General features: G+C 55.3%; 39 protein-coding genes. 22 read left to right on the top strand and 17 right to left on the bottom strand.

Annotated features, from left to right (window positions below):
• A partial coding sequence (locus WBV42_RS19370) for a helix-turn-helix transcriptional regulator (protein ID WP_423987489.1) occupies positions 1-733 on the top strand: 733 nt, incomplete at its 5' end.
• Here WBV42_RS19370 and WBV42_RS19365 read toward each other — a convergent pair.
• Positions 730-1,410, bottom strand: a complete 681-nt coding sequence (locus tag WBV42_RS19365; RefSeq protein ID WP_423987488.1) for a helix-turn-helix domain-containing protein — start codon at positions 1,408-1,410, stop codon at positions 730-732. The genes WBV42_RS19370 and WBV42_RS19365 overlap by 4 nt on opposite strands.
• A gap of 764 nt (positions 1,411-2,174) precedes the next feature.
• On the opposite strand from WBV42_RS19365, the gene WBV42_RS19360 reads away from it, so the two are divergent.
• The gene (locus tag WBV42_RS19360; RefSeq protein WP_423987487.1) at positions 2,175-2,768 is read left to right on the top strand and encodes a DUF7344 domain-containing protein; all 594 of its coding nucleotides are present in this window, start codon (positions 2,175-2,177) and stop codon (positions 2,766-2,768) included.
• A gap of 40 nt (positions 2,769-2,808) precedes the next feature.
• Here the strand turns inward: WBV42_RS19360 and WBV42_RS19355 are convergent, their stop codons facing one another.
• Complete coding sequence (locus WBV42_RS19355) at positions 2,809-3,042, bottom strand: UPF0058 family protein (RefSeq protein ID WP_423987486.1); 234 nt, start codon at positions 3,040-3,042, stop codon at positions 2,809-2,811.
• A gap of 221 nt (positions 3,043-3,263) precedes the next feature.
• Between WBV42_RS19355 and WBV42_RS19350 the strand changes: the two genes are divergently transcribed.
• Positions 3,264-3,563 carry a PadR family transcriptional regulator gene (locus tag WBV42_RS19350; RefSeq protein WP_066139052.1) on the top strand — a complete coding sequence of 100 codons (300 nt, stop codon included), beginning with the start codon at positions 3,264-3,266 and terminating at the stop codon, positions 3,561-3,563.
• 358 nt (positions 3,564-3,921) lie between these two features.
• Here WBV42_RS19350 and WBV42_RS19345 read toward each other — a convergent pair whose 3' ends face one another.
• Positions 3,922-4,500, bottom strand: a complete 579-nt coding sequence (locus WBV42_RS19345; RefSeq protein WP_423987485.1) for a DUF7344 domain-containing protein — start codon at positions 4,498-4,500, stop codon at positions 3,922-3,924.
• A 125-nt stretch (positions 4,501-4,625) separates the two neighbouring features.
• Here WBV42_RS19345 and WBV42_RS19340 point away from each other — a divergent pair, with 125 nt between their 5' ends.
• The 3 genes from WBV42_RS19340 to WBV42_RS19330 all read left to right on the top strand — a co-directional run bounded on the left by WBV42_RS19340 (position 4,626) and on the right by WBV42_RS19330 (position 7,645).
• Positions 4,626-5,036 carry a hypothetical protein gene (locus WBV42_RS19340; protein WP_423987484.1) on the top strand — a complete coding sequence of 137 codons (411 nt, stop codon included), beginning with the start codon at positions 4,626-4,628 and terminating at the stop codon, positions 5,034-5,036.
• 156 nt (positions 5,037-5,192) lie between these two features.
• Positions 5,193-6,149: a transcription initiation factor IIB gene (locus tag WBV42_RS19335; RefSeq protein WP_066139049.1), complete on the top strand. Its 957-nt coding sequence runs from the start codon at positions 5,193-5,195 to the stop codon at positions 6,147-6,149.
• A gap of 1,139 nt (positions 6,150-7,288) precedes the next feature.
• Positions 7,289-7,645: a PadR family transcriptional regulator gene (locus WBV42_RS19330; protein ID WP_253229097.1), complete on the top strand. Its 357-nt coding sequence runs from the start codon at positions 7,289-7,291 to the stop codon at positions 7,643-7,645.
• Between the two features lie 48 nt (positions 7,646-7,693).
• Here WBV42_RS19330 and WBV42_RS19325 read toward each other — a convergent pair whose 3' ends face one another.
• Positions 7,694-8,164: a hypothetical protein gene (locus WBV42_RS19325; RefSeq protein WP_423987483.1), complete on the bottom strand. Its 471-nt coding sequence runs from the start codon at positions 8,162-8,164 to the stop codon at positions 7,694-7,696.
• Positions 8,161-8,952 (bottom strand): ParA family protein, encoded by a 792-nt coding sequence (locus WBV42_RS19320; protein ID WP_423987482.1) that lies wholly within the window; start codon positions 8,950-8,952, stop codon positions 8,161-8,163. The genes WBV42_RS19325 and WBV42_RS19320 overlap by 4 nt, the downstream gene beginning before the upstream one ends.
• 601 nt (positions 8,953-9,553) lie before the next feature.
• On the opposite strand from WBV42_RS19320, the gene WBV42_RS19315 reads away from it, so the two are divergent.
• The 5 genes from WBV42_RS19315 (at position 9,554) to WBV42_RS19295 (ending at position 14,915) form a co-directional block, all read left to right on the top strand.
• Entirely contained in the window at positions 9,554-10,075 is a 522-nt protein-coding gene (locus WBV42_RS19315; protein WP_423987481.1) for a plastocyanin/azurin family copper-binding protein, read from the top strand.
• Positions 10,076-10,227: 152 nt separating this feature from the next.
• Positions 10,228-10,464 (top strand): UPF0058 family protein, encoded by a 237-nt coding sequence (locus WBV42_RS19310; RefSeq protein ID WP_423987480.1) that lies wholly within the window; start codon positions 10,228-10,230, stop codon positions 10,462-10,464.
• Between the two features lie 878 nt (positions 10,465-11,342).
• Positions 11,343-13,364 (top strand): bacterio-opsin activator domain-containing protein, encoded by a 2,022-nt coding sequence (locus WBV42_RS19305; protein WP_423987479.1) that lies wholly within the window; start codon positions 11,343-11,345, stop codon positions 13,362-13,364.
• A 147-nt stretch (positions 13,365-13,511) separates the two neighbouring features.
• The gene (locus WBV42_RS19300; protein ID WP_423987478.1) at positions 13,512-14,225 is read left to right on the top strand and encodes a helix-turn-helix domain-containing protein; all 714 of its coding nucleotides are present in this window, start codon (positions 13,512-13,514) and stop codon (positions 14,223-14,225) included.
• A 462-nt stretch (positions 14,226-14,687) separates the two neighbouring features.
• Entirely contained in the window at positions 14,688-14,915 is a 228-nt protein-coding gene (locus WBV42_RS19295) for a DUF7576 family protein (protein WP_423987477.1), read from the top strand.
• Between the two features lie 43 nt (positions 14,916-14,958).
• Here WBV42_RS19295 and WBV42_RS19290 read toward each other — a convergent pair whose 3' ends face one another.
• Positions 14,959-16,155, bottom strand: a complete 1,197-nt coding sequence (locus WBV42_RS19290) for an orc1/cdc6 family replication initiation protein (protein WP_423987476.1) — start codon at positions 16,153-16,155, stop codon at positions 14,959-14,961.
• Positions 16,156-18,149: 1,994 nt separating this feature from the next.
• Between WBV42_RS19290 and WBV42_RS19285 the strand changes: the two genes are divergently transcribed.
• Positions 18,150-19,733, top strand: coding sequence for an ArnT family glycosyltransferase (locus WBV42_RS19285; RefSeq protein WP_423987475.1), 1,584 nt, complete (start codon positions 18,150-18,152; stop codon positions 19,731-19,733).
• A gap of 157 nt (positions 19,734-19,890) precedes the next feature.
• Here WBV42_RS19285 and WBV42_RS19280 read toward each other — a convergent pair whose 3' ends face one another.
• Positions 19,891-21,123: an Nramp family divalent metal transporter gene (locus tag WBV42_RS19280; RefSeq protein ID WP_423987474.1), complete on the bottom strand. Its 1,233-nt coding sequence runs from the start codon at positions 21,121-21,123 to the stop codon at positions 19,891-19,893.
• 188 nt (positions 21,124-21,311) lie between these two features.
• Positions 21,312-21,743 (bottom strand): universal stress protein, encoded by a 432-nt coding sequence (locus WBV42_RS19275; protein ID WP_423987473.1) that lies wholly within the window; start codon positions 21,741-21,743, stop codon positions 21,312-21,314.
• Between the two features lie 183 nt (positions 21,744-21,926).
• Between WBV42_RS19275 and glmM the strand changes: the two genes are divergently transcribed.
• A complete protein-coding gene (glmM, locus tag WBV42_RS19270) occupies positions 21,927-23,240 on the top strand; it encodes a phosphoglucosamine mutase (protein WP_423987472.1) in 1,314 nt (437 codons plus the stop codon).
• A 985-nt stretch (positions 23,241-24,225) separates the two neighbouring features.
• Here the strand turns inward: glmM and glmS are convergent.
• From glmS to WBV42_RS19255, 3 genes are all read right to left on the bottom strand, one after another.
• The gene (gene glmS, locus WBV42_RS19265) at positions 24,226-26,040 is read right to left on the bottom strand and encodes a glutamine--fructose-6-phosphate transaminase (isomerizing) (protein ID WP_423987471.1); all 1,815 of its coding nucleotides are present in this window, start codon (positions 26,038-26,040) and stop codon (positions 24,226-24,228) included.
• A gap of 362 nt (positions 26,041-26,402) precedes the next feature.
• A complete protein-coding gene (locus tag WBV42_RS19260) occupies positions 26,403-27,497 on the bottom strand; it encodes a DUF7343 domain-containing protein (RefSeq protein ID WP_423987470.1) in 1,095 nt (364 codons plus the stop codon).
• A 622-nt stretch (positions 27,498-28,119) separates the two neighbouring features.
• Entirely contained in the window at positions 28,120-28,698 is a 579-nt protein-coding gene (locus WBV42_RS19255) for a DUF7344 domain-containing protein (RefSeq protein ID WP_423987469.1), read from the bottom strand.
• A 492-nt stretch (positions 28,699-29,190) separates the two neighbouring features.
• On the opposite strand from WBV42_RS19255, the gene WBV42_RS19250 reads away from it, so the two are divergent.
• The 5 genes from WBV42_RS19250 (at position 29,191) to WBV42_RS19230 (ending at position 35,652) form a co-directional block, all read left to right on the top strand.
• Positions 29,191-30,561, top strand: a complete 1,371-nt coding sequence (locus WBV42_RS19250) for a nucleotide sugar dehydrogenase (RefSeq protein ID WP_423987468.1) — start codon at positions 29,191-29,193, stop codon at positions 30,559-30,561.
• Complete coding sequence (locus tag WBV42_RS19245) at positions 30,562-31,518, top strand: glycosyltransferase family 2 protein (RefSeq protein WP_423987467.1); 957 nt, start codon at positions 30,562-30,564, stop codon at positions 31,516-31,518.
• Complete coding sequence (locus tag WBV42_RS19240) at positions 31,515-32,576, top strand: DUF354 domain-containing protein (RefSeq protein WP_423987466.1); 1,062 nt, start codon at positions 31,515-31,517, stop codon at positions 32,574-32,576. Before WBV42_RS19245 ends, WBV42_RS19240 begins: the two co-directional genes overlap by 4 nt.
• 56 nt (positions 32,577-32,632) lie before the next feature.
• Positions 32,633-34,648 (top strand): hypothetical protein, encoded by a 2,016-nt coding sequence (locus tag WBV42_RS19235; RefSeq protein ID WP_423987465.1) that lies wholly within the window; start codon positions 32,633-32,635, stop codon positions 34,646-34,648.
• Positions 34,649-34,734: 86 nt separating this feature from the next.
• Positions 34,735-35,652, top strand: a complete 918-nt coding sequence (locus tag WBV42_RS19230) for an NAD-dependent epimerase/dehydratase family protein (protein ID WP_423987464.1) — start codon at positions 34,735-34,737, stop codon at positions 35,650-35,652.
• Between the two features lie 126 nt (positions 35,653-35,778).
• Here the strand turns inward: WBV42_RS19230 and WBV42_RS19225 are convergent, their stop codons facing one another.
• From WBV42_RS19225 to WBV42_RS19215, 3 genes are all read right to left on the bottom strand, one after another.
• A complete protein-coding gene (locus WBV42_RS19225; RefSeq protein WP_423987463.1) occupies positions 35,779-36,996 on the bottom strand; it encodes a DUF1616 domain-containing protein in 1,218 nt (405 codons plus the stop codon).
• A gap of 45 nt (positions 36,997-37,041) precedes the next feature.
• Complete coding sequence (locus WBV42_RS19220) at positions 37,042-38,790, bottom strand: asparagine synthase-related protein (RefSeq protein ID WP_423987462.1); 1,749 nt, start codon at positions 38,788-38,790, stop codon at positions 37,042-37,044.
• Positions 38,791-38,987: 197 nt separating this feature from the next.
• On the bottom strand, positions 38,988-40,508 hold the full coding sequence (locus WBV42_RS19215; protein ID WP_423987461.1) for a lipopolysaccharide biosynthesis protein: 1,521 nt from the start codon (positions 40,506-40,508) through the stop codon (positions 38,988-38,990).
• A 321-nt stretch (positions 40,509-40,829) separates the two neighbouring features.
• Here WBV42_RS19215 and WBV42_RS19210 point away from each other — a divergent pair, with 321 nt between their 5' ends.
• Positions 40,830-41,561 carry an FkbM family methyltransferase gene (locus WBV42_RS19210; protein WP_423987460.1) on the top strand — a complete coding sequence of 244 codons (732 nt, stop codon included), beginning with the start codon at positions 40,830-40,832 and terminating at the stop codon, positions 41,559-41,561.
• 34 nt (positions 41,562-41,595) lie between these two features.
• Here the strand turns inward: WBV42_RS19210 and WBV42_RS19205 are convergent, their stop codons facing one another.
• Positions 41,596-42,990: a hypothetical protein gene (locus WBV42_RS19205; protein WP_423987459.1), complete on the bottom strand. Its 1,395-nt coding sequence runs from the start codon at positions 42,988-42,990 to the stop codon at positions 41,596-41,598.
• A gap of 333 nt (positions 42,991-43,323) precedes the next feature.
• On the opposite strand from WBV42_RS19205, the gene WBV42_RS19200 reads away from it, so the two are divergent.
• On the top strand, positions 43,324-44,649 hold the full coding sequence (locus WBV42_RS19200; protein ID WP_423987458.1) for a polysaccharide deacetylase family protein: 1,326 nt from the start codon (positions 43,324-43,326) through the stop codon (positions 44,647-44,649).
• Between the two features lie 581 nt (positions 44,650-45,230).
• Here the strand turns inward: WBV42_RS19200 and WBV42_RS19195 are convergent.
• Entirely contained in the window at positions 45,231-47,516 is a 2,286-nt protein-coding gene (locus WBV42_RS19195) for a flippase (RefSeq protein ID WP_423987457.1), read from the bottom strand.
• Positions 47,517-47,676: 160 nt separating this feature from the next.
• Complete coding sequence (locus WBV42_RS19190; protein WP_423987456.1) at positions 47,677-49,182, bottom strand: right-handed parallel beta-helix repeat-containing protein; 1,506 nt, start codon at positions 49,180-49,182, stop codon at positions 47,677-47,679.
• Between the two features lie 509 nt (positions 49,183-49,691).
• On the opposite strand from WBV42_RS19190, the gene WBV42_RS19185 reads away from it, so the two are divergent.
• Both WBV42_RS19185 and WBV42_RS19180 read left to right on the top strand, forming a co-directional pair.
• Positions 49,692-50,630, top strand: coding sequence for a glycosyltransferase (locus WBV42_RS19185; RefSeq protein ID WP_423987490.1), 939 nt, complete (start codon positions 49,692-49,694; stop codon positions 50,628-50,630).
• A 166-nt stretch (positions 50,631-50,796) separates the two neighbouring features.
• The gene (locus WBV42_RS19180) at positions 50,797-51,534 is read left to right on the top strand and encodes a DUF4129 domain-containing protein (protein ID WP_423987455.1); all 738 of its coding nucleotides are present in this window, start codon (positions 50,797-50,799) and stop codon (positions 51,532-51,534) included.
• Positions 51,535-51,552 lie beyond the last annotated feature (18 nt).

Genomic DNA, 51,552 nt, shown 5'->3' with positions numbered 1-51,552 from the left:
GAAGGAGTGGACGGACGGAGAAACGCAACCAGTAGTATCAGTACAAACTCTGACAGTTCTCCTCGAATATGTCGATTTTGATACTGCATTTCGCTATCTCCACATACTTACACACCGAATACAAGCTGCAGGAGCGGTCGGATATTTCCAGATGGATCCCGATATCCACGATCCAGAAACCACGAATACTCTAAAAACGCTGTTTGACGTCGTCGTCGAGGTTTCCGATAGCGGTGCCGATTGGACGACCACACCGACCTACACTCCGAGCACGGAAACGACTGAAACGACCGAAGCCGAGGACGACACCGAGCAACCGGAACAACCATCGACTGGCCCACTGTCGTCCATTCGAACGATCCTTTCCGGCCTATTTGACCGAAAGAATCCGGAACTGGAAGAGGAAGAACCCGCCACCGAAACCAGCGTCGAGGAACCGACCGAAAGCGAAGAGGAGAGTGCGGAGACGGTCCAACCACCGATCGGGAGTTTAGCGGACGAGGAGATGCTGACCGACGAAGAACGGATCCGTTCCCTTCTCATTCAGTACGGCGGTCGAATGAAGCAGGCGGATATCACGACCGAAACGTCGTGGTCCAAGTCGACCGTTAGCAGGAAGCTTTCGAAGATGGAGGAAAACGACGAGATAACACGAGTCCAAATCGGACGGGGGAATCTCGTCTTCCTCAATGGTTCCGAACCGGAAGCATCGAAATCCCCGTTCGAAGCTTAATCCTCATCAACGACGAACGTACTGGCGATGAGTTGCCTGGTTGCTCGTCGTAGCTGTTGTGAAATCGCCGACGTCGAGACATCGAGTTCTGCCGCGAGTTCGCCTTGTGAGATTCCCCGAGGAACGTTGTAATAGCCCGATCGATAGGCAGTGAGAACGGTGTCTCGCTGACGTTCGGTCAACCGTGTACTGTCGGTATCCGTATTCGAATCCGAATCGTACAGTTGACGGACGTGGAACGTAGTGCCGATTTCCAGACACGCTTTTCGAAGATCGATGAGGGACTCGCGCGACAGGAGTTGGATTCGAACGACCCACCCTCCGTTTCCGCTCTGGATATCGAGCGTCCGAATTCCCAGGTTGTTGGCCGTCGGAAGGAGCGGGATCGTATCCGGTGATGGTCGAATTCGGTACGTTCGTCGGTCAGCAGACGTCGAAAAGAGGGTTGCTTCGCTTACGGTCGTGTCAATCTCGAGGGAGCGTTCGAACGACGAAAAATCGTTCCCAAAGACGGACACGAAGTGAAACGAACCGTCGGATACCGGTGTTCCCTCGATCTGAACCGACAGTTCGGAGATCGATTCGAGTGTCGGAACGAGAACGAGACGTTCATGAGAAATGAAAATCTCGGCGAGGAGGGTTTGCGGAGCGGAAGTAGACGAAGAATCATCCTGCATACTGGCCTCCGACGAATCGTTTAGCTCATTGGGTATCTTGTCGGAATTGGATGCGCCATGTGCCATTGTCGAGGAATCAAATCCGGTTGTGGTATTACGTTACCTGGGTTTAAACTTTAGGGAACAAAATGAACGCGAAAGGAAGATATTCGAAATCGTATCGAAAGGCATCCTTTCGTTATTGAATTATTTCTTGAATTATTTCTAAGAAGGTATGAAACTGAACACGAGGGAGATAGGAGTCATGAGCGCTAACGACCCTCGCGGCCGGATATTGTCACACCCCGCCTCCGTGCTGGGCGTATCTTTCTACGTCTTATCGCCTGATTACTATAGAGAGGTTAACCGAAACCGTTCGCCGAGAGTGATTTGACGGGAAAATGGGTGTAAAAAAAGAGTCGAGGGATACCGTTCACAATTGTTTCAACAGACATTTCGGACGACGATAGAGACCAATTCAAAGATAATACGACCGATAATTCAAAAATATATTCCGACAATAATCCCCATACAGGTGGGTGGAAAACACAGAACCCGGCGGTAAATGCCTTCATAGAGCCTCAAGCACCGTTTTTAATCCTATAATAGCTATAATAACTATCGAAATATATGTTGGTTCCCCCTACAAATAATAGAAACAACAGATATGGATATCTTACATATTATAGGGTCGTTAACTGAACTAACAATCTATCACAACCGTTCGCAACAAATCGGGAGAACATTATTGGTTTATTACCCATTCTAGCGATAATTCATCCGTCATGAGCGCTACTGAAGTTCAGGCGGACAACGGAAGCACGTGTATCGCATCAGATGTGAGTCCTAAACCGGAGCTTTCGAAGGATAAAATCTTCCATCTCCTCCAGACCCCTCGACGGCGTCACGTGCTCCGTTATCTCAAAGACAATGACGGAGTCGTCGAGATGCGTGACCTTGCGGAGCAGGTCGCGGCGTGGGAGAACGAGACGACGGTCCAGGCGCTCACCTCGGACGAGCGTCAGCGTGTGTACATCCCCCTTTACCAGTCCCACCTTCCCAAACTCGACGAAGAAGGCGTCATCGAATACAATCAAAGTAGGGGAACGATCGAGCGAACGGAGCTGGCGGATCAACTCGACCGGTACCTTACCGTCGAAACGCAAACGGAAGACGACGAAGAATCGATCCAACAACCGTCGTGGGAGTCGTACTATCTGGGTGTCTCGGTGCTCAGTACCATTCTCCTTGTGGGGACGGTTCTCGGCGCCCCAATACTCGCAGCATTACCTGGCGTAGCGATCGGTGGGAGTATCGTTGCGATGTTCTCACTCGTAACGCTCGCACAAGCGATGTCAGAACGGGCGCGCGGACGATAACGGAGACCTATTCGACGATACTTCGGAGGTACAGAAGCTATCAGTTAGCGTGTGACGTCAGTTGCTCTTCTTTCGTGATCATATTGTCAGTAATGCCACCGATGAGCGCAAAGATGGCTTCTTGGTGGTCAGTTTTTGAATGATGTATCGATGTCGGGTTGACACCGATCCGTTCGTACTCAGAAAAATCAAGGGTTCGATCGTTTCGTTCCTCGTACTGGGCCCGTACCTCCGCGAGCAGTCCGTGAATGTGAATCAACTCTTGCTTCTTCATATCATAGCCACATGATGACTCAGCACATATATTATCTTGGGCCATTTTTGGACAGATTTTTCGGGAATAACCGTTTAGAAACCGGACAACAGTGATGAATGTTTGTCAAGATTGAGGAACTGTCAAATTCAAAAACACAGGGAGACGCCCATTTTCACCGCGCAAGACGAGCATTATCATGCACTTAACTAATACCCCATAGACATAACATCGAGTCGAACATGTACGACCTGACTGGCTTCCAGCGAGACCTGTTGTACGTCATCAACGGGTTGACCGAACCACACGGCCTCGCCATCAAAGAAGAACTCGAAGACTACTACGAGAAGGACATTCACCACGGGCGTCTGTACCCCAACCTCGACACCCTCGTGGACAAAGGACTAGTCGAGAAAGGACAAGTCGACCGCCGAACGAACTACTACACCCTTACTCGACGTGGTCAGCGGGAGATCGAAGCACGACGGGAGTGGGAAGCACAGTACGTTGGCGAGAAAGAAGCAGCAGAACTCGCAGACTGACGGCACCGCCTTTTTCCGTCCGTTGTAGTCCGTTTGTACTTAAAGTACGGAACTACTAACGCATACCTTTTGGAGGGTTCTTTTCATATCCCCACCTGATGGCCATCGGACTGCAACGGGAGCGGAGATAATGCCGAGAAATCACGACGTATCGAACCGAGTCGACGCTATCGAACGATGTGCATACTGCAAAGATTACGTCCCAGTAACGCACATCGAAATGGAATTACAAGAGCAAGAAGCGTATCTCCGAGCGAGCGTAGACATCTGTGAGAACTGCTTAGACGAATTACGCTGAGAGGGGATGAAAACGATGACAGTTCGCGTTGCTCCCGGCTATCGTCACGCTGCATGGAAATCACACGGAGAAGGAGTGGCTAACAGACACGAGCCAAAATACAGCTAGCACACATGCGACCACTGCGATGCTGGGGACGAGAGTAAAAAGGGGAAAGTGAAACGTCGCGCCGAGTAGTAAGAACGATCCGAGCGAGGAGACACAGAGGTAATACGTATCCCATCGGTGTTCGTCACCGTCGGTCTCGATGTCCGATGACTCCTCGACGGGCAAATACCGTTCTAACTCGGCTGCTAGCGGGGCCTTTCTGACTATACCGCGATCTTTGTTGTACTCGATGACGCCTTCTTCGTCGAGTTTGGGAAGGTGGGATGGGTAGAGAGGAATGTAGGTACGTTGACACTCGTCCGAGGTGAGCGCTTGGACCGTCGTCTCGTTCTCCCACGCCGCGACCTGCTCCGCAAGGTCACGCATCTCGACCGGACCTTCCGTCTCGCGGAGATATCGAATCGCGGCACGACGCCGTCGACTCTGAAGGATGTGGAACACGTCGTCCGTCGAGATTTCCCCCTCGATTACCGATTCCCCATCTGAAGCCCGGTCATCGATACTAATCGAAGGTCGCTCCGTCGTGCTCATGACTAGGATAACCATCATCTGGCGAGATAATAAACCGACGATGCCCTCCCATACCGTTTCAAACTGTTTCAAACGGTGAAAAGGATCGGAACTGCACGGAACGGCATTCCGAGTTTATATGGGGGATGTACGTAGCACTGAATGAAATGAGCCAGGCAAACCACATACCCGCCTGGGCAGCATCTCCCGAGGAGTTCGAACGAACTCTCGAAGTCCTCGTTTCCACAGCACGTGAAAACGGCGTCCAACTCGACCGCTCGTGGACGTTCCGTCATGACAAGCTCGAATATGACGATGTGATGGTGGAAATAACGAGCCTCGCCCCGCGCCCTGAACTAGCCGATCCAACTCCAAACCAACCGAGCGTCTCCAAGAATACGACCACCGCCGACTTCGAGGTAGCTCTCAACGAGTTGCTCATGAAGGGACAGGAAGCAGGAATGGCGTTCGACTGTTCGTGGACGTTCCGCGACTCGAACCCCGACAGCAACGATACGATGGTCGAGATCTCTCGATTAGCAAAACCTAGCTGTTAACCCTATTCTCGTTTTATACACTATAGATAATATACGCATTGTCCAGAATACGTCGCTGTCTTCGTGTTTCCGGGACAGAGATGTCAGAAGGAACCGAAAGTCATCTATGAGGTGCCATCCGGGGATTTAAATGTTCGCATTGAGTATAGAACATTGATGAAACGGTCCACTCGCCAACGGGAGCGCCGCGCGGAGCAAACCGAAACCGAGGAGGAGGGGGTCAAAGGATGTCCCGAGTGCGGGTCGAAAAACCTCGTCAATAGTGCGGACCAGTCCGAACTCGTCTGTGATGACTGTGGATTGGTCGTCGAAGAAGACCACGTCGACCGCGGGCCAGAGTGGCGCGCGTTCAATCACAGCGAGCGACAGAGCAAGTCGCGCGTCGGTGCACCGACCACGCAGACGATGCACGACAAAGGGCTGACGACGACCATCGACTGGAAGAACCAGGACGCGTATGGTCGGTCGCTGTCGTCCGAAAAGCGCAGTCAGATGCACCGACTGCGAAAGTGGCAAGAACGCATTCGAACGAAAGACGCGGGCGAGCGCAACTTGCAGTTCGCGCTGTCCGAAATCGACCGAATGGCATCCGCGCTGGGTGTTCCACGGTCGGTACGCGAGGTCGCGTCGGTTATCTACCGGCGTGCATTGGCCGAAGACCTGATTCGCGGACGCTCCATCGAAGGCGTCGCAACGAGCACGCTGTATGCCGCATGTCGGCAGGAGGGTATCCCACGAAGCCTCGAAGAGGTTGCAGAGGTGTCGCGGGTGGATCAGAAAGAAATCGGCCGAACATATCGGTACATCTCGCAGGAACTCGGTCTCGAGATGAAGCCGGTCGACCCAAAGCAATACGTCCCCCGTTTCTGTTCCGATCTCGGTGTCAGTGAAGAAGTACAGTCGAAAGCGAACGAAATAATCGATACGACCGCAGAGCAGGGGCTCCTCTCGGGGAAATCCCCGACAGGCTACGCTGCTGCCGCGATTTACGCTGCCTCGCTTCTCTGTAACGAGAAGAAGACGCAGCGCGAAGTCGCCGACGTCGCGCAAGTGACGGAAGTGACGATCCGAAATCGATACCAAGAACAGATCGAAGCGCTCGGTATCCACTAAGCGTTTAAGCGCTTCAGACATCCAGCCCAATTTTTACTGCCCGTGGAAGTCTCCGACTAGTTGCGAGACAGGTCGGCTACATCGGGCACCCTGATTCCCGATGAGTATGAGATGTCAGAAGTCGTGTGAACGTCTGGCATTTAACATCTCCCTTGGGCGTGGCTGCTGGGGGAGAACACATATTGTTGGATTTTCTATGCGAATCGGGACGGAACTTCTCCGTCACGTTTCGTCGGAATGGATCGTAAAACGCGGAGGGTACACTATCGAAGTTACGTCAAGTGGAAGGAAACGTTCGCCCGGAAGGAGAACTTTCGTAGGAGGATGGTGACACGGAGCGGGGTGCCAACCCACTACCATCGCCTCCGGCAACGCCGAGCGAGTCGTTTACCGTAACGCACACAAGACGCCCACATGAGGGCGTACTAAACACGACGTCGATAGAGCACATTATTATCCACCAATTAAACGACAATAGAAGCATCAATACCAGTGATGGGGAGATGGTGAAGGAGTGTCAGGACCAATTATCAAAATAGATATTGATCAGTATCATTAAATATTTTGGAGTCTTTGTTGGGAATATGATTGATATTATTGAACTCGTCGAGGAGAACCTCGAGTCGATGTTAAATTCCGGGGAGATAGAATGTCCGTCGGAGGACTGTGATAACCGGCACTTTCGGGTCGACATTTGGCAGGACGACGAACAGGGGATCGTCGGAGACGCCTGTTGCCGCGACTGTAATCTACAGATACGACTTGATTTGCCCGACAAGTCGATCAATGAGGCCGGATCCACGCTCGAAGAGTTGGGATCGGAATTACAACAGCCGACGCCATCTACAAGCGATCGAAAGCAGGTAGAGATCGTCGAATGACGACAGAGGATAGTAACAGGTGTCCAAACATTCGTCGATACGACGTCCGATAGATATTTGTCCGCTGCACAAAAATTACGGGTGTAAGAATCGGAGAAAGAGCAGTATTTGAGTATTGTGCCAAATATCTATAGACATTACTCAATAATCTTCGATCAATCGGATACTGTTAAATAATATTTGTAATAGGGGGGCATAAATATTGTCTGAAGTAGGAAGGTTTATAACCTCTGTCAAAGAATATCACACCATACTACCATGTCAGAGGCAGAAACGGTTAGTAACGTGGCGACCGCACGCGACCTCACCGCGTTTCAGCAAAACGTCCTGATAGTCCTCGCAGAAGAATCCCGATACGGTCTCGCTATCAAGCGCGAGCTCGAGGACTTCTACGATGAGGAAGTGAACCACGGCCGTCTGTACCCCAACCTCGATACGCTTATCGAACGTGGGCTGGTCGAGAAGAGCGAACTCGACAAACGGACGAACGAGTATGCGATTACGGACGAGGGTATCGAGGTTCTCCTCGACTCGTTCGAATGGCGCTTCAAGAAGTTCATCACGAACGACGAGCGCGCGGAAAAGGTCAAATCGCTCCTCGAAGCGGCCCAATAACCCCCGACGGTCCCCGATCTTTTTAGAGTAGTGCCGACGCGTAAGCGTTCACTCGAACTGTATGAGACGTTCTCTAATCTCTTCTCCATCCACTCCGTCGAGTGCTTCGAGTCCGGCCTGTACGACCAGCGGATAGAAATGGCGGTTCTTCTCTAGTTCGTCGCCGACGGCTCGTTCGTACGCGAGATTGAGCTCCTTGTAGCGGAAGTCGAGCGTGGAACGTTGGTTCTCGGGGAGATACATGTAGGTGCCGACGCGAGTCGCTTTCACGCTCTCGGAGTCGCTCACAGCGGAAGAACCAGTGGTATCGTCCACGTTCCGCGTTCGGGGGGATTCGACTGATTCGTCGCTTTCGGACGCTTTGTCCGGTTTTGATGGTTCAGATGGTTTTGATGGTTCGGATTGTTCTGATGGCTTTGATTGTTCGGACTGTGTGGACGGTTCTTCGGAGTCACCCTGTTGCTCGCGCTGTGCACGGCGACGACGCCGAAGACGGTCGGCACGGCTCTCGTCACTCATGCGGTTACCTCCACCAATCCGAGTTGACGTTCGAGGTCCTCGGCGATAGAGAGGAAAACGGCGGCCATGTCACACTCCTCCTCGAACTCGAAGATCGAACAACCAGCCGAGAACGCACGTTGGAGGGTTACCCGTTTTCGAACCTCCCAAACGGGAATATCGGTAAACACCTCATCGAACCACTTGAGCATCGAATCCGCCTCGTTGGTCGCCTCGACGCGATTAGCGACAACGCCGAGATCGCGAACCTGTGTATCGTACTCCGCTTCCAGTACTTCCATCTGGTCGAACAGGATTTCCAGCGCGCGTTTACTCGTTGATTCGGCGAGCGCGGGGATGAGCACGTTTTCAGCGGCGAGCAAGGCGTTGTCAGTGAGGTTTCCGAGATACGGTGGGCAATCGATGATAATGACATCGTAGTCGGTATCGAGCGCGTCAAGCACCTGTACGAGCCGCTCTCGGCCGCGCATTGCCATCGTCAGTTCGGGTTCGACGCTGGTCATATCGATATTGCTCGGAAGCACATCCATCTCCTCGCGGGCGACGATGAGCGAATCGACATCCCCGCGCACCTCGTGATCGGTCAACGCGTCGAACAGGGTCGGTGGTTGTGCCTCGTACTCCGATTCCAACCCCAGTCCTTCGGTCGCGTTCCCCTGTGGGTCAAGGTCCACAAACAGTACATCATTCCCCCGATGACTCAACGCCCCAGCGACGTTGATAGCCACCGTCGTCTTTCCCACCCCACCTTTCTGATTCGAGACGGCTATTTTGGCTGTATCGGACATACAAAATCGAAAAACCGTCCAAACCACATAAAACTGCGTCAGACATTCACAAAGGAAGCTCGGAAGACGGGTTACGGGTTCCAAAAGCCGAATATTCCGAATTAGAGGGAGGGGAGAGTACGAACAACGCCCGTGAGCAAAACTAGCAAAGAGAGAAAAACCATCAAAACCGGTTTTGATGATTCGTCTAGCAAAACAGGTTTGGCACGATTGGTACTAACGGAGGGGCGGGCGAGGAACTCCGGAGTAGCTGTACGACGGCTTTAGACGGGACGCTGTCCCCGTTCGACAGCGATCATGAGCGTTCCGGCGGCGAGTACGACCACACCGATTGCGAGCAGCACAATTGGCCCGTCGAATCCAGGTATGTAGCTTTCGAAGAGTAGAGCAGCACCAATTACCAGTAAAGCCACCCCAGTCCAAAACCGTCGTGTTCGACCGAACATCCTGAACTAGTTCGAGAGGCATGTGCATAAAGAGAGTGGCAAAAGAGTGGCAAAGTAACGGGAGAACGAGTTCGATCGTCAGCCAACAGAACCGACGAGTAGTGTCGAATGAGGGTATCGGAAACAACATATTTCGATCGACAAATGATAGTAACATGAAACGGCGGCAGTTCGTCGCAACGGTCGGTGCCACGGGGTTTGCTGGCTGTTCCGCGTTCAGTGTGGACGACGAGGTGAAAACACCGACATCCGGTCCGAAGGGGGGTAACGCGACAGTAGAGATGAAAACCAACGGGGATGGTAATTACTTCGACCCAGTCGGGTTGTATCTCGAGCCGGGAGACAGCGTGACGTTCATCACGAAAAGCGGTAACCACTCCGCAACGGCCTACCACAAAGGAAACATCTACGCCGAAACCAATCGGATTCCGAAGGACGCAGCTGCGTGGGGAAGCAAAGTCCTGCAAAAGGGAGAATCGTACGAGCACACGTTCGAGGCAGTGGGAACACACGACTACTACTGTATCCCGCATAAGACGCTCGGGATGATCGGACGAATCATCGTCGAAAAACCGGGTGGACCCGCCGAAGGAAGCATGCCATCGGATGGGAAAGTACCAACGAACGATACGATTCTCCGTAAAGGGTCAGTTTCTCACAGTGATTTCACGAAGTGAACCGCACATCGTGAGCGAGAGTTTGTGTACCCGACTAAAGTGTGAGAAATGAATAAGAGCGGTAGAACGCCCCCAGCGGGTTTTGAGCGTCATCGTATGAGAGGTTGTCTCAAGGAAATACTCTAGGGGTTCGGTCGTTAGTTTTCGTCGGGATGAAAAAACAAGAGCTCATTCATCTGCATGGACTGCTTTCGGAAGTACGAACACGATTCGAGATCAAATCCGACTCTGCATTTGACTTCCCGGAATACGACGGACAAAATACACGACCTACTTCTATTCATCACTCGAAAAACGACCACCGAGAAGCAGTGCTCACGCTAGCCGACGATCTTACGACGGAACTGATGAGCGAGACGGCCGAGACGGTCGCCCCTCACGCCGACTAATCCTACACAGCAGTATCGGAAGATCACGATAACGATCAGCGGTAGCGCTCGATAGCGACGCTCTCCAGAGAGGGAACAGTTAAAGATCCACCAATTAGGGAGGAGACCAAGTCGAAGCAAAGACAGAACGACGAAATCGGAGAAATGAAGCCGATCGTCGAGATTACTGTCAATTAATTCACGTTACTGGCGTGAATATTTCAGGAATAGAAACCAGATTCTATAGAACTGTAAATAACCTTTCGCTAATTTTGTATAGCGTTATACAATATATCTTCTCGGGAATCGGCCGCAGTCATGCGATTTTCGGGAGACAGATAGCAATTCCGATTATATTGGTAATGAGAAGTGGAATACCACCGGTGGCTGTGTGGAATGGTCAACCGATAGAAAGGGAGAGGTTTCACAGTCAAAGAGCGGGTCAAGCGGGGATCAGTTCAGCACTATCGGGAAAACGGCAAGGATGACGAAGACGATCACGAGGACGCGCGGTCGCGAGTCCGAGAATCGGCATCACTACCAGCACCGATCGATGGCACTTCTATCGGGCAGGCGTTCCGGTTCGAACGGGTGGGGAGGACATGGCTTCCGTTATCGTCGCATCCGAACATGATTTGTTATCACACAACTACAGGCAGCAATTGAAACAGACAGTAATATGATAATTGTTTGAGCAATCAATATGCAGAGCAGGAAAGCCAGCGGTATATGCGAGCATTAGAGGATTCGAAACGACGTGAAACCATCTGAAAGAGATATCTGGGTTTAAGATATTACAACCGTATATTTTATCCGTAGGAGAACGTACAACTGAACGAAATCGGAAGAGTAAGGTGTTGTCAGCGGTCGTACAAGGTATCCCTTCACGGAAGAAAACAATGATTGAAGCAGTTCGCGTCCTCTTCGTTTCCCCGCCCGACGACGAGGGAGTGACAACGGTGCTTCGAGAGCGATCGGGTGTCACCGTCGAAACGACGGCAAGCGTCGAAGATATCCACGAGATACTCGAAATAGCCGACTGTGTCGTTTGTACGACAGCGATCGGCGGAATGGGAGTCGTTTCGTTCTTGCGGGACGTTCGACAGTCACACCCATCTGTCAGACGTTTTCTATTTTGCGATGCGGATGACCGAGCCGTCGAGAACGTCCTCGATGACGACCTCGCGGAATGGATACCAGCAGCGGGTGGTGGCCGTGCATTGGCGAGTAGAATGAACCGTACTGCGAAACGGATTCACCACGATAGACGACTTTCAGCAGTACAAGACGCACAGAAACGTCTGATAGACGCCGAAGAGGAGGACGCGATCGCCGAAACGACGGCCAACGTTGCGGAATCGGAACTCGGCTACTCGTCCGCAATCGTGGCACGATACGACAGCGAAGAGGGTGCACTTCGACCGGTCGCATGGGAGGGCGTTTCCGAACCGGACGACCAACTGTTCGATATCGACGCCGGACTCGGGTGGAAAGCATTTCTCGAAGGGGAAACGTGCAGCGAGAGTCGAAATGACTACGGGCGACGTTTCGCCCTTCCGCTCGGAAAACACGGTGTACTGATCGTCACCGAGGATTCGCAGAACGAGTACGACGAGAGCAAATCGAACCTCACAGAGGTACTCGTTTCGAACGCCGAGACGGCACTTACCCGTCTCGATCGTGAGTGGGAACTTTCGACGCAAGAAGCAGCCCTGTCGGATACTGAAGCGATACTTAACTGCACACAACGCCGAGAATCGGTCGTTCGAGACGTACTGACAACGCTCATCGACATGGATACGCGAAGTGGCATCGAGCACGCTGTCTGCAAGCGGTTAACGAACGCGGACCCCTATCGGTTTGCATGGATCGGGGAGTACGACTCGACGACCGACAAACTCTCGGCGCGGACGTGGGTCGGTAACGAACAGGAGTTTCTCGACGAGCTCTCGGAGGCAGGGGCCGAGACAGCACAGACGACCGCATGGACGGCGGCTCGGGAAAGGGAACCAGCAATCGACGATGATCTCCTCGGTGACCCGCCGTACGAAACGTGGCGACAAGAAGCACTCAAAAGAGAATATCGAGCGGCAATCAGCGTTCCCCTCGTCTACGGTGGGAGTATCTATGGCGTTCTCACCGTGTATGCTGGCGGACCGGATATGTTCGATTCGGAAGAAAAAGCCCTGCTCGAAGACATCGGAAAAACGATCGCCTACGCCATCAACGCCGTCGAAAGCAAGAAAGCACTGGTGAGTGACAGCGCAGTAGAGCTGGAGTTCCGGGTGTGTGACCCGCAATTTACGCTCATCAAGTTCATCCAGATGGCCGACTGTCGGTTCGAATTCGAGAGCGTTATCCACGAAACGGACGATACGCTTCGACTGTTCTTCACTACGGAAGGAGCGATGCCGGAATCCGTCGTCTCGTTTTCCGACCAGTCGCTCATCGTCAACGAGATCCGACACGTCTCCGGGGATGACAAAAAGGATTTGTTCGAATGCACAGTGACGGGGACGAACGTAATCTCGTTGCTGCTCGACCACGGAGCGATTCCAAAATCCGCGACAGCGGAAGGAAGGGAAGCGAGACTGACCGTCGAATTGCCACAAACGGCGGACGTTCGTCTGTTTGTCGAAACGTTCCAAAATCGCTACAGCGACACGGAACTCATCGCCCGTCGAAAGCGAGACCGGCCGGTACAGACCGAACAGGACTTTCGAGCACAGTTGCGCCAGCGCCTCACCGATCGGCAATCGGAAGCGTTGGAAACGGCGTACTGGAGCGGCTTTTTCGAGTGGCCACGGGAAAGCACTGGGCAAGAGATCGCCGAATCGCTTGGAGTCTCACAGCCGACGTTCAATCGCCATCTTCGGGCATCAGAGCGCAACTTGCTAACAATACTGTTCGAAGACGAGTGAAACAGGGATACGATTTATATATATTGAAGCCCGGGGGAGAACGGGCTACGAATATAGCTATAACATCCATCAGTCGGCCGTTAATTATATACTACAGAGATGAGTGGAGAATCCAACAATGCCACTAACCAGCCACATTCTGGCAGTTTGACAAAATTGGCACCGACGGTATCGAATAACGACGAGACGGGTATCGAACGACAACTGTACGATATCGTCGCCGAAGTGTCCCTCTCCGGTCCTGATCTTCTCCTCTCTCCTACTATCAAAGCCGTTACCGATGTCACCATCGAAACCGAACACTTGACCGGGACAACGCCGAAACATCTCTTTATCTCCGTCCGTGGCGAGGAGTTCGACACGTTCGAGCGTGAACTGCAACAAGACCACACGGTTGCCGAGCCGGTGCTCGTCGAGACGTACGAAGGACGCCGAGTCTATCGGCTGGAACCGATTTCCACCGTCGAGCTCATCGCGCCACGCTGTCCGGAACTCGACGCGCGTATCCTCGACGTGGAAAGTGGGGACGGCGGTTGGATCGTCAGGATGCAGATACCAACCCGCCAAGCACTCGTCTCGTTCCGGGAGTACTGCCTGGAAAACGACGTGACGTTCCGTGTCAACCAACTTGGTAACGCGACGGACCACGAGGAATCCGATGTCGTGGGGCTGACTGAAAAGCAAAAACAACTGCTCCGGATGGCGTTCGAGTGCGGGTACTACGAGATCCCACGTCGAATCTCGCAGAACGAACTCGCACACGAGCTCGATATATCGACATCCGCGATATCACAGCGACTTCGCAGGGACACGGAACAACTAATCGGTAGTACGTTAGCCGTCGAGAATAAGGATTGCTGACGACAGTGAAGGAACAACACAGAATCCAGCGAGGAGGAACTTAAAGTCTACACGGTTGAAGCCGCACGTTTTGGGAGGGACAGTACATAGGATCGTTTGAGCATGTCAGGGGATGTCAAGCGTCCGGTGACCACATGAACCCGCTCGGTCACTTCGGGATAGTACTGTTCGTCTTTGGATTCATCATTTTCGGATTAGTTACGCACGACAAAATACGGGCGGCGAAAATAGTAACTGTAACAGCACTGGCCATGGGTATCGCACCCGATATCGACCTCCATATCGCACAGTTATCACACCGAGGACTCACGCATACGCTTTGGGCGGCTCTCCTCGCAGGGGGAGTACTCGCCCTTATCGTGTTTTATATATTTTGGAATAATCGATATCAGGCTCTATGACGAGTAATGGATAGAAAAATATATAATATGACGGAAGTGTGTGTTAATCGAGAACAGAGCGATGAGTAGAAACGATAGAAGAGGGGGTCTCGTATCGAGGGAGACAGGGATATCGAGAGAGACCGAAACGAAGACAGAGACGGATATCTGTTCGTACTGCGGTTCGATAGTTGAGACGAACGAATGGCATCCAGTTCTCGCCAATGATGATGGAAGCGGGTTCCGAATCCATGCCTTCTGTGATAAACGATGTCGAGCGCTGTGGGGGAGAATAAACGTACCTCGGTAACATTCGTCCCCCAGCAACTGCTTTCGTCCGTCGAGATCGGTTACTACTCGGTGACGAGCACTTTTTTGACGACTTGCGGATCTTCCAGCAATCGATGTTCGGTATAACTCCCTTCAGCACTACCACCACTCTGACGGGCTTGTTCGATAACATCGAGGAACGCTTGCTCGCGGAGCAAGTCTCGCACGCGTCGGGTTGAAAGCGGATCGCTATCCACCTGGCGACAGACCTGTTCGTACACTTCGTATACCCGGCTGGTTCGGAACGCATCCACGTCAGGATTGTCCAGCGAGAGGATTGCAAGGGCCTGGAGCGCGTATTTCGAGTGTGGTGTCGCACCACGGATCAGTTCACGAAATCGGTCGTTTTCCGCGCGTTCGCGGGCCTTCTTCACGTATTCTTCCCGGACCCGTTCGGCATTCTCCGCTTGCGCGAGTTCGCCTGCGTATCGAAGGATATCGATCGCTTTGCGAGCGTCCCCGTGTTCCTGTGCGGCCTGAGCGGCGGCGAGCGGAATCGTTCCCGGCTCCAAAACGCCCTGTTTGAACGCGTCACTACGAGCCTCCATAATGGCTCGAAGCTGGTTGGCATCGTATGGTGGGAAGACGAATTCACGCTCACAGAGGCTCGATTTCACCCGCTCGTCCATCCGATCTTTGTACTTGATCTTGTTGCTGATGCCGATGACGCCGAGTTTACAGTGCTGTAGTTTCCCTGCTTCACCCGCACGCGAAAGCTGCATCAGAATATCGTCGTTTTCCAACTTGTCGATCTCGTCGAGAATGATGACGACGACGTCGTACAGAGCGTCGAGAATCCGCCACAGGCGCTTGTAGTATGTCGAAGTGGAAATTCCTTTGTCCGGAATCGAGATATCCGTCTCCTCGGTGTTCGTTGTGCTCGCAATCGTCTGGACGGCTTGTGTTTCGGTGCTGTCCTGTGCACAGTCCACGTAAGCAACACCGACGGTGACACCCTCCTCGTCAGCCTCTTCGACGAGACGCCGGGAGACGTGTTTGGCACAGAGTGATTTACCAGTTCCAGTTTTTCCGTACAGTAAGACGTTGCTCGGTGATTGGTTGAACAAAGCAGGATTCAGAGCGTTCGCTAGAGCAGAAATTTCATCGTCTCGGCCCACGATCCTCCCGTGAGTCGGGAGATGGTTGATTTCGAGGAGTTCCTTTTTGGCGAAGATGAGGTCCTCCCGGGAGAAGAGTTCGTCCGAGTCGGCATCGCTCATGGACACCACGTTTCCAGTGAAATCCCTTTACTGTTCCGGGCCGAAGAGAGGTAGGAGCCGGTCACAAGAATGTAGATCTCCGTCACAGAGCAAGGTCCGTTGAGGCGGAAACAGAGGTATGAGAGATACATGAGAAATCGGGTTGTTCGGTTGAGTTCTGCTGGTCTCGGTTGAGCCGCAATCGTGCTCTGCACTAGACTTTGGTCGGTCGCTATCGGTGGTCAGTTGTTTTGGTGTCCGTCGTTTTGGATGAGATTGAGTGAGACACACACCACGTTTCCAGTGAAATAGGCTGAAAAGGTGGGGGAGGGAAGAGAACATCAGGTAAAAATTGCCTCAAATAATATAAGTGGCGTGTCATCTAAGAGACGGTAATAGAAAAAAATATATACCTAAGGTGTATTAAAGTTCATTAAGCTAGTCGTTAACCAAGATAAATTCGTGACATATGTCACGAATAGTTAGAATTGAAATGGGGTTGAGCTGTTTTCTCGAGTTCATAGGGGGTTTCACTGGAAACGTGGTGTCTTGAGAACGCGACCGAAGCTGCTGATGGCGAGAAGAAGACCGAAAATGAAAAGAAAACGTGTTGTATTTCAGCCGCTTTACGTGGGTGTTCTCACACCTGATTTCCAGTGAAATCGATCTGTTTCCCACACCACGTTTCCAGTGAATTCCCTCGTTCTCTCGATTCTCCCGTCATTCTCGCTTCTTTTTACCGTCCCCTTCGTTCTCTTGTAACCTTGACTGTCACTCCGTGATTTTGTTCCCGTTTGCTCGGATCGGAAATCCAAGAACTGCTTTTTTTCTTTCCGTTGGACACCTCGCTTCCGGTGAAATTTGTGCTTATACGGCTTGTAGATCGCGTCTGTCTGCTGACTGCACTTCCTCCTTTTCATGATTCATTTGTGACTATTGCTTTCATTTGTGACTATTGCTGTTTGTCAACTCCCTCTCATCCGCTTCCTTTTCGACTTCTCGGTGTTTCCTCTCCGTCTGGATCAAAAATTTATAATCATCTATTTTCACTGGAAACACGGTGTCTCTTTTCTCCCTATATATTATACTTAAACCATATTTATATCTCCTCTATTCTATATTCTCACCACATGATATATGGGGGTGAGTAGCGTTTCTTGTCGTTTTGTGGTATGGATATCCCATCAAACCCCCATTTCATTTGCACCCTCCACCCACCTTTTTCCTATTTCACTGGAAACGTGGTGTGTGTGTGAATGCGCTATATGATACCATGCACCATATATGATAAATCGACATTTGTATTATTTTGTCTGCTATCCGATTGTATCTGTCCTATTTTCCGAACACGGTCGGTTGACTATCGAATGGATACGATCGACATCACCCGAGACACGATCGCTTCCTTACCTCGAATGGGCCGTGCGAGCAGTTTCCATGCTATCAACGATTCCACAAAATTAAGTATACTGTGCTGTATTTTCCATATATGATCTCCATATTATCGTTCTGCGACTTTCACCTTCCAGTAGGATCGTACTATATCGTTCATTCACCGTTCAAACAGTGCTTGAACGGCTTAGTCACGCGATAATAAAAAGTCTCCACGTACACGCTATGAAAAAGATGCCCTCCCTGATGCCGTATCGCCGTCCCCCCGTGCTCTCCTCCCACGTGTTTGATACTGCGATGTCCGAACCGCGTTTCGAACGTAGACGGAATACGAGCAGGAATTGTAAGCATCGCGGCCAGAAAGAAAGTATAGTCGGCCGCTCTTGCATACAAGCAACAACTCTCACGCCCACTTGGTTCACAAATCGGTGCCCATCCCACTCACAAAGCGAATGGTGCGTGTCGGAGGGTGTCGGCGAACCCCGGTCGGGGAAACTATCAAACGACTATCGAAGTTGGAGTGAAATCTGATGTCACATGAAATCAATGAACGACAAAAATGGGATGTCGTATCGAAGTTAGTTGAGCTTGCCAGCGACGAACGTGCATGGCTCGCGACAGCGATGGGGACGGGAGTACTGGTGTATCTCACGTACCTCATGACGCATCCGTACCCGGCGTACGGTGCGGGCCTCTATATGAAAATCGCACGTGAGATAAGTGCACACGGTTACGGCCTTCCGGCTCAAATCCCGCTTTATACGCAGGAAGGTGTTCCGTTCGCCTATCCACCGTTGATGTACTACGTTTCGGCAATTTTGATGGATACGACTGGCGTCGACCCCATCACGCTGAGTCGTTTCCTTCCCGGCCTCGTCACGATCCTGTATCTCGTGCCGTTCTACTATCTCTCGCGTGAGATACTCGACTCGACGCCGCGAGCAGGGTTCGCCACGCTTCTCCTCGCAGTGTCACCGCCCGTCCTTCAGTGGCACCTCTCCGCGGGCGGTATCGTTCGTGCCCCCGCATTCCTCTTCGTTGTGACTGGCGCGTACACGGGCATCAAACTGTTCAAAACGGAAGAAAGAAAGTGGCTCTTAGCCTCCGCTGTCCTCTTCGGGCTGATCATACTCACCCATCCGGTTTACACCGTCTTTTTCGGGACGACGTATCTCGTGATGTACGCGTGTTTCAATCGAACGCTCCGGGGACTGGTGTACGGTGGAATCGTCGTCATGGGAGGGGTGATAATCTCCTCCCCATGGTGGCTTCAAATCATCGCCATTCACGGTCCCAGTATCTTTACCGCCGCCTCCGGGACACACACTGGTTTGGGTGGTGGAACGCACCGTCTGATCAAGCAGTTCATCTACCCGCTGGACATGAGCATGCCGACCATCTTCTTCATCGGCTCGTTCGCCGGTGCGGCATATCTCGTCGCAAAGCGCCGGTTTTTCCTCCCGTTGTGGATGCTTTCGGGCGCGTACATGCTCGGAAAGCTCCGGTATCAGTTCCCGGCCGGTGTGATGATGGCGTCGGTACTCGTGTTCGAAGTCATCGTTCCGCTGGTCCGTCGCTGGTCGAAGCGGACGCGATACTCCCGGTCCGCACCGCTCGCCGTCATCATGGTTCTCGCAATCCTGGTTTCGAGCGTCGGTGTCGCGTTCGCGGCGGGTGATTTACACTCCCATCTCGGCAGTTCGACACAGCCGTCGTTCGTGGACGACGACGACATGGCTGCGATGCAGTGGGCTCAGGATAACACGAGTCCGAGCGCTAACTTCGTCGTCCTCGGCGACAGCGCGGAGTGGTTCCCGCTCATGACCGACCGGACGATTCTCATCGGACCGTGGGGGGTCGAGTGGAAAGGCCACTCCAAGTATCGGCATCAGCTCGGCTTGTACAAGCGGATATCTCGCTGTCCGGGCAAAACCTGCTTGACCCAGAAGTTGGTTTCCAACAAGGTCAACCCGGATTACGTGTACGTCCCGAAAGGACATTACACCGTCCGTGGCATCGACGAATATCAGAAACCGTGGATGCGTGAACACCTCGTCGATTCGGATCGATACAAACTCGTCTACGAGAACGAGGGTGCGATGATATACCGCATCGAAGAGCCGATGGAACCGACACACGTTCCGGACGATGGACCGCAACCGGTTCCGTCCCTCTCCGAACCTCTCTCTTCATCGTCGTCCGTCTGATCGTATGAATCAGGACTCCGTTGAGATTCGGTGGCTTCTGACCGAAAGCTCCGTATCGGCGCCATAATTCTCGTCGCCTTTCTCGTCGGTGCGTTCGTCGACGAGGCCATCGGTGCATTGATTTCGAACTACTCTACCGGTTTTTCGGATGAACACGTCACCCGAACAGCGTCGAGTAGAGCAACCAGATGTTGAGGACGATGATGAGCGCGATGACGATCCCGAGCATGCTCGTCGTTCGCGACGAGTTGCGGAACGAACCCATGATTCCCTCCTCCCGGGTGAACCAGACGAGTGGGATGAGGACGAACGGGAGTTCGAAACTCAGCGCGACCTGCGAGGTGACGAGCACCGACGTCGGGTCGAACCCGGCGATCACGACGGCCAAACTTGGAATGAGCGTGACTGACCGTCGAATCCAGACGTTGATGTTGAGGTCGAGGAAGCCGTCCATCACCGTCTGTCCGGCCATCGTCGCCACGAGCGACGAGGAGAGTCCGGCGGCGATGAGGGCGATACCGAACGCCAAACTGGCTTGTCCACCGAACACTCCATCGAGCGTGACGTACGCTTCGTTGAGGGTCTCGATGCCGGTGCCCTGAAGCGCGGCCGCCGCAACGATGAGCATCGCCGCATTGACGAACATGGCCCCGAACAGCGCGATGACGGTATCGACGCTTTCGAGGACGAAGTGACGCCGGTGAACCTCTTCCGTATCTCCTTCGTCCTCGATGAGACGGCTCCGACGATCCTGGACGATGTACGGGTGGAGGTAGACGCTGTGAGGCATCACGGTGGCACCGAGTATCCCGATAGCGACGTATAGTGCGCTCGCATTTGGGATACTCGGTGCAAGCCCGCTCGTGATCTCTCCTGTAGTTGGTTGCGCGAGCGCCATCTCGAAGATGAACGCGATCGAGATGACGCCGACCAGGGACATGATGAGTAGTTCGACCCATCGAAATCCGCGTTTGTGCGCGGTTCTGACCCCGAGAAGCGCGAACGAACTGATTCCCGCTAGTATCGCGCCCGCCCAAAGTGGAAGTGAGAAGATGAGGCTGAAACCGATGGCTGCGCCGATGATTTCCGCCATATCCGTCGCGATCATCGCGAGTTCTGCAGCAGTCCAGAGTACGAGGACGACAGGCCGGGGCAATCGCTCCCGACAAAGCTGTGCGACACCCTTCCCTGTTGCGATACCGAGTTTCGCCGCGACTATCTGAATTCCCATCGCCATGAAACTGGCGAGGACGATGACCCAGAGGAGCGCTGATCCGAACTTCGCACCGCCCGAAATGTTCGTGGCCCAGTTACCGGGGTCCATGTACGCGACACTGATGATGAATCCCGGTCCGAGGTATGAGAGAACTTCCCGAAAGGAGTATTTCATCACATCATCTCCCCGTTGTCAGCAGAGAATCCCGATCGCTCGTTCGTTACTCGCGACATGGTATTCCAACTCCCCGTTTTTGATCCATCTAATTCTTTGTTTAGCGTGCTCAAATATAACTCTGATGTCTTCCCCGGTATGTTGCGGGATTCTCCCGACAGCATCAAAATTTTGTTTACTTCGGTCGCTCAGCCGTCGGCGCTACCGATTCGAACCGTGAGGACGGGGACCTCCGAGCGACGGATAACGTTTTCGGTGACGCTGCCGAGCATCCCTCGCACGACCCCGCTTCGACCGTGAGTTGCGATGACGATGAGACGAATCCCGTTCTCGATGGCATACTCGACGATCGTTTCGTGGGGAACCCCTTTGAGGACGTGGCCTTCGATGGCGAGACCTTGCTCCCGTCCCTCCTGGACGATTTCCTCGATGAGCGATTCCCCCGGTGGGTTGTGAACGTCGGTGAGAACGTTGTCGAGTCCAAGCGGACTGTTCGCTGTATTGAGTACGTACACCACGTGGAGCGTCGCGTCGAACTGTGCCGCCAACTCGAAAGCGTGCTCCAACGCGATGGCTGACCTGTCGTTTCCGTCGGTCGCCACGAGTATTTCCGTGTACATCCCCACTCACTCGTTTAGGGTTACTATTCGTTCCTTTGCGTGATATACTCTCACATTCTATGTAGTCGGACGGTTGTGAACTTTTCTCTCATTTGGTAAAAACCGACGACTCATGCCTGCTTTCCGGTGAACAGTCCCGTCCGAAGGGAACCCTTTTGGCCGTCCCGGATGTCGTACGAATTAATGTTCGGAACCAGCGGAATTCGCGGCCCTGTCGGCGAAGTAGTCACTGGAGACCTCGCGTTGTCGGTCGGTCGAGCGCTCGCCTCGACCGGCGTCGAGCGCGTCGTTATCGGACGTGACCCCCGCGACAGCGGACGATTCCTCGCGGATGCACTTTCGGCCGGTCTCCGCGAATGTGGTACCGATGTCGTGATGCTCGGTCTGGCCTCGACGCCTACTGTCGCTCGAAGCGTTGAGTGGCAGGACGCCGATGCGGGCGTCTCCATCACCGCATCGCACAATCCAGCGACGGACAACGGAATCAAACTCTGGAACCCGTCCGGTCAAGCGTTCGATGCGGACCAACGCGCGGAAATCGAATCCATCATCGAGGACGAGGCGTTCGACCTCGCAAGCTGGGACGAAACTGGCGAAGAAACACACTGGAATGGGGCACACGACAAACACGTCGAAACCCTCGTCGAGGCCGTCTCGCCCGCTGATCTCTCCGTCGTCATCGATGTCGGGAACGGTGCTGGTGCGGCCACCGCCGACGCCCTCTACGAACTCGGCTGTGACGTGGAGACGTTGAACGCTCAACCCGACGGTCGTTTCCCCGCACGTCCGAGCGAACCGACGGCGGAGAACTGCCAGTCGCTCTGTGATCACGTTACGGCAATCGGCGCGGACCTCGGCATCGCACACGACGGCGATGCCGACCGCATGATGGCCGTGGACGAAAACGGCGACTTCATCTCGGGCGACGTGCTGCTCACCCTGTTCGCACGCCAACACGCCAGTGAGGGCGAAACGATCGCCACGCCGGTCGATACCAGCCTCATCGTCGAAGACGTCCTCGCTGAACAGGGCGCGGACGTGGTTCGAACGCAGGTCGGTGACGTGTACGTCGCCGAGCGCGCCACCGAACCCGGTGTCGTCTTCGGCGGCGAGCAGTCCGGCGCGTGGATTTGGGCCGACCAGACGCTCTGCCCCGACGGTCCCCTCGCGGCCTGCCGCCTCGCCGAACTCGTCGCCGAAAACGGGTCGCTGTCGGAACTCGCGGCCGACGTCGGCGAGTACCCCATCCGCCGGAAGAACGTCCACGTCGAGGACAAGGTCGGTCTGATGGAATCCCTCTCGGCCGCCGTCACCGAGCGCTATGACGACGCTACGACCATCGACGGTGTGCGCGTATCACTGGACGAGGGCTGGTTCCTCATCCGCGCCAGCGGCACCGAACCGCTGGTTCGCATCGCCGCCGAAGCCCGCGATCCCGACGCCGCCGACGAGGTGTTCGAGACGGCCGACGCCTTCGTGGCCGAGTACGCGGAATAACGGTTTCGACGGGTGGATGTAACGGTCTGCTCGATACATTGCACTTCCGCAGTTCCTAGTTGTGGGCCGATAGAGGAACCTTACCGGAACTCCGGAAGTACGGTGTATCTGTCCGAGTTAACTCCGGAACTTCGGTGTACATCGAGTATCGAAGAGTGACGAATGAGTTTGGCGAAAAGCAGAGGACATGTGGTGTGGGTGAAGCTCTTGCGCCCGAGAACTGAGAAGTGTGATTGCGACGAGACAGACGAAATGTACTTACCCTCATGGGAATTGATCACGCGAACACAGCCGACATCCAATATTAGTCGAATAAGGAGTGTACGTTTCGTGTGTCCCCCAGCCGAATTCCTACTTAATTCCGCACTTCGTCTGTCTCGGACACACGAAATGACCTCTCTCACTCCTACCAAATCCACCTGCCAATCCTCCCGCGAAGACAGACGAAATGTACTCTCCCCTTCGACGACCACCATCGGACGCCCATAGCCGTCGCTCTCAACTTCGATGCGCAGAAGGATGTGGATGAAAGTGGATGACAGCTGTCCCTGCCGACGTCTGCCACGGCGACGACGGGACGTTTGTTACTATTCAGCGATACTAGTAATAAGTTTTGGCTCGGCCGATATTGCCACTTTCAGGCATTTACACATATCTGACTGATTGTTCTTTTTCACCGTCGAATTCGTCCGTTTATGTGGCGACTAGCCACGCGTTTACTCACCTGATAATAATATTCTTCCCGTGTGACCTCCGGACGATGTCTACGACCGACTGGAGCGTTCGGTATCTTTGGCTCGCAATTCTCAGCGTGTGCGGGGTGGTTGGTGCATGGATCGTCGATAGTACGTTCGTCCTCTCGGTTGCGTACGTAACTATCGTGGCGTTCGCACTGCTTGCTCTGTTTCACGCGTATCGACTCCGGACTCGTGCCCGTTCGTATCCGCAAAAAATAGACCGCGTTCCATGACACTACCTTCGTCGATTACTCGACGGTAACGCTTTTCGCCAGATTTCGCGGTTTGTCTATCGGACGGCCCAAATTCTTCGCCGCGTAGTAGGACACTAGCTGCAACTGGATGTTCGCCAGCAGTCCCGCCCAGACGGTGTGGGTCTTGGGGATTTCGAGGAATGCATCGGAGATCTTCTCCGAATCGTGGCCTGCACACGCGACCGAGACGATGGGTGCGCCGCGTGCTTGTGCTTCCTTGGCGTTCTGCAGCGTCTTTTTGTCCTTCTCGCCGTTGAACAGCGCGAATACGGGGGTATCCGGCGTTACGAGTGCAAGCGGTCCGTGCTTCAGCTCCCCGGAGGCGAACCCTTCGGCGTGCTCGTAGGTGATCTCCTTGAACTTCAGTGCCCCTTCTTTTGCGACGGCGTTGTTCAGCCCTCGACCGATGAAGAAGAACGCCTCGCTGCCAGTGTATCGGCTGGCGATCCGTTTGGCGTTCGTGGTGTCGAGCACTTCCTGAACGTGCTCGGGCAGTTTCTCCAAGTCGCGGAGAAGGTCAGCTTGATCCTTCGGTGGGGTTGCCGTCTCCATGTCCTTGGCAAGCCGTAGCGAGAGGAGCGAGAGCATGACCGCTTGCGAGGAGAACGTCTTGGTGGCGGCCACACCGATCTCCGGTCCGGCTCGGATGAACAGCGCGTCGTCGGACTCACGGGCCGCCGTCGAACCCATCACGTTCGTTACGGTGACGGTTCGTGCACCCTTCTCTTTCGCACCTCGCAGTGCGCTGAGGGTGTCTGCCGTTTCCCCGCTCTGGGTAACGGCGACGACCAACGTGTCCTCCGTGATGGTGCTGGCCGACGAATCGACGTACTCGCTCGCTCGGAACGCCTGTGCACGGATTCCACACTGATTGAGGAGTTGCTGTCCGTACAGCGCGGCGTGATACGACGTCCCGCAAGCGACGAACTGAACGTCGTCTACATCGGCGAACGTCCCGTCCGGGAAGTCTTCGAGGCTGATTTCCCCGTCCTCCACTCGTCCTTCGATGGTGTTGGCGAGTGCGTTCGGTTGGGTGTTGATCTCTTTGAGCATGTAATGCTCGTAGCCACCTTTGCCGGCGTCCTCGGGGTCCCAGTCGATCCGTTCCACGTCACGAGTGACCATGTTCCCGTCGAGGTCGGTCATCGTCACTCCGTTCGGTTCGAGGATGGCGACGTCGCCGTCCTCGAAGTAGACGACCCGGTCAGTGTGGTCGAGGAACGCGGGCACGTCGCTGGCGAGGTAGTACTCGTTGCTATCCAGCCCGAGGATGAGCGGCGATCCCTGTCGGGCCGCGTAGATGGCGTGAACGCCATCGACGATCGCTGCGACCGCGTAGCTGCCTTCGAGGTCGCGAATGGTTTGGCGGAACGCGTCTTCGATGCTCGACGCGTCCTCGAGATAGTATTCGAAGAGGTGTGGAATGACCTCGGTATCGGTATCACTCGTGAACTCGTAGCCTTCTCCCTTGAGCCACTCTTTGAGCTCGTTGTAGTTCTCGATGATACCGTTGTGAACCACGGCGACGTTTTCCGTCTCGCTCGTGTGAGGGTGAGCGTTTTCGTCGGTTGGTGGTCCGTGCGTGCTCCATCGAGTGTGACCGATCCCGACGTTCCCCTTCGGGACGCTCCCGACGATGGTGTCTTTCAGTTCGGAGATCTGGCCCGAACGCTTGTAGACGGATATCCCTGACCCGTTCTGGACGGCGACCCCGGCCGAATCGTAGCCTCGATATTCGAGGTTTTCGAGTCCCGTAACGAGCTTCGTAATCGCATCCCCTTCGCCAATACGGGCGATAATTCCACACATCCTACGTCTCCTCCGTTTTTCTTGTGGACTGCTCGTACTGTCGTTCCGAGCTGGCACGCCCCGTCGTATCGTGAAGCAAGCCAGAACGAACTGTCGCACGTCCGTCTATTGTGTCAAGGTAGTTCATGGGTGTGTCCTATAGGCCCCGCCGTCCCAACTGCTGGAAACGACTGGCTCTTGTCTTCGACATTTCTCCCTACCCCCATTACTATAGACTGATTAAGGGGGTATCTTAGCAGGAATGTAAACCGAATGTATTTGATTTTGATACAGCTCTACTCTGTTTAGATGTGTCTTTATAATGTTGTATATTTTGATATTTTGACGCCGAACTACCCGTTGACTAGCGGTTTCAACAGTCTCTACTGCGGTTTTTCGGACGTGCTATTCGTTTTTCCAGGTTCCTGTCCGTAGAGGATGACGATGTTCTTCCGGCCGATGTTTATCTTACTCACCTGTTTTCTGTCTTCCATCTTCGAAAGGAGGCGACTTACCTTCGATTTCGACCACCCCGTCCGCTCGATGATTTCCCCCTGTGGAAGCCGACCACCGTTCTCTCGCAGGAGTTTTAAGACGCGATCAGCGTCTGTCGTCACTTTTCCATCCTGTAGGTGTGGCTCGGGTTTGGGCTCTCCGTCCCGATTGCTCTCGCCCCCGAATAGCGTCGGTAGCCATTCGGTTCCGTTCCGCTGAACCAACAGCGCCATCCCGACGAGTAAACTCAAGAAGACGAGGTACAGGCCGCCAGTGAGAACGCGACTGTTCGGGTTCGTTCCGAAGCTGTGTTCGAATCCATCACTCAGTCCATCGCCGTCGGTATCTCGCTTCAACGGATCCGTCCCGAGTTCTTTCTCCTTTCCGTCAGCCAGTCCGTCCCCATCGGTATCTACTTTCGTCGGATCGGTCCCGAGTTTCCTCTCTTTTCCATCTTCCAACCCATCCCCGTCGGTATCGGGTTTCATCGGATCCGTGGCACCTGCGACCTCCACGCTGTCGTTCAGTCCGTCCTTATCGCTGTCCGCCATCGTGGGTTTGGTCGTGCCGTTCACCTCCGAAACGTCGGTCAATCCATCACCGTCGGTATCGGCGTTACTGACGTTCGTTCCGAGTTCGTATTCGCGCTTATCGGACAACCCGTCCGCGTCGGTATCCTCCTGAGTCGGATTCGAACCGATGCTTATCTCTTGTCTGTCGCGGAGTCCATCCCCGTCCGTATCCGCTTTCGTCGCGTTCGTCCCGTAGTTGTTCACTTCTTCGCCGTCTTCGAGCCCGTCCTTGTCGGTATCCTTGCTCGTAACGTTCGTTCCGAGCTTGATCTCCTTCTCGTTGGTCAGGTCGTCCCCATCGTCATCGCCTGTCTTCACCATGAGATAGACGGAAACCGTTTGCTGTGCGATGACCTTCTCTCCGTCTTTGACCGTCGCAACAGCGTTCTGTCGCCCACTCGCGTTCGTCAAAATACTCCCGAAGCTGAAATTGATTTGTTGGACGCTGTTAGGGGAGAAGGATACCTCCCGACACGTCTTCGTGCCCGTCAAATTCGTCGTGTCGTTCCCCGGCGTACGGAAATTCGTACACACCTCGTGCGTTCCGGAACGGTTCCCTGTATACACTGTTACAGTTTCGTTGTGTGGTGCTGACCGCCACAAATACGTCATGTTGTCCCCGACTTTGGCAACGCCCGCACCCGCGTACGTAACGCTCTGAATAACGAATTGATTACCTCCCGGTGTTGCACCGGCGGACGCGGTCGGCGCGACGGCGGCGAGGAGTAGCAGGCAGACGGAGAAGATGGCTAGTTGCCTGTTTGTCATGTTGGTGTGAAGTCTAGCTTCCGGTTTCGTAAGGTGAACCGTTCTATGTTTGGTATTTCCGCGCTGAGTATTTTTCCTTTGGGGTTGGATTTCTATTGCTTATACCTTTTGTATTTAGCCTGCCTTACTAGTAGGTTACGACCGAGATTCGTCGGTTCATGGAGATCTGACGAATTCGCAGATGTAAATAAAAGAAAAAATGAGCTGTATTAGTAAAAAACTAATCGGCAAAATATTCCCTATCTCTCGGTCGTTTGGTCGATCGTCACGCGAGTCGCTGTCCAACTGTTAACGCCCAAAACATGCCGAGGATCGCCAGTCCGACCGAACCGGGTGGGAGTATCGCGAACGGGGACAGACCGAGTGTCGCTCCGGCGAGCAGAGTTACGCCGATGCCGGATGCGCCGAGGTAGTAATGTTCCCAGCGAGTTTGCTCGTCATCGCTCCCATCTTCGTCGTCATCCGCCGCAACTGCGGTCGGTTCGAGGTAGTCGTACAACACGTCGGCCATGTCCGTTTTTTCTACGGTCCCGCGACTCTGGTCGTACTCGATGATACCCTCTTCGTCGAGTTTCGGCAGATGGGACTGGTAAAGCGGGATGTACACGCGCTGGCGTTCGCTGGACGTGATCGCCTGAACGGTGCTGTCGTTTTCCCATGCCGCGACCTGTTCCGCGATGTCGCGCATCGATTCCTGTCCGTCCGAGCCGTGTAGATATCGAAGGACGTAACGACGTCGTTCGTTCTGTAGGAGATGGTAGATTTGATCCTCGCTCAGCTCTACGGACGATGTCGTGTCCATGGAGCTAGGTTGTTCTTCGACCTGTTGTGTTGTTGCGCTCATACATGTCCGTTCCTGGGGGAGGTAATAAACGGAGAAGCCGCTCCCGGATGTTGCACCCACTTTCCCGTACTGTTCGTTCTTGTTCGTTTACCATTCAAACCGTTGTATCGGGTTCATAATCTCGCAGTCTTGCGATTATCCACCCGCATATATTTTCATAACATATCGGACCCGTCAGTCACGAAGATCGGCTGACTCGGGGGTGGCTTATCTATTTGCTATTACGCGTGCGTGACTGGTTGTGGATATTATCTATCTACGGATTGTGGTGTGTTATCTTCCCCCTCCCCGCATATCTTCCTACTGAAAAACCGCCATTTTCGGGCATGAGGCCATTAGTCAGTGTATAATAAAGCCCACAGGGTTTGATGGATTTTAACGAGGAAAGTCCGACCGGAGAATCGAAGGAAACTCAACCTCCGCTTTCCCTCGCTGCCGGTCGCTCTGGTATCAGTCGATACCGGGGAGCATTCGAATGGAGGACAATCACCCATGAACTCGACGATAGGAGACATCGACAGCCAGCCGGACTACGCTGGAAGTGATGAGAGCGACGTAACAGAGGCCCGGGAAGCGACGATCTGTGTCGTCGGTCTCGGCTACGTTGGACTCCCGTTGGCAGTCGGATTCGACCAAGAAGGGTACAGCGTCGTCGGCTTCGACATTGACGACAGCAAAGTCGAAACCCTTCGCGGCGGCACTGACACCACGGGAGACCTCGGAGACGAGGCGATCGCTGAGAGCGAAATCACGTACACGAACGATCCCGACGAGATCACCCGTGCGGATTACGTGATGATCGCGGTTCCGACGCCGGTCGACGAAAACGACCAACCCAGCTTCGACTTCGTGGTGGCTGCTGGCAAAACTGTGGGCGAACACATCTCCCCCGACACGACCGTCATTCTCGAATCGACGGTCTTCCCGGGAGCGACCCGTGAAATCCTCGTTCCCGCAATCGAAGAAGCGTCCGGACTGACCTGCGGTGTGGACTTCTTCGTCGGCTACTCGCCGGAGCGCGCAACGCCCGGCGACCCGGAGCACGGTCTCCGCGACGTCGTGAAAGTCGTGGGCGGAATGAACGACGAGGTTCGTGACGATATCGCCGAACTGTACGCGACCGTCATCGACGCGGGCGTTCACAAAGCGGACTCCATGGAAGTCGCGGAAGCGAGCAAAGTGGTAGAAAACGTCCAGCGTGACCTGAATATCGCGCTCGTGAACGAGCTGGCGATGGCCTTCGACAGCATGGATATGGACATCGACACGCGTTCAGTTCTCGAAGCGTCGGGGACGAAGTGGAACTTCCACGACTACCGCCCAGGTCTGGTCGGTGGTCACTGCATCCCTGTTGATCCGTATTTCTTCATCCATCGTTCCAAGCAGGCTGGATTCTCGCCCAAACTCATCCAGCAGAGCCGTGACGTCAACGAAGCCATGCCTGCCCACCTCTCTAACATGATGATAAAGGAGCTGAACCGGGCAGGAAAGACGCTTCGAGACAGTCGCGTCCTCATCCTCGGGCTGACCTACAAGCCGGACGTGGCCGATATCCGCACGTCCAAAGTGGACGGCATCATTCGTCAACTCCAGGAGTTCGACATCGAGACCGTCGGTTACGATCCACACGGTGACAACGAACTCATGCGTGAGAAGTTCGGCATCTCCGTGGAGGAGGACGACGATTTCTCCTTCGACGGATACGACGGCATCGTCCTCGCCACGCCGCATCAGGATTTCTACGATTTCGACTTGGAGGACATGGCTGACCGGATGAACGACGATCCCGTCTTCATCGACGTAACTGGCGCGTTCAACGCCGAGAAAGTACTCGACGCCGGATTCGCTTACCGGAGGGTGTAGATGTACGAAGGGCACACGATAGGCGTCGTCGTGCCCGCGTACAACGAAGAAGGGTTCGTCGGCGATGTTCTCGACTCGCTCCCCGACTTCGTGGATCGTATCTACGCTGTTGACGACGCCTCGACCGACGGTACGTGGGACGAAATTAGAGCACACGCAACCATCGAGCGTGCACCCCGTGCAGGGGAGAGTGACGACGCCGTCAGCGGCGTCGTCGCCATTCAGCACGCGATGAACCGAGGGGCCGGTGCGGCGATCAAAACGGGGTATCTCGCGGCCCGCGAGGACGGGACGGACATCACCGTTACCGTCGATGCGGACGGACAGATGGATCCCGATATAATGACTCGGTTTCTCGACCCGATCGTGGCTGGAGACGCCGAGTACACGAAAGGCGACCGTCTTTCGAACTCGGAACTCCGCAAAGAGATGCCACGATTCCGCCTACTCGGAAACTGGTTGTTGACAGGGTTGACGCGCATCGCCAGCGGTTACTGGAGCATAACAGATCCACAGAACGGATACACGGCGATCTCGTTGCCAGCGCTGGAGGCTATCGACCTCGAAGGAATGTACGAGTACTACGGCTACTGTAACGACATCCTCGTGAAGCTGAACGTCGCCGGCATGCGGGTTGCGGACGTGGATATGCCTGCGACTTACGGTGACGAGGAGAGTAGCATCAAGTACGGTGACTACATCCCGAAGGTGTCGCTCATGCTCCTCAGAAACTTCTTCTGGCGGCTCGGGGCACGCTACCGAACTCACCCGCTCGGTATCGCCTATCTCTTCGGCATCGTCAGCGGGTTGGCAGGGATCGCACTCGGTGTCAGAGCGTTGGGCTCGGTCCTCACCGGGACGAAGAACGACGACGCGCGCAAATCGCTCACGTCGCTTCTCGTCAGCGTCGTCGGAATCATCGTCGGAATCGTCCTCGACAGGAGGGAGAACCCATGAGAGTGTTCGTCACCATTCAGCACCCGGCACACGTCCACTTCTTCCGCAACGCGATCGCGGAACTGGAGGACGAGGGGCACGACGTTCACGTCTTCGCCCGTGAGAAGGAAATGGCGGTCGAACTGCTCCATCGGTACGACATCGACCACGAGGTGCTGGCTGGCACCGCGTCGGGTCTGTCGCAACTGGCACGGGTACAGGCGACCTACGAGGCGCGTCTGCTCCGCCGAGCAGTTCAGTTGAAGCCGGACGTGATAACCGCCATCGGCGGTGTAGCGGCCGCACACGTGGCAACGGCCGTGCGTGCACGCAGCGTCATCTTCTACGACACGGAGCACGCGAAACTCATTCAGAACCTCGCGTTCCCGTTCGCTGACGCCATCTACACCCCCGATTGTTACACGCGTGATGTGGGTTCGAAGCAGGTTCGATACCCCGGTTATCACGAACTCGCGTATCTCCACTCCGACCGATTCACGCCCGACCCAACGGTGGTTGAGGAACTCGGTCTCGATCCCGAGGAAAAATTCACCGTCCTCAGGCTCGTCGAGTGGGGTGCATCACACGACGTGGGACAAGGTGGATTCGACGACGTACGCGATGTCGTCACGCAATTGGAGGACGCCGGTTCGGAGGTGCTCATCACTTCCGAGCGCTCGCTCCCCTCGTCGCTCGAATCACACCGGGCAACGGTCGCGCCACACCGGATGCACGACCTGCTCGCATTCGCCGACTTGTTCGTCGGGGAAGGCGCGACGATGGCGGCGGAGAGTGCCGTCCTCGGCACGCCTGCCATCTACGTTAACACGCTAACGATGGGCTACACGGACGAACTGGACGAGCGCTACGAACTCCTGTTCAACTATCAGCAGGAAGACCGACACGAGCGCGCGCTCGAACAGTCGGTTTCCATCCTCGAAGGGGATACCGACTGGCAGCAACGCCGAGAACGGCTTCTCGATGACAAAGTCGATACGACTGATGTCATTTTGCGCGCCCTCACCGGCCGTTCTCGGGATGCACATGGTCGAACGACACGGCCGGGCGCGGAGGTTTAACTATGATGACGGAACCACCATTTGACGGACGGAGGCGATAATCGATGTTTGGGAGTATGTCTGGCTGGTTGAAACAGCGCCGGTTCGACGTCGATGCGGCAATTATCGGCCTCATCGTCGCCATCGGGCTGTTTCCGCTGCGATTTTTCGCCTCACAGATATACATCAAGACGATTCCCATCGTCCTCGGTCTCGGCTGTGGACTCTATCTGCTCGCTGTCCGCAATGACCGAGAGACGATTTACGAGTATCCATCGTTCTCACAGCTAGTTGCACAGGTACTCCCGAGTATCAGTTTCGTGCTGATGGCCGCGATGATCGCCGTCGCACTGCACGCGAGCGAGCGCTCCCGGTTGTTCTACGTCCTCTCGGCCATTACGGGAACGCTCATCATGCTTCAAATCCTGTTCGTGGACGACGAGGACCTCCACCCGTCGCTTCTCTTGGTCCAGGTAATCGCGCTCGCGTTCGTCATTCGGCTCACGGCGGTGTACACCACACCGACGTACATCGGAATCGACATCTGGACGCACATGACACAGTTGGCCCGTGGTGTTTTCGAACAGCACTCCCTCTCCGCGATGAACGGGAACAAACACATCGCGGCACCGCTGTTCCACTTGCTCGTTGCGTCCTCCGCGATGTTGTACGACGTGTCGCTACGGAACGGGTTGTATCTCTCCATCGGTCTCGTGATGCCGATGGCAATCCTGTTCGTCTACGGCGCGACGAAGCTACTCGTTCCGGTACGGTGGGCCGTGCTCGCGGCGATGCTGTACTCGCTCGGTGACTACTTCATCGAGTGGGGGATTCACCTCATTCCGACGAGCCACGGGCTGTTGTTCTTCATCGCTATCGTCTACGCGCTCCTGCGGATCATGCGTCTGGAGTACAACGCACGGGACTTCGGCCTGCTCGTGTTCCTCTCCATCGCCATCATCCTGACCCATCAGGTGTCGACGTTCATCATGCTCGTCGTGGTGTTCTCGGGACTCTTGGCACAGTTCGTGCTCAAGCTCGACATCTTCCAGACGACGGCCCGGAGACCGGGTGTCTACCGAAAACTGGAACCCGTCAACCTCGCGGGGCTCCTCGCGTTCGACATCGGTCTCATCACGTTCATGTGGTCGTTCACCCCGTACAACGGGAATTCGTTCCTCGCAACGGTGTTGTTGTATCTGGAACAGACCTTGGTGTCGAGCGCAGGACTGTTCAATCTCGCGAGCAACAACTCCCAATTCATCACGCTTTCCGCACCGACCCTCCTCCAAAACATCGAGACGTACATCGACGCGTCGGGATTCCTGATCCTGTTCGCGTTGGCGACCGTCGGCTGTCTGTACGTGCTTCGCCGGAAGCGTATCTCACACTCGGTGTTTACGCTGTTGTTCGCGACGCTCGTGATGACGGCCTTCACGCTCGGTCTGCCGATGTTCGGCATCCGGAACTTCATCCCACAGCGCTGGTTCGCGTTCCTCTACGCGCCGATGGCCGTTCTCGGTGCGATGGGCGTCGGTTATCTCGTGCACAACCTCAACCGGAACGTCGTGGTTACAGTGTTGGTCGTCCTCGCGCTCGTGTATCCGAGTGTGATGGTCATTTCCAGCCACGGGACGTTGGACAGTCCGTTCTTCCCGCAGGACCAGGAGCGACTGACCTACACCGAATCGGAAATCGCGGCGGTTCACACCATCGCGGATATGACGGGGTCGCCCGATTCGTCCCAGCTCCCTCGGGATAAGTCGTTGTTCATCCACACCGACCATCCGTATCAGACGGTGTTCGCCAGAACAGGGGCGTATCCGGCGACTGCGGCCAACCTCTCGGCGGATAACAGGGATGGTCCGACCGACCATCCGCTTACGGTGTACCGACAGTACCAGTCCACCGGGGCACCGTCGTTCCAACTCGTCAAACAGCTCAACGAGAGCCAATCTAAGCAGGCCAACGGCGATAAAACCGCAAGCGTTCCCGTCTACCGACAGGTCTCCCAACAACAGATCTGTCGTCCCGACCAGAGCATCCTCTACGACAACGGGGACGTGATGCTCTGTGCCAACCGGACTGTCTAAGGTTGACAGCCTCCTCACCCAGACGGGCGAGGTTTTCGCTTTGACGTTCCAGTAGCCTTTTTTCGTACCCTGTCGGATGGTGAACCATGCAGGGAAAACGCGTTCTCGTAACCGGTGGTGCCGGATTTATCGGCTCGAACCTCGCTAATCATCTCGCCAAACAGAACGAAGTCACTGCGATCGACGATGGTTATCTCGGAGTCGAGGAGAACCTCGACGATGACGTCGAGTTCCACGAACGGAGCGTCCTCGAAGACGACCTACCGACCGACGTAGACGTGGTCTTCCATCTCGCTGCGCTCTCGTCCTATGCGATGCACGAGGAGAACCCGACGAAAGGTGCACGGGTGAACGTCGAAGGGTTCGTCAACACCGTCGAACAGGCCCGGAACGACGGCTGTGATACCGTCGTATACGCGACGACGTCGTCCATCTACGGTAGTCGGACGGAGCCGTCCCCGGAATCCATGGACGTGGAAGCCCGTACGGGCTACGAGGCGTCCAAACTGGCCCGCGAACGCTACGCCGAGTACTTCGCCCATCACTACGACATGAACATGGCCGGAATGCGATTCTTCTCCGTCTATCAGGGCTACGGCGGTGCGGAAGAGCACAAAGGGGAGTTCGCCAACATCATCGCCCAGTTCGCCGACGATATCGCTCACGGCGAATTACCGGAGATCTACGGCGACGGAAGTCAGACACGCGACTTTACGTACATCACGGACATCGTCAGCGGGCTGGAGGCAGCAGCGGAGAACGAACTGACCGGCGTTTACAATCTCGGCACCGGCGAGAGCCACGACTTCAACACCGTGGTCGAGTACATCAACGACGAACTCGGCACGGACGTCGAACCCGTGTACGTCGAGAATCCCATCCCGGATGACGTGTACGTCCACGACACGATGGCGGACGTGACCAAGTTCACTACCGAAACCGGCTGGGAACCCGAAGTCAGCTTCGAGGAAGGCGTCCACCACGTTTGCGAGCAGTACGAATAGTCCCCCGTCGTTTCCTTCGAGCCTCGAATGCGCGTGGGTGGTCTTTCCACCGTCTGTCCGATAAACACGTCACACACGACCGGATTTTGGATTCGATCGGCCAGCTACGGCCGACCGACCGTCGAATTAGAAGAAGCCGCCGTCGTCAGTGGTCGTAGTCGTCGTGGTACTCGATGTCGTCGATGTGCCGCCTCCGTTGGTCGTGGTCGTCGTTCCCCCTGTCGTGGACGTACTGCTCGTTGACGACGTCCGCGAACTCGTCGAGGTGCTCTGCCGTTGGGTCGTTCGCTGTGTCGTCTGCTGGGCCGTCGTTTGCTGTTCCGTCGTCTGCTGTTCCGTCGTTTGTTGCTGGGTGGTCTCCTGACCGCTGTCCGACCCCTGATTCTGGTCGCTACTGTCGCCTTGGTCCGAGGAGGCACTTCTCGAAACCGGCCAAACGCGGGCCTGTTCGTCCGGTTGTCCCGACGCCGATCCTTTGTACAGATAGAGTTGAACTCGAACGTTCTCCCCAGTGAACGCTGGGTCGCCGGTGAGCGTTACCTGTTTTTTCTGCCCCGCATCGACCGTTACCTGTTTTTTCGCAAATTGGGATTGATCTGTTACTTTCCCGTCCTCGACCCGCTGGAGGAGGGCGACGACGGTGTACTGCACGTTTTCCCCCTCGTGGTTGTGAATGTTGACGGTCACGCCGTCCGAGGCAAGGTCCGACTGATACATCGTCTGTGTGTTGCCGTCTACCTTGTTCGTCTGCGGATAGAACTCGGTGAACGTCTTCGGTTGTGGCGGGTGGAGCACGGCGAACCCGGCGCTAGATGCGAGCAGAAGGAAACTGATGACGATCCCCACGTTCAGTGCCATCGTCAATCCGCCGTTCGAACGATCCGTCGGACTGAACAACAGTCCGGGAAGACCGGGCGAATACCGGTTCTCCGCTGGCACGCGTAACCGACGGACGAACGCGACGACACCGGTCACTGCGGTGAAGATCACGATACCGTACAAAATCGGGTGCAGACGAACCCCCCATGGCGTGAAGTTCGACAGCGCGGCCACCATCGGGACGATGGCGACGCTGAGGGTTGCTGCGAGCGCGACCCGCACAGATCCTCCGATGGCGTACGCCGAGATGTTTTCGCTCGGCTTGAACGATCGTTCCTCGTTGTCTCCTCCCTCCGGGAACAGCGCCGAGACGAGAACGTACCCCGGTAAGAAGACGACGAGCGGGACCACGAGCGCAACCTGTAATCGTCCGCCGATCCCCATATACGAAGCGGCACCGCCGACAACAGTCAGCACAAGCGCCAGCGTGAGGTCGAGAAACCACCAGCGGCTATTCGTACTCATTATCCTGGAAGTCGTTGTACGCGGGTTTTATTATACGGCTGCTAATCAGTTTTCCGACGGAACCTCGTCCGCTCCGTTCGTTTTCGATCCCGCATCGTCCGTGTTTTTGGCTTCCGTCGGCAGATGCAGCACGTCCGTCGGGTTGACCCTGTTCTCCGAACATTGGGCGACCCATCCGACCATATCGTTGATCCTGAGTTTGTGCCGTGAAGGTAACTCGTGGATCGTTTCGTGCTCAGGGAACAACCGCTGGTCGAGATTGTAGCGGTCGTACACTTTCTGACGGTCGGGCCACGCCGACTGATATTCCGTAACGAACGGGATCTTTCGGCGTGCGAACCGCTCCATCTCCGACAGGAGCGTCGAGGTGTACGGACGGTCCGGCGGACGGTGACGGAACAGGTCCTCATCCAGTTGCCGAATCGCCCGAATCACCGTGGACGTGTTGCGGTACTCCGGGGGTGTTTGGAGGTGCCATTGCAGCAGTTCCGTGTCGGCCGCGATGAACGATTCGAGATAGTTGTCCGCGAGGTGGGTTCGGGACGGAATCGTCGGTTGGTTTCGGATACTGAACAGCGCGAGGGCGTTCTGGACGTCGTCGGTTCGACTCCAACAGCGATCGAACTCGGCGTCGATGGCGTTTCGGACGAACTTTCCGGCGGCATCCGGGTCCGACGTGTACTGTTCGGCGAGTTCAGCACTGTGATCGGGGAGGTACCCGAAGTTATCGAGCGAAGCTTCGACCGGGTCGGGATTCGGATCCATCCGCTTCGTTGGAATCGTCTTCCCGAACAACTTCAGCTCCGTCCGCTTGTGACCGAAACCCTTCAACAGCGTATCGAACAGGAGAGCGTGATACATCGTGTCCACCTCTATTTCGCTGTTGTAGCCCGCGTGGTGGATGTGAATCGACTCTTTGATGCCGTTGGTGTCCCGGACCTTCTGCTCGCCGGGTGTGATGTAACGGTCGTTCGTCACCAGCGTCGTGTGGTCGACACCGTACTGCTTTGCCAGTCGACGGGCGACTTTTACCTCCTGTGCGTCCGGCATTCCGACAGTGTACGTGTGATCGATCTTGGGAAGTTGGGACAGAAGCGTCCGTGAGTCGTACCCCGCAGACAGCAACAATCCCTTCTTGCCGGGTTGGCGCGAACGGAGACGAATCGCACGCTGGAGGCGGTCAGCGAGTTCGTCAACGTAGTCCATCTCCTGTTCGTTGTAGACGAACCTATCGAGCTCGCTCACACTGTTTGGAGTCAGATAGCCGTCGAACGGCGTTCGGTTGAGCTCATGAAACAGCGTCTTGTCCCCCAGAACGACGCCCATGTGGAGAAATTCACCCACGGACTGGCGGCGCATCGTGGGGTTATCGATGGTTTTTGCGACCGCAGCCGCGTCGGACCCGAACACGCGGACACCCGGATCGTCGGTGTAGAAACATTCCCACGACCGAATCGGATCGGTGATGACGACCGTTTCCCCTTCGTGTTCGATGAATGCGAGATATGATCCGTTGAGATCCCGAACGGCGTCTTTTCCCTTCTCTACGTACTGTTCCAACAGCCAACGGGCGGGTTCGGACCAGCCTCGTTTATTGGGGTATGCCTCCCCCCAAATGACACATGACCCGAGGTCGCCGGAATAGGAGGCGCTCCGGCCTGGAATCCCGAGCCCTGTATCCCGAATTCCGACGGTCGCGACTTCACTCGTCACGATATCGTCGAATTCTCGCTCGGAGCGGAACCGTTCGAATTCATCCTTATCACCGAAGACACCAAATATCTCTTTGTTCATCGTTCTTCCTCCTCTATTGGGGTGTTGGGCGGTTGTTCCGTGCCACGACGGTCGACGGCTGCACGCCGATTTCCTCTCGTTTCTTCTGCTCTCGCTCGTGTCACGGTTGGCTCTACTATGACTATAGCCTCAATGGCGGTTAACTATACACAGTATAACATCAGGAATATTGTGTTTAGGAGTATCTGAAACGGTCCTCATTCTCCGATAGCTCCGACCATCGTCCGGAACACGTCGCGGATTCCGTAGTTTCCCCAGGTCTCCATCACAAGGATGGCCATCCCGTAAAACACCGCGCCGGTGGCGACCATGACGAGGAACTTCGGAACTCCTCCGAATGGGAGTCGTGCGCCGACGAGGGTTACGACGGCGAGCATACCGAGGCTTGCCGTGAGCGGATAGAAAAGGAGACGAAGGAACTGACGATAGCTTCCCTCGACCTCACGCACGGCGAGGTACGTTGCGACCGGTTCCGAGAAGAACAGCCCGCTACCCACGATGAGCGCACTCGTTCCGACGATACCGTAGGCTTCGGTTACTGGATAGATTGCGATCATGAGGATGACCAGCTTTCCGACTTGTATCTTGGTGGCGATATCGGGTTTCCCGACCGCTTGAAACAACGGCCCCGTCGTCGAACCGATCGAACGAAGCATACCCCACAGCGCGAGCAACTGCATTATTTGGACTACGGGTTGCCACTCCGCCCCGAGAAACGCATCGACGAATACGGGCGCGACGGCGACGATACCCACGGCGAGTGGGATCGAGACGAACGTCGCCAGTTGTACCGTTTTGAAAAACGCGCGACGGAGGTTCGAGGCGTCGTTCTGGAGTTTCGAGTAGGTCGGGAAGATGACGCTTGATAGTACCTTAGTCACTTCCGTCGCCGGAGCGTTCGAAACTTTGTACGAGTACTGGTAGATCCCGATCGCGGCGTTCCCAAGTAACCATCCGACAAACATATCGTCCCCCTCCGTCGTAAGGAAGACGACGATTCCGGACGCGGTAATCCATTTTCCGTAGCCGACGAGATCCCTGGTTTGCTCCCTATCGATACTCGGCCACGGTTTGTAGTCGTGAAGGACGTACGATAACGTCGTTGCCGTCAGCACGCCTGCGATGTCGCCGATGACGAGTGCCCAGACGTTTTCCCACAGGTACGCCAACCCGATCGTGACACCGACCGCGACGACTGCTTTTCCGACCTGATAGACGAACTGCTTATCATAATCCAGATTTTTCTGGAAATAGACGATACCGGGATTCTGGATCCCCGTCAAAAATGGTACCAACGACATCACCCGTATGACCTGCGTCGCCGGTGGTCCTGCCCCGAAAAACGTCGCGATGTACGGTGCGCCGAGAAACCCGATTATCGAGAGGATCGTGCCACGAATCATCGTCAACGTCCATGCAGTATCGAGGTATTCGTTGACGCCGTCCTCCTCTTTTTGGATGAGTGCCTCTTTGATACCGAGATTCGACAAGCGTCGCATGGCGGCCAACGTCAACAACGCGTACGCGACCAGCCCGAACTGTACCGGTGTCAGGATGTTTGCGAGGACGATTAGCTTGACGAGCTGTAGTCCACGTCCGATGAAGTTCGCCATCGACGCCCAGATGCCGCTTTTCACTGCCCGTTCCGAGACGCCGCCCCGGGGTGACAACACGCGCTTTAGCCACTGAAACAATTCGAGCGGTGATCTGCTACTCATCGCGGGCGTGGCACTCCCAGAGATGAGGATGCGTCTAAATACGGATCATCGTCGTGATTCGGTAGAAATAACGCATTCATCGGTGTAGAATAGTAATATATTGATATGTGGTGTGGATATCGTCCGATACTCGATATAACATATATCCTTTATTGACTTCGTTATGGCCCTGCTAATTCATCCACCCCCGTTCGGCTTCGGATTATCTGTGATATATATTTATGAGTCGCCTCATGATACATTCATATGCGTAATTTAGAGCGGTTTATCGCCCAAAGCCGCCCTTGGAAATGGTGTAAGCGGACGGGTATCGCACCAGCATTGTCAACGCTCTACTGGCACGCCAAACTCGCAATTCATCTCTGGTCTACTACGGTGACGATCGACGGTGTTACCACTGAATTCGCGACCGATTCTCGAACCGAGTATCACAGAGCATCCTCGCTCGTCGGCGAACAAGCCGTCATCGAATCCTTGCTCCAGGACGTTCGCGAGTCGGATGTAGTGTACGATATCGGTGCGAACATCGGGACACACACGTGCTTTGTCGGAAAGCGTCTCCGGAGCGGGAGAGTCGTTGCATTCGAACCGATGCCGACGAACGCGGTTCGTCTCCGACACAACCTCTCCGCGAACGTCCCCATCGATCGGTGGGAAGTCGCCGAGATTGCCCTCTCGGACGAGGACGGGATCGGATCGCTTGCGATCCGGAGTCTCAATTACGGCGAAGGAAAACACTCCCTTTCGGTCGATGGCGAACTCGACATCGATGTGTATCGGGGCGAAACGCTGGTCGAAGCGGGGCGATATCCATCCCCCGATATTCTCAAAATAGACGTCGAAGGTGCCGAGTTACAGGTTCTCCGTGGATTCGAATCGATCCTTCCGGACATTCGTGTCGTGTATGCGGAGCTTCATCACGAACTCAGCCAACACTATGACACCTCGACAGAGGAAATCGAGACGTATCTCCGCGATCACGGATTCGACGTCGAACGGCTGAGCGAGCGGTCCGATGCCTATCACATTCGGGCGACGCGGTCACAAACCTGAGTCGATGTCGCAAGCGGGGAACAGCGGTCGCCGATCAGAAGTCGTTGCCCCAACCGTCGTAGCCGTCGGAGCTACGGTCATCGATGCCGTTGTCGAGGTCGCTCTTCTTGACGTACGTGTCCTCGGAGTCACCCGTCAGGAGCAGTGCGACGTCGTCACGCCGTGAGCGTGCAGATACTCCTTCGATCCACGTTCCGTTGCCACTGATTTCGAGCGGGTGATCTTCGGAGACGTAATCTCCCTCGTAAACCAGACAGTTGTCGCCTGTGATAGTCAGTGCGCGTCGACCCCAGCCACCACTGTAGTTGACATTAACAGCTCGGAACTCACAGTCGTCACGGTTGTTTTGGATGGCGCTTCGCGATCCCACAGTCGGTGCCTCTCCCGTGATAGTGACGTTTTCGAGGTAAACGGGATCGTCGCCGTCCTTGATTTTGATGGCTGGACCGCCACCCGTATCGTGCTTGACTTCGGTATTTTCGATACGCGTGTGTCCCGCACTACCGCGAATCATGACTGCGGTCGTCGGATCGTCCGTTCGGACGGTGACGGTACAGTTCTTGATGTAATTGTAGTTGGCATCGTGCGTCACCCATATCGCCGGACTTTCCTCAACGTTCGTCTGGAAATCGACGTTTTCGGCGACGAGCAGGTTACCCTTCTCCATGCGGAGACCACGCTGGGCGATTCCGTGCGGGTTCTCCTGGTCCACGATGATCGTGGCGTCTTTGATATAGCTGTCGTGACCGCCGAGACGGACGTTCGTCCCCGTACTGTTCTGGAAGCGGCCACCCTCGATTTGCACGGAACCGTTGCCGTTTGCGGCGTACAGACCGTTGTCAGGGAAGGGACCGAGCACACAGTCACGGAACGTCATCGTCCCTTCGTTATTGTCGTTACACATGATTCCCGTCGGACCACGCCAGAGCGCATCGCTCGGCGTTTCGCTGGACCATGCTGCACCATCCGGTGCGTGGAACCGTTCGACGAGACCTTCTCCGTCGGAATCCGTGATGACCATCCGCGCTGGACCCCACGTTCCACTGTCGTGTTGGCCGAGAACTTCGATGTCGCGGACGAGGAGACCGTCATCGATGGCCGCCTCGATGACACGAATTCCCGTGTTGTCGGCCGTTTGATCGACGGTGAACCCTTCGACGCGAAGATCCGTTCCCGGTTCGTATTCGACTCCCAGTCGGAAAAGACGGTAATTCCCATCGCCCCCACTGTCGAAGTCGTGGTAGTTTGCCGGAACGAGCTCCGCGTCGTCGCCGGCGAGACCGAAGTTATTGAACCCAGTAAATCGGAACTGTTCGTCCATGTAGTACCGCCCCGATGGGAAGTAAAGGAGCGTATCGTCGTCCGCATGTTCCTGGAGAATCGGTGTAATCGACTCGTCCCCTCCGTCGTCAGCCCCTACCTCTGTCACATCAATGATGCTATCGTACTGGTCTTCATAATCGGACTTGCTTGCAGAAGCAGACCCCATGACAGCAGCCGATGCCGCAATTGCACCAGTAAGTTTAAGATAGGTTCTACGACTCGTAATATTTCGATTTTGCCTGTCTGACGCCATCAAAAATGCGGTATCGACCCCACATATTAATTATCTGGTGCCTAGTTCAATTCCTCCCCGTTTTCCCTCTGTTGGAAACGTTGTAAACGGTGCTTTCGAACCGATTTTTCCATATACACAATCATTGACATTGTACCCTTAAGCTCCATATAAGAAAATACCTATGCCTGGTTAGGTAGGGTAGCGATGAGACGACAGACACGACGCACGTTTCTGGCGACGGTCGGTGCGGCCGGTGCGGCCGGTCTCGCCGGATGTTCCGCCTTTGGGAGTGACGATAGCTCCACCACCTCCACGAAGAGTACCACCGACAAGGGTGACGGCAAGGAAACGACCTCCACGAAGGGTGGTAACGACACGACCACCAACGACGGCGGCAACCAACAGAGCGGTCCGGAGACTTTCGAGAGCTTCGAAAAGCTCAACCACTGGAGTGCGACGAACGGCCAAGGGACCCTCAAAAAGAGCACGAAGGTAAAATACGAGGGTTCACAGTCCGCTCACATCACGGGAAGCAAGAAGACGAAGTTCGGTCAAATACAACGTATCGATTACAGTAGCGACCCTGCTAATCTCAGCAACAAGAACCTATCCCTTGCGTACAAGTGTACGTCGCACGAGTATTCGAAGATCGAGGTGCAACTTTTCGCCCCCGATCGCGGCCACATCGTCTCGATGACACGCACGCTTTACGGTCCGAAAGGGAAGTGGATCCGCGTCAATCTCGGTGTCACCGGTCAGATGGACCCGAAAAACGTCGACTTGTCCAAGGTATACGAGATCCGCATCGCGGGTCGTCCAAAGGACTCCAACACGACGAAGCCGATCGATTTCTACGTCGACGACGTGAAGACGGTGCCCGCACCGGACAAGGGAAAGGTTATGCTTACGTTCGACGACGGGCGCGAATCGCAGTACTCGAAAGCCTACAAGATGATGAAAGGCTACGGCTTCCCCGGTGTTATTGCTATCATCCCCGCCGCACTCTATGACGACGGCTATCTCACGCAGCCGAAGATGCGCAAGATGGTCGGCGACGGGTGGGATATGATCTGTCACCCGAATACAGGTGCGAAACAGATGGACGAGCGCTCGCGCAAGGACCAAGAGCAGCTCATAAAGGAGACACAACAGTGGCTCAAAGCGCGTGATTACGATGGCTACAAGTACATGGCCGTCCCGAAGAACGTCGTCGGTCCGAATACGTTCGAGCTCGCACAGAAGTACTTCGACGTGACGATGTCGTTCGGCGGCTCGCCGAACGCGATACCGGCCATCAAGAAGGATACCCTCATCTCGCGTATCTACGGTACCGGCGACCTCAAGACCACTAAACAGTATATCGATTACGCTGCCCGATACAAGCAGCTAACCCCACTCCTGTTCCACGACATCGGCGGGGAGAACGGATTCCCGGAGAAGAAATTCAAGCATCTCCTGGACTACATCAAACAGAGCAACGTCGAAGTCGTCACCCTCTCCGACCTCGAGAAGAAGGGAATGCTTATCTAAACCGCTCGATTCGCCCGTCGTTCGCTTTTTCCCTTCCTCCCCGCACGACCGTCGTCTTTTTTTGGATTCCATCCACGAGCCGTACGGATTTCCATCACTCGTGACGCCGACCCGTTTCGCGCTCGGTTTTATCCGTCCATCCCCTTCGTGGGCTACGTGGTCGTTGTTTCGACCGTCCTGATCGTCTCATCATCACGGACACGGGGTCGGCACAGGGTGATCGCCGCGGACTGTGACTCGATGGAGGGCCGTCTCCGACTTTTGTGTACTCTCCTCCCGCCGCTCCGATCCGACGCTCTCCGCTCGATTCGGTTGGTTCGTGTGTCGGGCATGTCTACCGCGGTTTGTCCCTCGTGTGCTCGTCGATAGAGGCTTGTGCTCACATGCTATTCGCCGAACGATGTCCCATCGAGACTGCCCCCTCGTGACTGGATGATGTCCCGAAAAGCAGTACCCTCTCCGCTACGACACGTACGTATCCGCTAGTTCGAAACCGCTTCCCTCAATCGACTCTGAGACCCCGGATTCGAGTTCCGGTGTCCTCCACGATGAGTTTTGCGTCAGACGCCATCAACGACCGCTCAGTTCGTGATGGCTCCCAGCATGGGGGCGATCAGAAACGTTCCGGACGATGTAGTGCTGGTCGTTCCTGTCGAACTACTAGTAGTGCTGGATGACGATGTGGTGCTCGACGTTGGAGTCGTGGTACTGGTCGAACTCGTGGTACTCGTCGAACCCGTAGTCGTCGTACTTGTTGATCCCGAGGTGGTCGTCGTACTCGCGGATCCCGAAGTTGTCGTCGAGTTCGTCATTGTAGTGGTCGTACTGGTCGTCGCGGGGGTTGTGGTGGTTGTCGTGGTTGTCCCTGCCGACGTCGAGGTGGTACTCGTCGTCGATGTCGTGGAACTCGTCGTCGTTCCCGACGTTGGTGGCGACGTCGTACTCGTTGTACTCGTCGTACTCGATGGCGGCGGGTTGGTACTCGACGTGGTCGATGAGTCCGGTGGCGACGTCGTACTCGTTGTACTTGTCGTACTCGAGGATGGCGGTGGTGTGGAACTCGTCGTCGAGGACGATGCTGTCGTCCCTTTCGCGGTTTCCTTCGACTTCGTCGTGGTCTGTGATTTCGTCGATGTGGTGCTATGCGTCGTCCCGGCCACCGTCGTTCCGGGGGCCGTCGTTTGTGTGCCGTTCACCGACGATCCTTGCGTTGGGTCGCTAATCCCGCCGAAGCCGGGGTCGAGAAACGCGTATCCGATCCCCGAGACGAACAACAGGACTCCAGCGACGATCATCAGTTTCTGTATCGAGTCGGTTGACATCGTGTTTTCACTCACTTTCGTTTGCAGCGTTTCGGCACGCGAGCCGAGCGGTTCAGGGAACGACGAGACCGTATCGAGGACTTCAGAGACTCCTAACGCGCCCGTTGCAAAGCAGAAGAACGCGAAGACCGCAAGTCCGAGTGGTGGAACCGTGACCAGCGACAGCGGGACATGAATCCCGAAAACGAGCGGCTGAACGTCCAACATGTCCGCGAGTACGAAGATGGGCGGTGCCGACAGTATCGTGGTCACCAGCACCCGTCCCAGACGGGCATCCGAAAGCGGGTTGAACCCGACCCTTCGAGCGCTCCAAATGTGGAAGATGAACATCGAACCGTATCCGATGCTCGTGGAGATGGCCGCACCCTGCATCCCGTACCGGGGGATGAGAAGGAGGTTCAGCACGAAGTTCATACCGGCGGCGGTTCCCGTGGCGAGAATCGGATACTTCAGGTTCCCCTTCCCCTGGGAGATGGCGAGGATCGGCCGTGCAACCGCGAAGCCAAGCGCTCCCGGCAACAGGAGGATGAGGGGAGTAACCGCTGGCATATATTCCTTGCCGAAATACACGGGGACAGCGACGTTGGAAAGTGCTGCCAGTCCGAGGGCCATCACTCCGGTCAACAGGAACGTATAACGAGTCGTCAGCGCCGAGAGCTTCGAAATTCGCTCTGTTTCGCCGTTCGACCACAGCTCTGACATCGAGTGGACGAACACGGTTTGCAGAGCCATCGGAATGAACCAGAGGAATTCCGCGAGCTTTAGCGCGGCACGGTAGTAGCCGACTTGCGCGTTACTTCCCGATATCAGTTGCAACATCAGGATGTCGACGTGATACAGCGACATGAGGAGGAAGATGAGGACGATGGACAACGAATTGAACGTCAACATCGTCCGCCTCGGGAATTCGTTCGGTGTTTTTCGAACGACGCCGCTGAGTGACACCTGTCTCGTGACCAGTACCATCCCGATGACCGCGACGAGCGCACCTCCCACTATCTTCCCGGCCAACGCACCACCGACACCGAAGCCGAGTTTGACCAACGGGAGCGCGACGGCGAGGAACACGACTTGTTGAACGATTTTCAACGGTTCCGAGTAGCGTTCCAGCCCGAACCCCATCAGTGTCCGTCGGGAATACGCACGGAACTGCTGTGTCATGACGAGGAGCGCGAGGATGTAGAAGTACGGCTCGAAGTCGGGACCAAACACCTGTTTGACCAGTCCAAACCACGCACAGAGCGCGAGGACGATCGATCCGGCGACGGAAAGCAACAGGGCGAGTCTGAAGTAAAACCCGACGACGTGCTCCTCCCAGCAGTCCATATCCCTGTCCTCGGCGAGGAATTTACGAACCCCATCGGTAATTCCGGAGCTCACCAGTATCATGAACATCGAGAACACCGAGAGGACGGTGGTGTAGATGCCGACTCCTTTCGGTTCGAGCAACCGATACAGTATCGGTGTCGTGATGAGCCCGATAATCAGAGTAAGCACTTTCGTCCCCGCAACAGAGAGCAGACCGCTCATCATGCTTCGTTGCACGAAATTACCACCCTACGTTCTCTTCACCGGGGTCTTCTTCGGATGACACTCGATATCCATTTCCCACCAAAGGGGCTTTATTATACACTAACTAGATCGGATGGTGTCGGTGATAATACGATGAGAATGACCGGATAGAACGCTTGCCCGGGATCGCTGTTTATGCGCTGAAGTCGTTGCCCCAACCGGCGAGTCCATAGCTGCCACGGTCGTCGATGCCGTTGACGATGGTGTTCTTCTTGATGTACACGTCCCTGCTGCTGTCGGTGAGTCGAAGCCCGGCGGAGCCGTTGACCGCTTCCGAATAGATACTCTGTATCCACGTACTACTTCCAGCGTCGATTATCGGTGTCATCTCCCCGATGTAACTTCCATCGTAGACCAGACAGTCGCCGCTGGTGATTTCGAGTGACCGGCGACGGGACGAACCGGTTTGCTCGACGTCGAGATTCCGGAACTCGCAGTCGTCTCGGTCACAGCGGATGGCGGCACGTGCGCTAACGTGACCCCCGTCTCCAGTAAATTTCGAATTCTCGACTAAGACTTGGTCGTCACCGTCGTGAATCCATATCGAGAAACCACCGTCCGCATCGTGGACGAACGTCGAATTCTTGATTCGCGCTTTGTCGGTTCTCCCATGCACTACCAACGCGTGCACGACGCCGTCCCCAGCGGTTCGAACGGTCGACCCATCGACGCTTAGCAGTCCGACGTCCATCGACTTGATGGCGTGGCCGTTCGGGTCGGTCACCTCGACGTCACAGTCCACGATACGGATGTAATTCGTGTTCTCGACGCGAATCGCGTGTTGGTTGGACTTCCCATCGCTCTCGTTCACGGATACGGTCGCATTCTTGATGATGCTGTCCTCACCACCGATTCGGAGGCTTGCCGTCTGGCTGTTCTCGTAGTGTCCTCCGTCAATGACGATTTTTCCCGAACCGTTGGCTGCGTATAGACCGTTGTCCGGGAAGCCGCCGAGACTGCAATCCTTGAACGTCATCCGACCGCGGTTGTAGTGGTTGCAGATGATACCGGTTGGACCCCGCCAGAGTCGGTCTCCGGGGGTGTTCTTTTCCCATGCGCCGCCGTCCGGTGCGTGGAACCGCTCGACGACACCTGTTCCGTTGGAATCGGTAATGACGAATCGACCTGGCCCCCACGTTCCGCTGTCGTGTTTGCCCTTAATGTCGATGTCGCGGACGAGGAGACCGTCATCGACGGCTGCTTCGATGACGCGGATTCCGGTATCGTCCGCTGTTTGGTCGATATTGAGGTTCTCGACACGGAGATCTCTCCCGGGATTGTAGGAAATACCGAGGCGGAAGAGCCGGTAGTTCCAATCCCTGTCGTTGAAATCGAAGTAGTTCGCTGGGACGATAGTCGTGTCGTCTTCTCCGACGATTCCGAAGTTGTCGAATCCAGTGTGCCGGAACTGCTCGTCCATGTAGTAGCGGCCCGATGGGAGATAGAGAAGCGTATCATCGTCCGCATACTCGCGAAGGACGGGTGTGATGGAATCCCCGTTGTTGGGGTCGGAACCACCGTCTTCTACGAGGTTAACAACCGTATCGTAGTCGTCAGCGTATGGAATCTGCGCACTCGCTCGACCGGACATCGTTCGTGCCCCGATCGCACATAACCCCGCTGCGCTCACCCCCTTCATGAAAGTACGTCGTGATGCTCCGTGCGTCGATCTTCTATCGGTATTGTCGCTTGATTGATGTGCGTCGATTTTTTGAGTCATTTTGAATCCCAGCGTTTACTGACAACCGTCGTGAGAGAGGAATCCCATCCCGATGTACCGGAAGACAGGTACGTTGGCAGTTCTGACGGTCAACAATAATCTATATTAGAATCTTTTGGCCAAAGTCTGTGGCTTAGTAGTTCCATTCTTTAATTTCCATGACTATGGTAACTTACCACACAACCGATGAGACCCCCAAAAAGAGTCGAAAACTCAGCAGTCATATTCAACAGTCAGGTCAATTAACATACCAGAATTTAAATGTATATATAAGACATTATTAAATCAAAAACAAAAATCCCTTCGGAGCACCGATTTCGTGTTCACGATGCTTAGTCGGTATATAATAAAAGTCGCATGGAGCATCGATACGACAGAGAATGACGTCTATCGGAACGGACGGCACCCGAATCGAGCGACACGAGAGCATGAAGGTGTTACAACTCGTCACGACACCACGTCCGTTCTTCGACCTCCAGATTCGAGAATTGGAGGAGCGAAACATCGAATGTACGACGGTAACGGTCCCCCGTCCGGCGGAGGGTGGCCGTTCGATAACCGACTATCTACGCTTTTATCCTAAGGTACTCCGTCATTCGCTCTCCGAGTACGACCTCGTCCACGCGAACTACGGCCTCGTCACCCCCTTCGCGCTTGCTCAACCCATTCGCCCGCTCGTGATCACGTTTTGGGGAACCGATCTGATGAGCGAAAACGGGTGGCTCCCCCGTCTCAGTACGGCAGTTGCACGGCAGGCGGATGCGGTTATCCTCCCGACGAAAGCGATGGCCGCCAACTACTCCGGTCCCCACTCACTCATCCCGTTCGGCGTCGATACCGAACGCTTCCGACCGATCCCGAAGCAGGAAGCCCGCGAACGAATCGGCTGGAAATCCAACGTCCCCATCGTCCTCTTTCCGTACGACACGTCGCGGGACGTCAAGGATTTCACGCGGGCGAAACGCATCGTCGAGCAGGTCGACGTCGATGCCGATCTGCGTGCGGTGTCCGGTGTTCCGTACGATGAAATCCCGTACTACATGAACGCGAGCGACGTCCTCCTCGTCAGTTCGAAACGGGAGGCCGGACCGATGGTCGTCAAGGAGGCCGCGGCGTGTAACCTGCCGGTCATCTCGACCGATGTCGGGTTCGTTCGTGAGGTGCTCGACGGCGTTTCGAACTGCACCGTTTCTGACGTTGACCGTGAACTGGTTTCCGCGGTCGAAGACGTGCTCGCCCGGGATGATCCTTCAGATGGACGAACCGTAATAGACGGGCTGAGCGTCGATGAAATGGCTGATTCGATCGTAGACGTGTACGACCGGGTGCTCACCGATCAGGGTTCGAAAACGACGGGTTCACGATAAAAATATCAACATTACGCCACCTCTGTAACGGATTGAAACGGTCTTTTTTCGGAGTACTGGTGCGCCTACTGATCCATTACGAGGTTTATAATTAACCCGGTAAGGAGCCATACACTATCCATGTTACCGGTGGAACCGGATACTCAACTACCGACGGGGATACCATATGAACACGGATAGACTCCTCGCAGCGGGCATCGCGTTGTGTTGTATCTTCGCCATCGGCACGTCAGCTTCGACGCTCGGGAAGGCGGTTCACACCAATCCCGACGACGCCATCGATGTCAACTACAAGTCACTTCCCATCAACCCGGCCGACGCAGGGGAGTTGAAACGGGAAGCTCAATCGAAGGGGGCACCGACGGCATCACAGTCAAACAATCAACAGCGACAGCAGTCGAACCAGCAACAACGTCAATCCAGCGCGAACAAGCAAGCAAAACACTCGAAGTCGAGTTCATCGTGGCAGAAGATGGAGTTCCTCGACGAACTCCTCGCGTTGCTCCGGAAACTCGTTCAATGGTTGGTCTGGATCGTTCCGGTCTTCGTCATCGTCGGCGGCGTCGCGGCCGGCGTTCGCTTCCGCAACCGGCTGTTCGGCGGGTCGGACGAGCGGAACGCCGGGGGATACGAACGAACACCAACACCGGCACCGACGCCTGCCCCGTCGAACGAAATCGAACAGGCGTGGTGGGCGATGGTCGAACGCTTCGGCGTCAATCGACCGCACACCAAAACCCCCGGAGAATGTGCACGCGAGGCCATCGACGCGGGTGGCGACGAGGACGCTGTTCGTACCCTGACGCGCACGTTCGAAGAGGTTCGGTATGGCGGAGAACCGATCACCGACGACCGACTCGGTCGAATTCACCACGAAACCGACAGACTCGGGATGGGATCATGAACGGGCGCCGTGTCATGC

Source organism: Haladaptatus sp. (genome assembly GCF_049589095.1).
Taxonomy (GTDB): Archaea; Halobacteriota; Halobacteria; order Halobacteriales; family Haladaptataceae; genus Haladaptatus.
This window is presented reverse-complemented; position numbering and strand designations above follow the sequence as displayed.

Bases quoted from the DNA above. Each gene is read 5' to 3' on its own strand.
- WBV42_RS19290 (WP_423987476.1), bottom strand. From the start codon at position 16,155: ATGAGCGATGCCGACTCGGACGAACTCTTCTCCCGGGAGGACCTCATC.
- glmS (WP_423987471.1), bottom strand. From the start codon at position 26,040: ATGTGTGGAATTATCGCCCGTATTGGCGAAGGGGATGCGATTACGAAG.
- WBV42_RS19190 (WP_423987456.1), bottom strand. From the start codon at position 49,182: ATGAAGGGGGTGAGCGCAGCGGGGTTATGTGCGATCGGGGCACGAACG.
- WBV42_RS19250 (WP_423987468.1), top strand. From the start codon at position 29,191: ATGAACTCGACGATAGGAGACATCGACAGCCAGCCGGACTACGCTGGA.
- WBV42_RS19330 (WP_253229097.1), top strand. From the start codon at position 7,289: ATGTCAGAGGCAGAAACGGTTAGTAACGTGGCGACCGCACGCGACCTC.
- glmM (WP_423987472.1), top strand. From the start codon at position 21,927: ATGTTCGGAACCAGCGGAATTCGCGGCCCTGTCGGCGAAGTAGTCACT.
- WBV42_RS19305 (WP_423987479.1), top strand. From the start codon at position 11,343: ATGATTGAAGCAGTTCGCGTCCTCTTCGTTTCCCCGCCCGACGACGAG.
- WBV42_RS19350 (WP_066139052.1), top strand. From the start codon at position 3,264: ATGTACGACCTGACTGGCTTCCAGCGAGACCTGTTGTACGTCATCAAC.
- WBV42_RS19235 (WP_423987465.1), top strand. From the start codon at position 32,633: ATGTCTGGCTGGTTGAAACAGCGCCGGTTCGACGTCGATGCGGCAATT.
- WBV42_RS19315 (WP_423987481.1), top strand. From the start codon at position 9,554: ATGAAACGGCGGCAGTTCGTCGCAACGGTCGGTGCCACGGGGTTTGCT.
- WBV42_RS19255 (WP_423987469.1), bottom strand. From the start codon at position 28,698: ATGAGCGCAACAACACAACAGGTCGAAGAACAACCTAGCTCCATGGAC.
- WBV42_RS19240 (WP_423987466.1), top strand. From the start codon at position 31,515: ATGAGAGTGTTCGTCACCATTCAGCACCCGGCACACGTCCACTTCTTC.
- WBV42_RS19245 (WP_423987467.1), top strand. From the start codon at position 30,562: ATGTACGAAGGGCACACGATAGGCGTCGTCGTGCCCGCGTACAACGAA.
- WBV42_RS19345 (WP_423987485.1), bottom strand. From the start codon at position 4,500: ATGAGCACGACGGAGCGACCTTCGATTAGTATCGATGACCGGGCTTCA.
- WBV42_RS19355 (WP_423987486.1), bottom strand. From the start codon at position 3,042: ATGAAGAAGCAAGAGTTGATTCACATTCACGGACTGCTCGCGGAGGTA.
- WBV42_RS19365 (WP_423987488.1), bottom strand. From the start codon at position 1,410: ATGCAGGATGATTCTTCGTCTACTTCCGCTCCGCAAACCCTCCTCGCC.
- WBV42_RS19220 (WP_423987462.1), bottom strand. From the start codon at position 38,790: ATGAACAAAGAGATATTTGGTGTCTTCGGTGATAAGGATGAATTCGAA.
- WBV42_RS19225 (WP_423987463.1), bottom strand. From the start codon at position 36,996: ATGAGTACGAATAGCCGCTGGTGGTTTCTCGACCTCACGCTGGCGCTT.
- WBV42_RS19230 (WP_423987464.1), top strand. From the start codon at position 34,735: ATGCAGGGAAAACGCGTTCTCGTAACCGGTGGTGCCGGATTTATCGGC.
- WBV42_RS19185 (WP_423987490.1), top strand. From the start codon at position 49,692: ATGAAGGTGTTACAACTCGTCACGACACCACGTCCGTTCTTCGACCTC.
- WBV42_RS19360 (WP_423987487.1), top strand. From the start codon at position 2,175: ATGAGCGCTACTGAAGTTCAGGCGGACAACGGAAGCACGTGTATCGCA.
- WBV42_RS19285 (WP_423987475.1), top strand. From the start codon at position 18,150: ATGGGGACGGGAGTACTGGTGTATCTCACGTACCTCATGACGCATCCG.
- WBV42_RS19295 (WP_423987477.1), top strand. From the start codon at position 14,688: ATGAGTAGAAACGATAGAAGAGGGGGTCTCGTATCGAGGGAGACAGGG.
- WBV42_RS19180 (WP_423987455.1), top strand. From the start codon at position 50,797: ATGAACACGGATAGACTCCTCGCAGCGGGCATCGCGTTGTGTTGTATC.
- WBV42_RS19200 (WP_423987458.1), top strand. From the start codon at position 43,324: ATGAGACGACAGACACGACGCACGTTTCTGGCGACGGTCGGTGCGGCC.
- WBV42_RS19335 (WP_066139049.1), top strand. From the start codon at position 5,193: ATGAAACGGTCCACTCGCCAACGGGAGCGCCGCGCGGAGCAAACCGAA.
- WBV42_RS19320 (WP_423987482.1), bottom strand. From the start codon at position 8,952: ATGTCCGATACAGCCAAAATAGCCGTCTCGAATCAGAAAGGTGGGGTG.
- WBV42_RS19280 (WP_423987474.1), bottom strand. From the start codon at position 21,123: ATGAAATACTCCTTTCGGGAAGTTCTCTCATACCTCGGACCGGGATTC.
- WBV42_RS19325 (WP_423987483.1), bottom strand. From the start codon at position 8,164: ATGAGTGACGAGAGCCGTGCCGACCGTCTTCGGCGTCGTCGCCGTGCA.
- WBV42_RS19215 (WP_423987461.1), bottom strand. From the start codon at position 40,508: ATGAGTAGCAGATCACCGCTCGAATTGTTTCAGTGGCTAAAGCGCGTG.
- WBV42_RS19275 (WP_423987473.1), bottom strand. From the start codon at position 21,743: ATGTACACGGAAATACTCGTGGCGACCGACGGAAACGACAGGTCAGCC.
- WBV42_RS19310 (WP_423987480.1), top strand. From the start codon at position 10,228: ATGAAAAAACAAGAGCTCATTCATCTGCATGGACTGCTTTCGGAAGTA.
- WBV42_RS19340 (WP_423987484.1), top strand. From the start codon at position 4,626: ATGTACGTAGCACTGAATGAAATGAGCCAGGCAAACCACATACCCGCC.